Source organism: Halohasta salina (genome assembly GCF_024178165.1).
GTDB lineage: Archaea > Halobacteriota > Halobacteria > Halobacteriales > Haloferacaceae > Halohasta > Halohasta salina.
The window spans coordinates 53,270-98,888 of the sequence record NZ_JAMZIE010000008.1; the positions used below are offsets into that span (position 1 = coordinate 53,270).

The following is a 45,619-nucleotide window of genomic DNA, read 5'->3' on the forward strand; positions in this document are numbered from 1 at the left end:
ATCACCAGCAGCTCGAACTGCCCATCGAGAATCGGATCGTCGAACGTCTCGTTGGAGCTGGTTCCTGGAGCGAGGGGACTCTCAAGGCTGATATTCTCGTCGACACCCACCAGCCGGATCGTCGTCTCGTTCGGAGACAGCGTGTCGCCGCCCCGGTGGTCCAGCGTCACATTGATTGGCGTGGCATCGGATTCGATATCGGCGATCGGTCCCTGTTCGAGGTCGGCCTGCCACTCGGTCAACACGACGGCTCCCGCCCCGGTAACCGTGAGCGTGATCACGGCCGTCAGGAGGATGACACCGACGCTCTCGCTTTGGGCACGCTCGAACATCAGCAAGCCCCCGTCGCGTTGATCCGCTCGTAGGCTTCCGTCGTACCGATGTTGTCGTCGAGTGCGATCCCACAAGGGGAGTCGACTCCAGTGAGCCGTACCGATCTATTGCTCGCTGGGTTTTCCAGTTCCGCAGTCGATTTCTCATCGACGTCTCCAGAGGCGTTGAACACCCAGACGTCGACCCCTTCATCGACAGGATCGTGGAACCTGTCCCGAATTTTAAACTTCAAATCCGTGCCACTGTACGAAACGTTCTGGAGATACGTCGGTTCCGGCTCGGTGGGTCCCGATCCGACGTCGACTTTGTGGATTGTCAGGGTGTAATTCGTCGAACTATTGAGCCGGATCGTGGCGTTCCCGTCGTTCACCGAGACGTTTTCGACCTCCTGCTCACTGTGGAGGATATCGTCGGGATCAGTCGTGTTCCACTGCTCCTCGCCCAGTCCGGTCGGGAGTTCGAGCGTGATCAGGCCGGTGTTCGAATCGTTCGTGACCTCGATTTCGGTCGACTCGGTCACTCGCTCAGGGATGACCGACTCGGCGTCGGTGTCGACCGACTGGAGATCGCCGTCGATGACGACGAGTTCGATCTCGTCGCCGTCGATGATCGGCTGGTGGTTCTCGGCCAGTCGAAGTTCGGTAGTGTTCGATTCGTCGTACTCGGCCGCGAGCATCCCGTACTCGATCCGGTAGTCGGCCGTCCCGCGAAGGACCCGGTAGTTCGGACTGTAGGTGATCGCCTGCGCCTCGTAGCTCCGCGTGGTGTTGTCCCAGTAGTTGTCGAACGACTGGTTGGTGTCGGTGACTGCCGTCACGTTGTGAAGTCGCACCGGCTTATCGGCGGTCGTCTGTAGCGTTCCGCTGGCCGGCGGCGGATAGATGAAAAACAGTCGGTTGTTGTACTCCGTGCCGAGGGTAATCGTCGCCGGCTGTGGCTCGCCGTCGACGACCGTCTCGAAGACGGCCGTATACAGGTCGACCATCTCATCGCCGACCTGCTGGCTGTGCTCGAACTCGACCTGCCTGTTTTCCTCCGGCACGCCCTGTGCCTGATAGAGCGTGAGAGCGATGATCAGAAACCCGAACAACAGTACGGCTCCGACCTGAATCGACTGGGCTCGGTTGTCGGAGCAGAAATTCATTTCTGCGGAGGTATTTTCTACATGATTAAAAATGTATTGAAACCGGTGTCGGTCCCGCACCGGTGAGTCGAGTTGAAACGGGGGTCGATTTCAGGCGTCGAGTTGTTGTCGACCGGGTGCGATTAGGGCGTCGAGCTCCGACGCGAGGGCACCTTTGGCGTCCATCGGGTGGAGTTCGCCGGATTCCATATCTGCCTCTAGGGCCTCGTAGCTCTCGTATTCGAGATCGCCGCCGTACTCTTCGGGGCGCTCGACCACGACGGTGTCGACCCGCGGGAACACATGGTACTTGAACAGTTGCAGGACGGGGTTCTCGCGTTCGTTGCCCTCGTCGTCGGGGTCGGGATCGGCCGTCGGCGGACAGAAGGCGTCGTTGACTTTCTCGGCGATCTCCTTGCTGGAGTCGTCCATCGAGATCGTCACCCCGTCGCTGGAGGACATCTTGCCGACACCAGTAGAGAGGTCGGCAATGATCGGCGTGTGGAGCGCGGGCCGGACGTCGTAGCCGAGCTCGGGCAGCGTCTCGCGTGCCAGCATGTGGACCTTCCGCTGGTCGAGCCCGCCGACCGCGAGGTCGACGTCGAGATATTCGATATCCAGCGCCTGCATGAGGGGGTAGACCATCTGGGAGACCTTGGCGTGGTCGCCGCGCTGGATCTCGGCCATCGACCGCTTGGCGCGGGAGAGCGTCGTCTCCAACTCGGCGGCGTGCAGATCGAGGGTGTACTCCTCGTCGAGCTGGAACTCCGAGCCGAGGACGAACTCGGTTTGTTCCTCGTCGAGGCCGTAGGCGATGAACTGCTCCTGCATTCGCTCGGCAGTTTCGCGGATTTCCTCGAAGGTGCCCTTGTCGTTCAGGTAGGCGTGAACGTCGGCCAGCAGGACCGTGACTTCGAAGCCCGCCTCTTGGAGGTCGATCAGTTTCGTCGCGGTCAGCATGTGGCCGATGTGGAGGACGCCGGAGGGTTCGTAGCCGACATAGGCTCGCTTGCCCTCGGGGCTGTTGGCTAGCGTGCGAACCTCGTCGTCGGTGACCACCTCATCGGCATTCCGGGTGATCAACTCGTAGGCGTCCATACACCTCCGTCGGGTCAGCGCTGTAAAATGACTTCTGAATGCGGGTCGGCCCTAGCTCCCGCCGGATTTCGTATCGGCGCGGTGTTCGCTGATCAGTTCGTCGACCATGCTCGCTTTCTGTTCGCGTTCGCGCTCTTCGGCTCGCTGTTCCCAGTCGGCGATCACGGCCTCGATTTCCTCGTCGTCCACAACTGCCAACTCGTCGATCTCCTGAATCGACACGTCCTCGGCTGACCCGACCGGAATCCCGGCCTCGAAGAGGATCTCGTCGGCCGCATCCGACAGCCCACCCTCCCGCAGGACGACCCGTGGCTCGATGTCGACTACCATTTCTGCCGTACTGCGTCCGGCCCCCGAGGCGTCCCGGAAGTAGATGATGTCGCCGCTTGTGAGGCCGATCTCCTCGTCGGTCTCCTCGATAGCACGTTTGGTGAACTGCTCGACCATCTTCACCGAGACGAGATTTCGGTCGCCCGCCACGTCGTCGACGTTCGAGTGGTCGAGCTTCCAGAGTTCCTTCAGGCGATCTAACTTCGATTCGAGTTCGTCGGCCCGCTCGATAGCTTCGTCGCGCTCCCGCTCCAGGCGATTGATCTCGCGGTTACGCTGAGAGATCTCCCGGCGCTCCCGTGCCTCCCGTCGCTCCTCGCGGCGGGCCTCCGAGAGCTCCTGTTTGTACTCCTCGATCGTCTCGTCCCGTTCGTCGAGTTTCGCTTCGAGTTCGTCGGTGTGGGCCTGGAGTCGGTCGACCTGATCCTCCAACTCCTTGATTCGCCGTTCCTCTGCCGAGAGTTCCCGCACCTCGTGGGTCGACTCCTCGTCGTCGGCCTCGGGCTCGTCCGACAGCTCTCGCAGGGCGGCCTCGACGGACGCGCCGCCAGCGACGACGTGGGCGATCACCTCCTCGCGGTCGAACTGCCGGGGGGTCTTCTCGGCGATCCGGTCGAACTGATCCTCGTGGTCGTCGTAGGCATAGAGGGCTGCGGCCATCGCGTCCCGTTCGTGGTCGTTTTCGTACTCGTGATCGCGTGTCCGGTGGACCTTCTCGTCGACCGGAATATCGCTCGGCGGGACCCACCGGGTCGCATCGAAGCTCCGCCGGAATTTTTCCACTGTTTCGGGCATCGGCGTCACGTCGGCGGCGACGATCAGGGGTCGACCGCGGTCGATGAGCCACTCGATGAGTTCGGCGGTGTCGGCCGTCCGGCTCGAAAAGCGGTCCAACACCCGGCCGTCCAGCGAGACGACCGCCGCCGCGGTGGTCGTTCCGGGATCGATCCCGACGATCACGCGGTCCCGCCGCTTGACGAGCGGTTCGTAGCTGATCCCGTCGCGCTGCTCGCGTTCGATCTCGATCCGGGTATCACCCGACCGGTGGGTCGACACCGGTAGCTCCGAGGGGGTCGCCTCGACGGTAAAGACGGCGTTCGCAAGGCCGCCGTACTTCTCGGTCACGTCCTTTTCGAACTCCAGATTCGCCTCCGTGAGCTTGGACTCGACCTTCTTGGCCATCCGCTTGACGCTGCCGTGAATCCGGCGGGTGTAGCGGTCTTGGCTCCAGCCGCCCTTGCCGGTCGACCGCCCGCGGGCGACCTTGACGGTCGTCGTGTTCGTAAACGCCGAGACCTCACAGCCGACGTTGGCCGCCGCGAGTCGGGCGGCGGCCTCGGCCTCTTTCATCGGCTTCTTGCCGTAGGGAACGCCGTGACGGGCGGCGACCCGCGACAGCGGTTCGGGCCGCTCGTCGCCGGTCACCTGTACGAGCGTCGTTGCCGAGGGGAGTCGACGCAGAAACCCCACGAGGGCGTCTTTGTCCTCGGCGAGTTCGTAGGCGTTGTCGGTCGCCAACAGCCCCGGCTCCTCGGATTTGATCAGTCGACAGAGTTTGCGGAACGAGACCACGTCCCGTTCGATCTGGCCGTCGTCGAGGACGGCGAGCGCGTAGGAGGGTGCATCGCCGCGAATGTCACCGCTCTGGATGTCGACGCCGAACACCGGCCCGTCGAGTGCGTTCGTCCGGACGGTCACACTCCTGATAGAACCGCAGGCAGTAAATACTCCACGCCGCGGGGCTACTCGATGGTCGCCGAGGCGGTGTCGTCGACCACCCCTGCGGCGGTCAGCACCCGCGCTGCGTTCGCGACTCCGGCCCCCATCTCGGGGCCCTCCTTCTCGACGAAGGCGTGGTACGACAGCGCCGCCGGAAGTTCGGCGCTGGGTCGGCCGGCCGCGAGAATCACCGGCAGCGTCGGATGCTCACGCCGGAGCGACTGGTGGAAGATTTCGACACGGTCGGGCGAGAGTTCCGTATCGAGGACAACGCAGTCGATCCCGCCCTCCATGATCGACTCGCGGGCTGCCGCCAGCGTCGACACCGATCGGACGTCCATCGCGGACGACCGACGCACCGCTGCGGCGGTATACTCGTCGAACAGGCTGTCGTCGGTGACCACGAGCAGTCGAACCGCGGGAGCAACCGTCATATATAGCCGATGGCTACCACGGCCAAAAGACACTGCTAAGAGAGCTATTGTGGGCACTATAGACGTCCCAACACCGGGTAGTCGACGCCTACTCGTCGGGGAACGGCACCTCGACGGTCTGGCCGTCGGTCGCGACGAAGGCCTCGCCGTCGAAGGCGGCGGCGGCCTCCTGCTCGATAGCCGAGGAGTCAGCCCCGTACCGCGAGGAGATATGTGTCAGTGCGAGCCGTTCGACGCCGGCGCGGGCGGCGATGTCACCGGCTTCGCCCCCGGTCGAGTGGGCCGTCGACCGGGCGCGCTCTCCGTTGTCGGCCGCGAAGGTGGCGTCGTGGATCAACAGATCCGCGTCCTCGCCGATCTCGACGGTGGCGTCGACCGGCCGGGTATCGCCCGTGTACACCACTTTTCGACCGGGTCGGGGGTCACCGACGACTTCCTCGGGCTCGATGACCCGGCCGTCGTCGAGTTCGACCGCCTCGCCCGCGTGGAGTCGACCGTAGGCCGGTCCCGGCGGGATTCCGAGTTCTTCCTCGGCTTTCTGTCGGTCGAACCGACCGGGGCGGTCGTCCTCGATCAACGCGTAGCCGACCGCGTTGGTCTGGTGGTGGGTCTGGAAGGCCCGCACTTCGTACTCGTTGGTCTCGCGGGCGACGTCACCGGCACTGATCTCGACGATCTCGACCGGAAACGCCGGGCTGTAGTCGCCGACGGTGAGCAGCGTCTCGATGTCGTGGCCCGTCCCCTGCGGGGTGTAGATCGTCAGTGGGGCCTCCCGACCGTTGAAGCTCCAACTCTGGACGAGGCCGGGAATCCCGAGGATGTGGTCGCCGTGGAGGTGGGTGACGAAGATGGCCGCGACGTCGAAGCCGGTGCCGAACCGCATCATCTGGCGCTGTGTGCCCTCCCCGCAGTCGAACAGCAGGCCGTCGCCCTCGCGGTTAATAAAGATCGCACTGGGTGCCCGATCCGTGGTCGGGACGGCCCCGCTGGTGCCGAGAAAGGTCACACGTAACGACATGGACAGTGGTCGACTGCGGGCGATTAAACGCCCTTCGGAACGTCCGTCGGGCGGCGGCCAGATGGACGGCGTCTCGACCGGTCGACGCCTCAGACGTACCGAAGGGGTAGCATCAGGAGGATCCCGAAGACGATCCCACCGACGAGTTCCGGCTTCCCACCGCGGGGGACGTTGTTGCCGAGATCCAGCGCTTCGGGGATGAACTCCGAGACGACGAGATAGATCATCGCCCCCGCGGCGAAGCCGAAGCCAAAGGGGAGGAACTCCCGGGCAACCCGGACGAAGCCGAAGGCGATGACCGCGCCGATCGGTTGGGGGAGACTCGAAAAGACGGCCCACCAGACCAGCTTCCAGTTTTCGACGCCCATCGATTTGAGGGGGATCGAGATCGCCGTCCCCTCAGGGATGTTGTGGATCGAGATGGCGACGGTCATGAAGATCGCCAACACGGGGACGGTCGCCCCGAGGATCTGCGTGCCGCCCTCCAGCCCCAGGTCGGCGAAGGAGACTCCGACAGCGACGCCTTCGGGGAAGCTATGGACGGTCAGGATGCCGAGAATGAGGACGAGTTTCTTGAAGTCCGCCTCCTCGTACTCTTGGGGGTCGATCTCGGCGTCGACCAACACCTCGTGGGCGACGATGACGAGCACCACGCCCGCGGCCATCCCGGCGGCGATCTCCCAGCCGCTGCCCTCGGCGAGTCCCTCTTCGATGAGCCCGAACAGCGACGCCGAGACCATGATCCCCGAGGCTAGCCCCCACAGGACGATGTTCCGCCGGTCGCTGATCGTCTCGAAAAAGAAGAACGGGAGCGCGCCGATCCCGGTCGCCAAGGCGGTGATGAACCCGGCGACAAAGACGAACGTGAGGTTCCCGAGTAATTCCATTACCGGACACTACTCTACGCTGAAAAATAAAGCATCCGACAGCCGGGCGTACTGCTGTCGGTCGACCAGGTGAACGGACCGGCGAACACCGGACAGCGGACGCCCACTCAGTCCGCACTTGTACCGACGACAGTCGACTGGTCGCCGCTGTGCAGTTGGTACTGCTTGCGGAGTCCCAGTGCGAGCGCGCCGAGGCCGACTAGCAACACGAGGAGGTCAACGAGGCCGCCGAAGATCGGGATTGCACCGAGAAGCGCGACCGCGACGAGACCGACCACCAATGCCAGCCAGCGGTTGTCGACGCCGACGAGGTCAAGCGCCCACGCGCCGACGGCGTACTGGCCGAGAACGACCGCGATCCAGATCGCCGCGCCGAAGCCGGCCGCGCCGAACAGCGACAGCGGGATGCCGACGAGGCTGATCGCAACCACCACCAGCAGAATCGGCACGGCGATCAGCAGTAGCAGCCCGATCCCGCCCGATCGAGCCGGGGAGTCGACCACGCGGGCGGCGACGCCGGTGGCGAACGACGGGAACACCGCGAGGAGGATCGCGCCGAGCAGCAGGTTCGCCAGCAACCCGTAGACGATGCCGAGCCACGACGGCACGGTGAAATCGCTGGTGTCGCCACCGAGATCGGAGTCTTCGACGACACCGCCGTCGACGATTGCGGCCGGATCCTGACTGAAGCTCGGCGCGTCGTAGCGGAACTCCCCGCCAACCACTGCGTTCGGGCCGAGAGCGATCCGCTCGGCACCCGCCCGAACGTCGCCGTCGACCTGCCCGTCGACGAGGAGATACCCCGTCCCAAGGTCGAGATTGCCGCCGATCCGGGCGGTGTCGGTGATCTCGGTGTGGCCGCTCCCGGTAGAAACGTCGCCCGCCACCGTTCCATCGATACGGATCGCGCCAGCCGCGGCCTCAACCGAGCCGTCGACCTGTCCACTCTCGGTAACGTGGACGTGGCCGGCGACGCCGCTGATATCGCCGGTTACCGTGCCGCGAACGACGATCGAGCCGGCAACGGTGTCGATCCGGTCGACCGTCTCGTCGGCCTCGACGACGACGACACCCGAGGGCGTGTCGGTCGACTGTCCAGCCACGACACCGATCGACCCCGAGAGGACCAGTACCGAGACGACGGCGAGGACGACGACCCGTCGACTCGCGGAGAACCGTGCGTTCATACATCAGTTAGTCGCCGTTTACCACTAAATACTAATTCAGCAACACCGGGAGATCTGCCGTACTGGATCTCTACCGGTCGGTGTCGACGACTCAGAACTCCTCGACGTGGGGGCGGAGGTCGACTTCGAGCGACCACGCCGAGCGGTCCTGCTCGACGAGATCCCAGTAGGTCTCGGCGATGGCATCGGGGTTGAGAAACTCCTCGGCGTCGCGGTCAGGTTGCTGTCGCTTGGCGGCGGGAGTCAGAATCTGGCCGTCGATCACGACGTGGGCGACGTGGATCCCCTCAGGCCCGAGTTCGCGGGCCATCGACTCGGCCATGCCGCGGTTGGCGAACTTGGCCGCACTGAACCCGAGTGCGCCGTCGCGGCCGCGGACCGCCGAGGTCGCGCCGGTGAAGAGGATCGTCCCGCCGTCGCCATCGAGCATGTCGTCGACGGCTTCCTGCGAGCAGCATAGCGCCCCGTACGACGACACCCGCCATGCCGCTTCGAACTCCTCGTGGGAGATCTCACGCAGCCCCTTCCACGAGCCGCCGCTGGCGTGGTTGACCAGCACGTCGACGGGGCCGAAGGCCTCTCGAACCGTCTCGAATCCAGCCTCGACCTGCTGTGGGTCGGTGATATCAGTGGGGACCGCCAGCGCGTCGTCGCCGAGATCGGCCGCCAGTTCGTCGAGATAGTCGCCCGATCTGGCAAAGAGACCGACCTGACACCCTTCGTCGACGAACTTGCGTGCGATCGATTCACCGAGCCCCGGACCGACGCCAGCGATGACTGCCGTTCGTGCCATAGTAGAGCGACGACCGCCGACCCAAAAACCGTGTGCGTCGACCGCCCGAAACACCGTAACCGACCGATTCTTAGCCACGGAGTCGGTAGGACCGCCAATGGACGCGCCGCTGTGGATCGACACCTACGCGCCGGCCCTCTCGGACCTCCCGCAGCCGGAAGTCCGCGAGCGCCTTGACCGGACCGTCGGCGAACCGATGAACCTCGTAGTACAGGGGCCGCCGGGAGCCGGGAAAACCGCCGCCGCGCGGGCGCTGGCCCGCGAGGTCCACGACGACACTGAGGCCGATCTGATCGAACTCAACGTGGCGGACTTCTTCGACCGCACAAAAAAGGAGATCAAATCCGACCCCCGATTCGAGCAGTTCCTCACCGGGCGGAGCCGGATGTCGAAACGCGATATGATCAGCCACGTCCTCAAGGAGTCGGCGAGCTACGCGCCGGTCTCCGGCGAGTTCAAAACGATCCTGCTGGACAACGCCGAGGCGATCCGCGAGGACTTCCAACAGGCCTTGCGGCGGGTGATGGAACAACACCACCGGACGACCCAGTTTGTCTTTACGACGCGGCAGCCGGCCAAGCTCATCGCCCCCATCCAGTCGCGGTGTTTCCCAGTGCCGATGCGCGCGCCGACGACCGACGAAACGATCGGCGTACTAGAGGATATCTGCGAGGCCGAAGGCGTCGACCACGACGAGGCGGGGCTCGAATTCGTCGCCAGCGCCGCGGGCGGGAACCTCCGCCGGGCGATCCTCACCGCCCAGACCACCGCCACACAGAACGACGAACTCACGATGCAGACGGCCTACGAAACGCTGGGCGACATCGGCGACGACGACCGGATCCTGAGTGCGCTCGAAGACGCGCGCAGCGGCGAGCTCAAATCGGCCCGGAAGACGGTCGACGACCTCCTTTCTGACGAGGGGTACGACGGCACCGAACTACTGAGTGAACTCCTGCGGGTCGCCCGCTCGCGGTCGGAGTTCGGGACCGACGACATCACCCGCCTGCACGCGCTGGCGGGGGAGGTCGACCTCGAACTCACCGAGGGACTCGATGACCGCCTCCACCTCACCCACCTGCTGGCCGCGTGGGGCGAGGGCCGAACCGAACTCCGGTCGACCGCGTAGCCATGCCCGACATCCCCTACGCCGTCGCTCCCGGTGGCTGGCGGTACGCACTCGCCTGCTTCGCCCTCGCGCTGCCCGCCGCCGTCGTTGCCCCACCGCTCGCAGCCGCCGCGCTGGCCCTCGGCGTCGGCTCGCTGTGGTTCCACCGCGATCCCGACCGCCAGCCACCCGACTCAGGCATCATCGCGCCCGCGGACGGCCACATCTCGGTTATTCGTGAGGAGGACGACCGACTCCGCGTTGGCACCTTTATGAACGTCACCGACGTCCACGTCAACCGCGCGCCGACCGCCGGAACCGTCACGTCGGTCGACCACCGTCCTGGAGCCTACAAACCCGCCTTCTCGAAGGATTCGGACCGCAACGAGCAGGTGGTCGTCGACTGTGGCGAGTATCAAGTCATCCAGATTGCGGGCTGGTTCGCCCGCCGGATCCATCCCTCCGTCGAACCGGGCGACGAACTCGTTGCTGGCCAGCGAATCGGCCACATCTCGTTTGGCAGCCGGGTCGACGTGGTGTTACCCGCCGCCTACTCGCGGGACGACCTACTGGTCGAGGAAGGCGAGGCGGTTCGGGCTGGCGAGACGCGACTCGTCGAAACAGCCACGGAAAAGTAGTCGCCGACTACCACGGCTCGTCTTTCGCGCCGATCTTGAACGCAACGACGTTGGTGCTCACGTGCAGCAGCGGCGTTATGACGAGGATAACGGCGAGAACGGCGGGCGTGAACGTCGACTGTGCCCAGTCGGCGGCGAACACGAACGCAAACAGCAGCGCGCCGACGACGAAGTCGAGTTGGTCGAGACCGGGGAACGCCGCGCCGCGCTTGCGGCCGCTCCGACGTTTGAGAAACGAGGCCCCGATGTCGCCGACCATCGCGCCGAAAGCGAGACCGACCGAAGCAGGGAGTGGAAACGTCGGCAGCGAGACGCCGAGCGCGGCGGAGGCGGGACCGGAAAGCGTGTTGAGCGCCAGCGCCAGCAGGACGCCGGCGAGGGTGCCGACCGCCGTCCCGCGCCACGTTTTCCCGTCGCCCAACACGCGCCGCTCGCCCAACGTCCGGCCGCCGTCGATGGGGCGACCCCCACCGGCGAGCACCGCCGCGTTGTTCGGGACGTAGGCGGGCAACATCGCCCAAAACGCCGTCGCCACGAGTGAACCGACCATACCGACGACAGGCGCAGGTGGTTCTTAAGTTCCCGCGGTTCGGCGCGACCGCCTCGGCCACCGGTCCAATATTCACACCGGTCGAAACGGTGAAACCACCGACCCACCAACTGACCAATATCCAATGCTGACAAAGCGCATCATCCCCTGTATCGACGTCGACCTCGACGAGGAGGGCAACGCCGCCGTCTACACCGGGGTCAACTTCGAGGACCTCAAATACACCGGCGACCCCGTCGAGATGGCCAAAGCCTACAACGAGGCCGGCGCCGACGAGTTCGTCTTTCTGGATATCACCGCCTCCGCCGACGACCGGGAGACGATGCTCGAAACCGTCTCGGCGGTCGCCGACGAGTGTTTCATCCCGCTGACCGTCGGTGGGGGGATCCGAACGAAGGAGGATATCAAGGAGACCCTCCGTGCGGGCGCGGACAAGGTCTCGATCAACACTGCGGCGCTCCAGCGGCCCGAACTGATTACGGAGGGCGCGGAGGCCTTCGGCAGCCAGTGTATCGTCATCTCCGTCGACGCCCGCCGCCGATTCGACGACGAGGGCGAATACTACACGACCGTCGACGGCGAGGAGTGCTGGTTCGAGTGTACGATCAAGGGTGGCCGCGAGGGGACCGGCCGGGACGTCGTCGCGTGGGCCATCGAGGCCGAAGAGCGTGGCGCGGGCGAACTGTTCGTCAACTCCATCGACACCGACGGCACCAAGGACGGCTACGATATCCCGCTGACGAAAGCGGTCTGCGACAACGTGTCGACGCCGGTAATCGCCTCCTCGGGCTGTGGCGGCCCGGAGCATATGGCCGAAGTGTTCACCGAGGCCGGTGCGGACGCGGGGCTGGCGGCGTCGATCTTCCACTTCGACGAGTACTCGATCCAGGAGGTCAAAGCCGACCTCGACGAGCAGGGGATCCCGGTCCGGCGCTGAGTGCCGTGGGCTGAGCTGGACTTTCCTCTATCGAATGACAAATGCTTTTATTCACGCCCCCGACTGCGGGGACGTGCCCTCCACCAATCACCCCGACCGTCGACCCCCGGACGAACCGTCGGCTCCCGGTGACGGCGCTGCCGCCGGCGAACTCGTCTTCGCCGGCCGCACGACGACGACGCCGGACGGCCGAACCGAGTACACCGTCTTCGAGGACGGCCTCGCGCCCACCGAACGGATGACACGCTGGCTGACAGTCGACGCAGAACAGGTCGTTTCGCTGGCCGATCGCCGGTAGCCGGTCGACGCCGGCGTCAGACCGCCGCCTCGAAGGCGTCGGCGAAGCTGTCGGTCGTCTCCCGGACGGCGGTGGCGGCGTCGGCGAGCGCATCAAGCGGATCGGTGCCGTCCTCGGTCGTAATCGAGAGCACGGGATCGGTCTGGCCGCCGGACTGCTCGGGATTGACGTCGTACGTCGCCGCCGAGACCGCCTCGGCCTCCAGCAGTTCGCCTTTGAGTACGTTCATGAAGGTGTGATCCTCGCCGGCGATCTCGATCCGGAGTTCCGTCTCGGTCTTCTCGATAACCCGCAGTTCCATACCCGGCGTTCGGCAGTTCGGCGTTTCAGTGTTTCGTTGTCCCGTGACTGCCGGCGTCGATGGCCGCCCCCACAGCGGGGGCTCCGAGCAAAAAGCCTATAGTTGCGACAGGGTTATCGACTGGTAGACATGGTCAACGTGCTTCCGCTGTTCGGCCCAGTCGGCCCGGAGATGCTCATCATCCTGCTCGTGTTGGTGCTCTTGTTCGGCGCGAACAAGATCCCCAAACTCGCCCGGTCGACGGGGCAGGCGATGGGCGAGTTCAAGAAGGGCCGCGAGGAGATCGAAGACGAACTCAGCGAGATGACCGACCCGGATGCGACCCCCTCGGAGACGGCCAGTGAGCCGTCCGAAGAGGTCGACGACACCGAGACGGAAACCGAGAAAGCCAGCTAATCCAGTCCGGGCCGGACGTTTTTCGATTTTTCAACCGTCGGAGCGACTGCTCGTGGACACGTGGCCTAGTGGACAGGGCGAGTGGTTCCTAACCGCTCGATCGTGGGTTCGAATCCCACCGTGTCCGTTGTCTACGAACGCACGTGAGTAGCAACGGCACAGGGATTCGAAGCAGCGAGCAGGGCGTGGCGCCACGCGCCACGCTGGCGAACGGGTGCTTTGCACCCGTGAGCAGCTCCGCTGAGAGTGAGGTTCGAATCCCACCGTGTCCGCTTCTGGGACGAACGTGAGCAACGGCGGCACGACTTATATTCACAGGCGACGTACGGAGAGCGAATGGTCGACGGGTTAGATGTCGAAACCGCAACCACCGACGAACTCCGGGCCCAGCGAGCGGCGATTCTCGACGAGGTCCGGTCCCATGCCGGCGAAATCGCCCGGGAACTCGCTTTGCTGGAGGGCGGCGACTACGGCCGCCGGACGTTCGGCACCGACCGCGGCGAGTGGACGGTCAAATACGAGGCCGGACGCCTCGAATTCCTGCTGTTCGAGAGCCAAGGCGGAGCCGAAACCTACGTCATCTCGACCAAGCGCCCGCCCGAACCGAAGGCGCTCCGTGATGCCCTGCAGGATTACGAGGCCTTCGTCGCGGCCTACAACGCGTTCGTCGACGCCCGCGAGGACGTCCTCGACGATGTGGTCCCGGAGTTTCCCGAAGTCCGGTCGACCGAAGCCGTCGTCGCCGACCGCGACCGGATCGTTGAGGCGATCGGCGAGGTCGCCACCGAGATCGCCCAGCAGTGTTACCGCTACGAGGGCACCGACTACGGCACGTTTGCGACGACCGTCGACGGCACGCGATGGGAACTCAAGTGGGACGAGGGGCAGGTCTCGTATCTCCGGGTCGGCGGCGAGGGCGGCATCTATCTGCTTTCACAGTACGGCCCGCCGTCCGCGCCGGATGTTCGGGCGCTGGCCGACGACGTGGCGGGGTTCGTCGACGCGTTCAACGCGTTCGTCGACGATCTGGAAGTCGACCTCGATGGAGTGTCGTTCGCCGACGGCTGAGTTAGGCAACGAGCAGCCACGCCACGCCGACGGCGGCGGCGCTGAGCGCGAGGTTCCCGAGAGCATTGAGCACTGCGTAGCCGCGCATGCCGTCCTCCCAGAGTCTGACCGTCCGGACGCTAAACGAGGAGTAGGTCTTGACATCCTCCCCGCCCTGAAGGGCGAGGATTCCCACGTTGGGATATTGTGGTTTACGACGTGACCCGTTCTTGAGGTGCGAACGCACCAGTTTCCTTGTCAAACAGAAACGTCGATGGCTGTGCCAACCAGCCGGTACTCCTATCTCCCCCATCGCAGGCGAGACTCGGAGTTACTTTTTGTCGAATGTTCTCCGCACCATTCACGTCAGCGTTGGCTACCATACCACAGCTGTCGCAGACGTACAACCCACGCTCTACACGGTTCGCGTCTCTCGTCTGCCCACAACACGAACACGTTTTCGAGGTATCACGCTCCGAGACTTCTTTTACCTCGATGCCTTCCATCTCTGCTTTGTATTCAAGTAGATCAGTGAAGCGGTCGAACGCCCACGAATGGAGATCAAGGTTGCCATGTTTGCCCCAATCTTTTGCTTCCTCGGTGTCGTCGTCCTCCCGAATACCCGAAAGGTCGCCCACTACTATCGTTCCAACACTTTCCTCAACACACCGTTCGACAATGTGTTTCGACAGTGTATGGAAGTAGTGAGTCCGACGAGTCGACTTCTTGTGGTTCAGCCGGGTGGCTCGCTCCGACAAAGAATCATCGCAGCGGGCAAGCTCCTTGCTGAAATAGTAGTCGTCCTGCTTCAAGCAGTTGAGTGGGTACAACTCGGCGTGACCGTTTTCGTAGGCGAGTGCGGCGAAATTATTGATGCCGAGGTCGATCCCCACCGTCTTGTCACCGGGTGAAGCGGATGTTTTTACTTCAACTCTACAGACAAAGTGTAGCTCCCACTCATACCCTGTCCAGACAGCCCGAACCTGTTGAACACTCTCTACAGTAGAGAGGTCTACGTCCGGTCGTGTCTGGAACTCACAGAGAATGAAGTCCGAAAAGTGGTTTTTGAGATTCGACCCTTTGGAGAGTCGAACACGGCTGTACTGAGTATCGAGTTTGAAGCCAGCGGCTTTGAATGTGACTGTGCTTCGTGGGTGTTTGTCACCGTGTTTGCGGTAGCCGGGTGGGTTCGCTCTCATGTCTCCGTTGCGTCGTTTGCCGTACCAACCATCGAACGCCTCAGCGAGTTCCTGTAGAACACGCTGACTTGACTGCGAATGAAGATCACTATAGCGTTCATGGTTCTTGAGGTAGGCAGTGAGTTCGCTGTGACCAGGAATATGGCCGATTTCGGACCATATGCGGTCACACGTCCACCGCCCAACGTTCCAGAGTTTTGAGGCAGCGAACCCGAGCGAATCAAGATCGTCAGACACCTGTTGGTGGTTCCGTATGGAGGCCGTATAGGTGCGATTGACGACCTGTTTCGCCATACGTAACCAATGTAGCTAAACTTACTTAATGATTCGGAATAACGCGGAATATCCGGCATAACCATCGAACAGTGGATGTATAGGGAGATGTCGGATTCATCCCCGCGCTAAAGCGCGAGGCTTTCTCCTTGATTCTCCGTAAACGAGGAGAGAAAACCGGTCCCGAAGACCAGCCGGGCGTTGTCGGCGATCGCCGGCTGGCCCAGCGAGTCGTAGACTAACACGCCGAGGGCGAAGCTCCCGAGGACGTTCACCGCGAGCGTCCCCGCCAGCGAGCCCGGCACGAGGAGGTCGACGAACCCCCGGAGGTTGGCCCCGGCGAAGCCGCCGACAGCGATCAACAGGATCGGTTCGAGTCGTGTGAGGAGCTGTCTGGGTGTCATGGATGGTCGACAGGAGCCATCAGCCGATCGGCGGTTGGGTCGGGCGAGCCCCATCGCCCGGCGGCCATCCCCGAGTGGGTGACCGCGAGGTACTGTCTCAGCGAGTTCGTCCCGTCGATCTAACGGTTCCGATGTTCCGGCCACACCCCGTCGGCGGCCGGCGCTCCGAGACGCTTATTCACTCCCATCCCGTATGTGAGCGTATGCAACAGGTCGGCGTGTGGGCGGCGGCGATCGACCGCGCAGGCGTCGTAAGTCGACGGAGCGATCCCGTCGGGCCAGCGACGGTGATCGGCCGGTGATCCCGCTGTACCACGACTTCAGCGGCGCACGGGTGCTCGTCTTCGGCGGCGGACCCGTCGGCGCGCGGAAGGCCCGCCGATTCGCCCGCGAGGCCGACGTCGTAGCCGTCAGCCCGACGTTCGTCGACCGCTTCGAGAGGCCCGCGCTCGCGGCCGTCGAGCGGATCCGCGCGGCCCCCGATCCAGAGGACGCCGCCGACTGGGTCGGTCGGATCGAGCCGGCGTTAGTCGTGGCGGCGACCGACGACGACGCTCTCAACCGGGCGGCCGACGAGGCAGCCCGCAACCACGGGGCGCTCGTCAATCGAGCCGACCAGTCCGGCGGGCGGGACGTCGACAGCGTCGTCGTGCCGGCGACGGTGCGGGACGACCCGGTGTCGGTGGCCATCTCGACCGGCGGCGAGAGCCCCGCGCTGGCGCGATATCTCCGCCAACAGATCGAGGCCGAGATCGACGAGGCGGGGGCGATGGCCGAGTTGAGCGGCCAGCTGCGAGCGGATCTCAAGGCGGCGGGCTACCCCCCGGCGGATCGCCGGGCGGCAGTCCGGTCGGTTGTCCAGTCGTCATCGGTTTGGAAGGCTTTACATACGGGTACTCCCAACCCAGAAAAAGAGGCAGAGCGCGTAATGGCAGCTGAACACGACGATATGGAGGGCACGAGCCGATGATCCGGACGGGCGTCATCACGGGAGTGAGCGTCTCGCATACGAACGCGAGCGTCGACGAGATCGAGGCCGCCAGCTCCGAGACGGTCGCCGAGCGGGTCGAGCGGCTACTGGCCGAGCCGGGCGTCTCGGAAGCGTTCGCCATCGGGACCTGCAACCGCGCAGAGGCCTACGTCGTCACCGACCGGGCCGAACAGGGACGTCAAGCACTGGCCGACATCACCACCGAGGTCCGGACGGGCGCGGTCGACCACATGGACCACGAGGCGAGCCTCCGGCACCTCATGCGGGTGGCCGCCGGACTCGAGTCGCTCGTCCTCGGCGAGGACCAGATCATCGGCCAGCTCAAAACCGCCTTCGAGGCCTCGCGGGCGGCCGACGGGATCGGCCCGCTGCTGGAGGACGCGATCACGAAGGCGATCCACGTCGGCGAGCGCGCCCGCACCGAGACCGCGATCAACGAAGGGGTCGTCTCGTTGGGGTCGGCGGCCGTCGAGTTGGCCCGCCGCGAGACCGACCTCGAGGGGTCGACCGCGCTGGTCGTCGGCGCGGGCGAGATGGGGTCGCTGGCCGCCAGCGCCCTCGAATCCGCGGGCGTCGGCCGGATTCTGGTCGCCAACCGAACGATCCCCCACGCCACCCACATCGCCGAGGCCGTCGACGCCGACGCCTCGGCGATCGGCCTCGATGCGGCGGCGTCGGCCGCCGAGCGAGCGACAGTCGTCATTACTGCAACCGGGAGCCCCGAGTACGTACTGAAATCCGAGGGGCTCGCTGAGGCCGGTGAGACGATCTGTATCGATCTCGCCCAGCCGCGGGATATCGACCCCGACGCCGAGGAACTCGCCGAGGTCGAACTGTTCGATATCGACGCCCTCGAATCAGTGACGGAGTCGACCCACCGCCAGCGGCAGGCCGCCGCCACGGAGGTCGAGGCGATGATCGACGAGGAGTTCGACCGCCTGCTGGCCCTGTTCAAACGGAAGCGGGCCGACGAGGCGATCAGTACGATGTACGAAAGCGCCGAGCGCGTCAAAAACCGCGAGGTCGGCACCGCCTTCGCCAAGCTCGACGCCCACGGCGAGTTGACAGACCACCAGCGGGAGGTCATCGAGTCGCTGGCGGATTCGTTGGTCGGGCAGCTGCTGTCGGCACCGACCAAGAGCCTCCGGGAGGCCGCCGCCGAGGACGACTGGACGACGATCCAGACGGCGATGCAGCTGTTTAATCCGGAGTTCGACGGCGAACTCTCCCCTTCCGAGGACACGGCCGATAACGCGTCGACCGAACTGCCGGCCGAACGCCCGGAAGAGATCCCCGACGGCGTTCCGAAAGACGAGATTCCGCCCCACGTGCTCGAACAGTTGTCCAACGACTGAATCGATCATATCCCGGATACAACCGGAAGACTCGCCCAACTCTATTCTGTCAGGCTTCGACCCAGCCGTCGAGCGCCGGATCATCGAGGTGGTAGTACTCGTCGTACATGTCGACCAGTCGATAGCGCATCGTCGACAAGTATCGCCCCGGTCCACGAACCCGGAAGGCTTCGGGTGGTTCGACGCCCATCCCGATGAACAGATCGCGGATCTGACAGCGCAGATGGAACGCGAGAAACGCCTGAAACCGGTCGAGCGAGCCGGGGTCGACCGAAGGGAGTTCGAGACGGGCGTCAGGCTCGCGTGTCAGTGGCGTCTCGGCAGGAACGCGCTGTTCGGTTTTCGAGGAATCCGGATACACCAGATGAATCCCCGACACCGCTGTGAGATCCATCCCCGACAGCAGCGAGTCGTCGCTGTCGGCAGCCACCTCGGCGGTCTCTTGGCCGAACTGCCGCCACGCCTCGGCGCTCGATTCGGTGGCCGGTGCGGTCAGGTCGACGCCGTGCTCCTCGGCCAACCGCCGCACTTCGTCGCCGAAGTCGATGCTGTCGGGCTCGAATCCCAAATAGAGGTCCCGCTGGTAGACGACGAGATCCGGGTCGGCGACGTCCCCCGGCAGGTCGACGACTCCCTCGACATCGGGGTCGAAATCACTTTTGAACTGCTGATACAGGTCACCGAACATCGATTCGAACGCCGACGTCGACAGTCCTTCGAGTGCCCGCCGTGCGGCCGCTATGCGGACGGGGCATCCGTCTTTAGCTAAGCGAAGAACCGCATGACAGCGGCGGCTTATCGGGACACCTTTTCGGAAGGAATGAGGAGGCTTCAGCTGTGCACACAGAACCCTCCTCACGTCACATTGAACGTCATCTCACTAACCTCCTTCCTTCTGAAGCACTCGAAGACCACGCCGAGGCTGTCGGCGTGGTCGAGCGAGAGGGAAAGCTTCAGCTCCCGCCACTTGTCTGGTCGTTCGCGTTTGGCTTCGCCACAGGCGAAAGCCGAACGCTTGCGGCCTTCAGACGCACCTACAACTCTACTGCTGACGAGTCGCTTTCTCCGGGCGGCTTCTATCAGCGGTTGACTCCGACGCTCGCAGAGTACCTCCGCGACCTCGTCGAATATGGTTTCGACGAGGTCGCTGTCCCTCATACCGTCTCTGAGGAGTTCGACCGGTTTCGAGACGTGATGATTGCTGATGGAACCGTCTTGCGGTTACACGAGTTGCTCTCTGAAGAGTACAAAGCACGTCACGAGGAGCAGGCTGGAGCGAAGCTCCATCTGCTCCACAACGTCACCGATCAGACAGTCGAACACTTCAGCGTCACAGACGAGAAAACGCACGACAGCACGTTGTTTAAGACAGGTTCATGGCTAGAAGGACGGCTAGCGATCTTCGACCTCGCCTACTTCAAGTACCGGCGGTTCGCGTTGATCGACGAGAACGACGGCTACTTCGTGAGCCGACTGAAAAAGAGTTCGAACCGGGTTGTAACGGAGGAATTACGCGAATGGCGCGGCCGCGCCATTCCCTTGGAAGGCAAGAAAATTTTCGACATCGTAGATGATCTCTCCCGGAAGTACATCGACGTGGAAGTTGAGGTTGAGTTTGACCGACGAGAGTACGCGGGAACGCAGTCACATGATACGAAACGGTTCCGCGTCGTCGGCGTCCGGAATGAGGACGCCGACGACTACCATCTGTACATCACGAACTTGTCTCGGGATGAGTTTCTTCCGGCCGATCTAGCGACGATCTACCGATGTAGATGGGAAGTAGAGCTGTTGTTCCGTGAGTTGAAGACACAATACGGACTGGACGAGTTCGACACGACAAAGAAGCACATCGTAGAAATTCTGCTGTACGCAGCGTTGTTATCCTTGGTCGTGAGTCGTGATTTGCTCAATCTGGTCATTGAACACGCTGATGATGGGATCGTATTCCCACCGGAACGCTGGGCGGCGACCTTTCGGTCGCACGCCCAGCTCATCCTCCGTGAACTGAGGGAATATCTCGCCTACTCACCGCCGCCACTGCTACAACGACTGATCGAAGACGCTCAAAAGATCCACAAGCAACGACCAATCCTCCAAGAACGGCTTGCTACCACCATCCAACCGACTGCTGAGGCTTAGCTAAAGACCAATGGCGGACGGGGTTTTTTCAGCGGCCGAAGGGTGTCGTAACCACGTTCCTGAAAGACGTAGTAGCGAGCGAACCGGCGGGCTTGCTCGACACGCTCGTTGTCGTCGTGGGTGCGTTTGGCTGCCTCGTCATGGTAGCCATCCTGGGAGTGTCCCTGTATTGTCCCATCGAAACCAACTGCAACGGTATGATTGACTTGGTTATTATCAGTAACACGAACCCCAATGCCGCGGTCATCTTCGTCAATAATTTTTCCATTCATGATTGATCGAACCGAGTTGAACTAGTTTCAGACTCTGCAAGATTCCCGAGTCCAACCGCGTTGGCGAGCGCGTTGAACTTCGATTCGAGTGCGTCGAGTTCCCGCTGGAACAGGCTGCCTTCTTTGAGGCTTCGTTCGATGCTCTGTCCGTAGAGTTCCTTGGTCCCGCCTGTGAGGAACGCCCCGCCCGCACCGAGCAGGGCCGCCGGAAGCGAAGCGCTAGCCACCACGCCCGCGCCACCGGCGACGAGTGCGGGGGCGATCCCCTTGGCAGCGACTTTTTTCGTATCGATGCCGTCGTCGCCATAGACTGTCTGTTTGAGGTCGGCGACATCGTCGACGACCGTCTGGAGCGTCTCCGAGAGCGACTCCGAATCGAGGCTCTCGACACCCTCCTCGCTGGGGTCGTACGCCTCGCCACGCATCCATTCGGCGACCCGTTCGGCTACTCCCGGACTGCCACCACCGGTTCGGTTACCCAAGAGATATGTCGACCCCCGGTCGACGCTCGGAATCCGCTGGACATGAACTTCCGTGTCGGCCAGTCGCTGAATCCCAAGGTCACCGCCCTGCATGACGCGCTCGGCAGTTTCCTCGGTCTCGCGTTCGAGCGTCGGATCGGGGTCGACCTCTAATTGCACATCAGTTCGGGGTAGTAGACGATTGGTTTCGCACCCTGAAAGTTGGCAGAGAACATCAAAATGCACGATAATAATCAGGGATATCGGCATCGTATTTGTGATATGGCTCATAGAAATCCAGTGAATTGTACTTGTGTGTGAATTCCCAGAGTCCACGCCCGACTAGACGGTAGGGTTCCGGTGGTTGCTCTCCCATGCCGACATAACAATCCCGTATCTGACATACCAAGTGGTGGATCAACAGATACCGGAACGTCTCATTATCGGTGATCGGTCCAGCCTCCATTGAGAGACGAGCGTCCGGGTCATCGAGGGAATCGCCTCGGAGGCGTTCTCCCTGACTATCTGGGTGTGGATAGTACAGAATGTCGACCGCCGCTGTCGACAAAATATCGATATCGAACTCTGCCCCAACAGAGTCGGGAAATGTGAGTTCAGAGGAGACATCTGCAGTCGTTACAGCATCGAAGATGGCTGACAGTGATTTATCACTGAGGCCGTCCTGATCGAAGACATCGGACAGTTGTTCGGCAACAGCAGGTAGTGTTTCCAGTATTTGCCCGCGGAGTTCGTCAACTGACTGTTCAAGCTCAACGTCGAGTTGGTAGACAAACGTAGAGGCGTCGCACACATGTTGTGGAACAGCCACTGGTGGCGTCACCGATGAGTCGTTATCAGCAACGATTTGCCGATAGAAGTCCCCAAACAGTGCCTCGAACTCGTCGCTATCGAGAGCCTGTAGTGCTAACAGTACCCCAGCGATCCGTTCGGGGTTTTCTGCCGGAGGAAGCGTATCATACTCTGTCTGCTGGTAGACATACCACCGGGCGTACCGTCGGGCTTGGTCGACGTGTTGGTTGCCAGCATGACTACGTTTCAATGGGTCGTCGGGGTAGCCATCTTGGTCATGCCACTCGATATCACCATTGTTTTTATTCAAAGTCAAATCATGCTCATTATCGCCGTTGTCAGTCACAAATATCTTAACATATTCGTCATCTTCCCCGATGATTTCTGCTTTCATTAGCTTTCAGCTCCATTGAATGGATCTGCCCCATTTCCTGTTTCCTGTCCTTCAAGTATGGATGTTATAGTATCGACATCCAGGTCAAGTTTCTCGACATACTCTCTGGCCTCCTCTCCGAACGCCCCACTGGCAGACTGAGCGAGGAACTGAGCAACCGCTGATCCACCGGCAATACCCAAAACCATCTCCGGCGAGAGTCCAGCAGCAGATCCACCACCCGCGGCGACAGTCGACGTGAGCATCATCTCACTGCCCTTTTTGATCATCTCAAAGAACCCGCTCTCGGCAGATCCTTCCAGAAGGCCATCATTTTGTTCAAGGGCGACTGCCTTTCCGAGGGCTTTCCCGGCCATCTGCGTATTGTCATCGATCTGTTCCTGCATCTCTTCAACCCTTTCAGCGACAGCGGTGAGTGTTGTTGGAGGCTCCGACTGTTGGTCAGTGTCAGTCGCTCGCTGAATATAGACCTCCGTTTCAGCCAGTCGTTGAATTCCAAGTTCACCGCCAGTCATTACCCGCTGAGCAGTCTCTTCGGCTTCGCGTTCCAGCTGTGGATCTGGGTCGACTTCCAACTCAACATCCTCCTGCGACAACATGCTCACCGCGCCCTGGGTCTGCTGGCGGACGTGGGCCAGTTCATGCGCCAGCACGTGCTGACCTTCCGGCGACTCTGGATCGTACTCGCCGGCGTTGAACGCGACGTGATTACCAACGGTGAATGCGCGAGCGTTGATCGATTCACAGGCTGCGGCGGCCTGCGGACCGGTGTGAATCCGCACATCCCCCAGCGAGTCGCCCATCCGGTCTTCCATCGCTCGCTGAATCGAGGCGTCAAGCGAACGTCCGGTCGACGAAATCACCTCCCGCACCGCATCAGGAACACCCGTCTCACCAGCCGACCCCGTTTCGGCGGCGGCCTGCTCGCTCCGCAACACCGACCGCCGGTTCTGCCGTTCGACGTTCGTCGGCACCTCGGGAGGCCGGTCGGCCTGCCGCTGCCGAAAGGCCTCCATATCCCGCGGTTTGCCCATAATCTCCGCAGGCATCCCCTCGGCGATCCAGTCGTGGGTCTCTCGACCATAGGTTCGCTCGGTTTGTTCCAGCCGTTGGAGCGTCGACTCGTCGGGGATCCGCATCCCGAAATGGTCCTCGGCGCGCTCGATGGTCGGCCACGTTCGACCCATCTGTGAGGGCGCAGGCGTCGACTCTCCGGTCGACGACTCGGTCGCCGGCGAATGGGTCGCCGACCGAGCGGTCCGGTCGGTCGACTGAGCTGATCGAAATCCCATAGAGACGGTCTTACCGGGAGTGCCCGCGTGCTCGTATAAATACTCTCGGCCGAGGGTTTTTGTTTGATCCCGCAGGCAAGTGCCCGTATCCCGCCGTCGGCTCCGACGGACCCCCATATGAGCTACGCGACGACACACGACCATCTCCGTGCGGAACTCGTCCGGATCGAGACCGTCATCGAGGCCCACGATGGAACCGAACGGTCGGTGGAGACTGCCGATTCAACAGCCGTCGACAGCGGCGCGCCGCCGGAGCCAGCGTCGCTGTCGCTCGCAGTGGCCGCCGAGACGCGCGCGGCGATCCGTGAGCAAACCGAGACGATCCGACAGGAGTGCCGCGACAGCGAGTGTCGGCTTCGACTCCGCGTGCTCGCCGATGTGTGTGGGCTGTCGCGTCGGCATCTCGACGTGCTCATGCTGGCGATGGCCCCCGTGTTGGACGCCGAGCACGCCGACCGGTTCCGGCGTGCCACCAACGACCGGTCGCTGAGTCGGCCGACGGTCGAATACATCAGAACGCTCTTCGGCCGAACCCCGAGTGAACGACTCGCTGCCGGTCGACTCGTCGATCGCAACTCGCCGCTCTGTACCCACGGCCTGATCGAACTCCACGCGCCACCACACGGGACGGACCGACGGGCGAACCGGCTGGTCGTCCCCAGCGGGCGCGTCGTCGAGTATCTCAGCGGCGACAACAGCCCCGACCCCGCGCTCGTCGAGGAGATCGCCGCCCACAACGGGGTGGGTGTCGTCGACTGCGAGGCCGACACGACCGTCGACGAACTCGCAGTCAGCGACCGGATCGGCCAACGCGTAGCGACACTCGCCGCACGTGACGGCCCCACCCGGTGTTACTGGTATGGCCCCGCCAGCGAGAAACACCGCGCGGTCGCGGCGGTCTGTGCCGACCGATATCTGCAAGCCGACCTCGGGGCCGTCCTCGCGGCCGACGTACTCGACTGGCTCTGCCGGGAGGCTGCACTGCTTGGTCGACCGCTCTGCCTCACCAACGCGACTGCGGCAACCGATCACGCCGAGCGAACCACCCGTCTCGAAGCCGTCTTCGATACCCTCGCCGACCTCGATACCTCGGTGTTCGTCACCGGTAGCGAGGAGTGGACCCCGACCGGAACGATGTCGACCGACGTCGACGCCATCGTCGAGTTTCCCTACCCCTCGGTCGACCTCCGGCGAGCGTTCTGGCGACGCCACGCGGCCGCCCTCCCCGACGAAGTCGATCCCGGCGTGCTTGCGGGGACGTTTCGGCTCACCCACGAAGGGCTCCGGGCGGCCCTGTCGACGGCCCGGTCAGTCGCCGAGGGCGGGGAGTTGACCGCCGCAGACGTCTACCGGGGCTGTCGCGCCCAGTCGACCGGCGAGCTCGACGATCTCGCGGATCGAATCGAGCCCGACAGCGAGTGGGACGACATCGAGTTGCGGGCCGAGACCGAGTCGAAACTCCGGCTGGTCGGGACCCACATCGCCCAGCAGGGCCGGATCTACGACGAGTGGGGGTTCGCCGAGCGGTTCAGCCGCGGGCAGGGGGTCGTCGCGCTGTTCGAGGGGCCCTCGGGGACCGGCAAGACGATGGCCGCCGAACTACTGGCCGGCGAGGTCGGAATGGCCCTCTACCGGGTCGATCTCTCGGCGGTCGTCTCGAAGTATATCGGCGAGACCGAGGCGAACCTCGAAGCGATCTTCGAGGCCGCCACCAACGCCAACGCCGTGTTGCTGTTCGACGAGGCCGACGCGGTGTTCGGCGAGCGAGGGGAGGTCTCGGATTCTACGGACAGATACGCCAACGCCGAGGTGAACTACCTGCTCCAGCGGATCGAGAGCTACGACGGCGTCGTCCTGTTGACGACCAACTACGCCTCGGGGATCGACTCGGCGTTCCAGCGCCGGCTCGATCACACCGTCTCGTTTACAAAGCCACAGGCGTCGACCCGCAGGTCGATCTGGAAGGGGATGTTCCCCGACGACGCCCCGGTGGGCGACCTCGACTACGCGTTCCTCTCGGAGTTCGAGTTCACCGGCGGTCGGATCCAAACGATCTGTCGGACCGCGGCGATTCGGGCGGCCGACGAGGCCCACGGCGGCGAGCCGACCATCGAGATGCGGCATCTCGTCGGGGCCATCCGGCAGGCTGTCGAGGCCAGCGGCCGGATGGTCGACCCCTCGGCTTTCGAGCCCTACCGGGGGCTGTTGGACGACGAACCAACCGTCGACTCGGACGACTCCCCGGCGGAGCCGCCGACAGACGCGGTCGACCGCCGGAACCAAGCGCCCGACCGGAGCCCCGAGGCAGTCGTCGAAGCCTTCGTCGACCGGCTCAACGACGGCGACCCCGCGGTCGACGACCTCTATCACGCTCGGGCGGTCACCGAGCCGGTCTCTCGGAAAGACCTACGGCGGGCAACGACAGTCGACCACGGCATCGTCGGCGACATCGAACGCTTGGAGTCGGCGACCGATCGGGTCGTCCTCGCGTTCACGCATCGTCGGGACGGCTGCCAACACCGGACGACCGTCGAACTCCGCCGCGAGGACGGTCGCTGGCGGCTGTTCGATCTCGAGCGCTCGGAGTCCGCGGCCGCGCCATGAGGCTATATACGGCTCCGAGGGGATAGCTCAGCCAATGAGCACGCTCCTGTGTCGTGGTAGCCAATGACGCTCCAGTTGCCCAGCGAGATCGTCGTCGACCGGTTTCTGCCGACCGCCCGGCGAATGTTGGCGGTCGAACTCGCCGACCGGGGGATGGCTCAACAGGCGATCGCAGCCAAACTCGGGGTCTCGCAGGCGGCCGTCAGCAAATACCTCAGCGGGGATCGGACCGGCGAACCGCGGTTCGCCGAGGACCCCCGAATGGTCGAGACTGTCGAGTACATTGCCGAGGGGTTCGCCGCGGGCACACTGGACGACTACGCGGCACTGGCGGAACTCCTGGAGTTGATCCGGACCTTCGAGGATCGCGGGCCGATCTGTGCGATCCACGAAGAAGAGGTGCCCGCCCTCGAGGGGGTGGGCTGTGACCTCTGCGTCCGCGGCCGCGACCAGCGCCACGAGGCCGAACGCGACGTGCTCCGGACCGTCCGGCGGGCCGTACGGCAGTTCTCGAACACGCCGGCGGTCGTCGACCACGTCCCGAACGTCGGCTCGAACATCGGGATGGCCCTGCCCGACGCCGACGCCGCATCCGAGGTCGCGGCGGTACCGGGCCGACTCCATGCGATGGGCAGCCAGGTCAACGTCCCGGCCGACCCCGAATTCGGGGCTTCCCAGCACGTCGCCCGGACGATTCTGGCGGCGATGACCGTCGACCCCGAGATCCGAGGCGCAGTTAACCTCCGGACGACCGACGCCCTGCTCGATGGGGCTGCCGAACGGGGGCTCGACACCCTCAGCTTCGATGCGAGCTACGAGAACCGCACCGAGCGGATCCGATCGCTGCTCGCCGAGCGGGGTGACGTGCCGGCGGTGTGCTACCACGAAGGGGCGTTCGGCATCGAGCCGATTGCCTACGTCCTCGGCACGAGCGCAGTCGAGGCCGTCGACACTGCGGTGGCCTGTCTCGAAGCAGCGTAGCCGATGTCTTTATTTTCGTGGTGTGGCTAGATGTAGCATGGACGAGCCAACGCCGAACGGGGCTGGCGAACCCGACGAGGAGACCGAGTCGCTCGACGAACTGGTGAATTACCTGACGCCGCGGCGGGACAACGAGACGATGGCGACCTATCAGAACACCACCTCAATCGCCTGTCCGGCCTGCGGGGAGCCGTTCGACTATCTGGTCGTCTGCAAGCAGGATCAGACCAGCCTCTCGCTGGACGACGTCATGGATCTCTGCGTGACCGCCGACCACGACGGGCGGCCCTTCCTGTTTACCCACGAGTAGGTTGCGGGGCTCGCTATGGGTATGGATCCCAATAGAGCCCTGACGACGACACAAAGGCTTTGATGGCCGCCACGAAGAACTCGGATATGATCGCCGCACCGATCGTGGCCACCATCGGGCTGGTGCTGTTGTATGGGGTGCTCGACCAACCCCACCGCGGTCCGGCGGCAACGTTCTGGAACCGGGGCCGGGCGGCACTGCTACCGGGACTCGACCGACTGGCCCGCCGGCTCCGGATGGGGTATGCAGCCTACGAACTCCAGCCACGGGAGTACGCCGGCCGGATCGACGCACCCGTCGACGACGTCGACGAGCTACTGGCAGCCAACGGCTTCGAGCGGATGCCGCTGTCGGCGTGGAAGACCCTCCCCGACGGCCGAAGCGAGGCCGGGTCGTGGGCCCGCCGGGAGGGGCCGCTGGCCGACCGCCAGCTCCACGTCATGCTGTTTCGGACCGACGATGGGTCGACCGACGTCTACGCCCACGAGGAGTTCAACGCCTTCCATCCCCGCTACGCCGCCAAACACTACCACGGCGTCGGCTACGACCCACAAGCCGGCTGTCGGCAAATCGAGTCGACCCTCGGCGAGTACCTTTCGGAATCTCCACGGCCGGCAGCCGACGGCGGAACCACCGATACCGACTACGAATTCTCCCCGTAGTCGGTCGCTACTCGCAGTAGCCAGCGCCTACTGGGACACTCACACCTCGACCAGCGTCGCCGGCAGTTGAGCGGCGATCCGGTCGACCGTCTCGCGGGCGTCGGCGTCGGAGCTGATCGCGGGGATCGAAACCAGCCGACAGTCGGGCAGTTCGGTTTCGAGCCGCGCCAACTGCTCTCGATGGGCGGTCTCGGTCGCCCGACAGCGCCGACAGTCGGGATCGGGGTCGGTGAGGACCCGGTTGACGACCACGGTTTCGACCGGGATATCGGCGTCGGCAAGCTGATCGACCAGCCGCAGCGTCTCGGCGACCGCCATCGGCTCGGGGAGGCAGACGACGCGGAAGTCGACGCGCTCCGGATCGGTGAGAAGCTCCCGGACCGACTCCATGCGTCCGGCCATCGACGCGAACGCGTCGTCCTCGTCGCGTCGGCGGCCCCAGAGGTAGGCCGGGCCGAACACCGCGCTCCGAGCGGTGTCGACCGTCCGCCGAAGTTGGCCACGCAGGGAGTCGGCGGCCGCCACCGTCTCCCGGAGCACCGCGGGCAGATCGAGCAGCCGGAGCGTATGGCCCGTCGGGGCGGTGTCGACGACGATCCGATCGGACTCGCTGCCCTCGCTGTGGGCCGCCAGCGCCTCGATCGCCGCCAGCTCGTCGCTGCCGGGAACGACGCCCGCGGTGAACAGCCGCTCGATCTCCGCGTCGTCGAGTCGGATCCCGGCCGACCGGAGTTCAGCCGCCAGCCCTTCGACGATGGCACGGTAGGCTGCCTCGCCGGCGTCGGGAGCGAGTTCCTCGATCCAGAGGTTCTCGTCGACTGCCCGTCGCTCGGTCCCCGGTTCGACCTCGAAGGCATCCGCCAGCGAGTGGGCAGGGTCGGTCGAGATGACCAACGTTTTCGCCCCGCGACGGGCGGCCGCAACTCCCGTCGACGCCGCGAGCGTGGTTTTGCCGACGCCACCTTTGCCGCCGTAACAGACGAACCCATCCATCGCTCACACGACGGCTGCCGCTCGCAAAAGCAGTCGTATCTGCAGGGAACCGGGACTATCGGTCCGTTATGAATCCGCCACTGGCGTCTCACAGTTCGGACAGCGATCGGGATACCGCCGCCCGTCGACTGCGGGGATCCCGTATTCGCCGTTGTCTGGTGTCTCGCGTCGGAGTCGTCGACCACAACCGCTGCAGTGTTTCATCCTGATAGGTCGGTGTGTGGGTGTATATGAATCTGCTGCCCAGTCACGTGTAGCCGGAGTGAACTCAGTCCGCCGACGCCGATCTAAAAGCAGTTCGTCGCCAGCGTTCAGATCGGCAGTCGCTTGCGAGCTCCCTCGATCATCGCGTCGACACGGTCCTGAAACTCCTCGACCGAGCGCTCGACGTAGTGGACGCGCTGGCGGGGAATCCGTCGGATGACGTCGTTGTCCTCGCTGTCGGTGCCGGTTTTGAGCTGCCAGTGGTCCTGAAAGTAGACGATGTGTTCGTTGTCGACCTCGTGGGTCGTCGTCTCGCCGTCGGGCTCGTCGTAGACGATGGTGGCCCGACCCAACTCGGGATCGGGGAGGTCGACCGGGGCGTCGTCGGAACCGTCGATATGCTCGGCACCGGGGTCGGCTTCGAGTTCTGACTCGGGGTCTGATTCGGATATGCGCACGGATACGACGACCACGTCCAAAACGCTGCGGGCCGACATCACACGACAGCGCGACGTTCCGGCGACGTTAATGTCGACATGTGGCAGGCGATCAGTCCGCGCCGACCGGCTGGGACCCATCGAGGAAGGCTTTGACCGCGGTATCGTGGCGTCGCTTCCGTTCGTCGAACGCGCCGTGTTTTGCGCCATCGATCGGGAACACGTCAGCGGTCGGTATCCGGTCGGCGGTCTCCCGGAGGATCGACTCGGGGAAAAACGGGTCGTGGCTCCCGCCGACAACGTACGTCTCGGCGTCGACCTCGCCGAGGATGTCGGTGGCGTCGTAGTCGAGAATCGCCGACAGCGACCGCGAAACGTCGGTCGACACCGCCGGTCGTGGGAGCAACGACTGGCTGGCAAGACCGAACACGGATCCGAGGAGATACCGCCGCCAGTCACGGACGCTGTACAGTTCGGCGGCGGCCTCCGACTGGAGCTGGTACCAACGTTGTTGATCGGCGTACCGCTGCCAGCGTTCGATAATCGGTCGACCACTCTCGGCGACCTGCCAGCCGGAGACGGTGAGGACCAACTGTTCGACGAGTTCGGGATACCGCGCGGCGAGTTCCTGACCGATAAAGCCGCCCATCGAGATGCCGAGGACGTCGACGGGCGTCGGGAACCCGTCGAGAATCCGACCGTACTGATCGGCCGCGTCGTCGATCTGGTAGTTCGCGGGCAGCCCCCGCGGTCGACTGATCACGTAAACCGTGCACGCGTCGGTAAACCGGTGGAAGTAGGCCTGCAGCGCCCACGCGGCTGCCGGCGGATACCGCCCGCCGAACATCGAATCGCCGAAGCCGGGGATCATCACCAGTCGCTTGTCGCCGTCGCCGACCCGAACGTAGGGAAACGAATCGAGCAGGTGACCGGTCGCTGGTGTACTCATCACAGCCCTGTTCGGCTGTCGGCGGCAAAAGGCCGCGTTTATTTGTGTTTTTTGATATGAACAAACCCACATAATCCGACGGGTGCGAATAGTTACCCTCGGTCAGCCGACAGTATTTCGTATGAGTGCCGCCGATCCCAGTCGACCGGCAGTGAGCTTTCCGGACGCGCTGTCGAGCCGCGAGCGATGGCTCGAACCGTTCGGCTGGTACCGTGAAATGCGGGCCGACTCGCCCGTTCGGTACGACACCGACCGCGAACTGTGGGACGTGTTCCGGTACGACGACGTGAAACACGTCCTCGATACCGACGCGGTGTTTTCGGCTGATCCGTCGACCGCGGAGTTCGGCGACGAGGTCGCCGACGGGGAGGGCGAGCCGCCGCCGGTGTTCGACACGATGCTGTTCGCCGATCCGCCGGAACACGACCGGCTCCGGGGTGTCGTGTCGGACTTCTTCACCCCACGGGCGATCAGCAATCAGGCCGACCGCATTCGGGAACTGACCGAGGGATACGTCGACGATCTCGACGCCGAGTTCGATCTCGTCTCCGAGCTGGCGTATCCGATGCCGGTCGACGTGATCGCCGAACTGTTGGGCGTGCCGACCGACGACCGCGCGCAGTTCAAGCGGTGGTCGGATACCGTCATTGAGCGGCCCGATGCGACCACCGAGGCTGCGATGGAGGCGTTCCAACAGCGACAGCAGGAGACCCAACGCGAGATGAGCGAGTACTTTTCGCAGTTGATCGACGCGCGGCGAGCCGAGCCTCGGGACGATCTGATTACGGCGATCATCGAGGCGGAGGTCGACGGCCAGCGGCTCACCGAACGCGAACTGATCGGCTTCTGTACCCTCCTGTTGGTGGCGGGTAACATCACCACGACGAACCTCATCACCAACGCGATGCGGTGTTTCACCAGCCAGCCGGAGCTACTCGACGAGTTCCGGGCCGATGAGACGAAACTGTCGACCGCCATCGAAGAGGCGCTCCGGTATCGGTCACCAGTGCAGGCGGTGTTCCGGGTGACCGCGGAGTCGACGACGCTCGGCGGCCGGGAGATTCCGGCAGGCGAGGGGGTCGTCGCGTGGCTCGGCTCGGCCAATCGCGACGAGCGTGCCTTCGATCGGGCCGACGAGTTCGTCGTCGACCGCCAGCCGAACCAGCACCTCTCGTTCGGCTACGGCACCCACTACTGTCTGGGCGCACCGCTGGCGCGGCTCGAAGCGAAACTCGCCCTCCGATCACTGCTCGATCGGTTCGAGACGGTCGAACCGGTCGACACGGATCTGCAGCCGATCCGAAGTTCGTTTATATACGGTGTCGAGGAGTACCCGCTTCGGGGCCACCAACCAGGCGAGTAGTGACTACCTACTCGTCGTCGACGAGTCCGGGATTGGTCACTGCGCCCTTGGCCGCCGAGCCGAAGTCACGGGCGTACTTTGCGAGGACGCCGCCAGTGTACTGCGGCTCACGCGGCTCCCAGTCCTCGCGGCGCTCGTCGAGTTCGTCGTCCGAGAGGTCGACCGAGAGTTCGCGTTCGGGGATGTCGACGGTGACGGTGTCGCCGTCTTCGAGCAGACCGATGGGGCCGCCGTCCTTGGCCTCGGGGGCGACGTGGCCGATCATCGGCCCGCGCGTCGCGCCCGAAAACCGACCGTCGGTGAGCAGCGCCACGTCGTCCTCGTGGCCCGCGCCGACGACGGCGGCGGTGACCCCGAGCATCTCCCGCATGCCGGGGCCGCCGCGTGGCCCCTCGTTGCGGATCACGAGCACGTCGCCGGACTCGATGTGGCCCTCTTGGACGTAGGCCATCGCGTCCTCCTCGTTTTCGAAGACGCGGGCGGGGCCTTCGTGGTGGAACTTATCGTCGCCGGTGACCTTCAGGACGCCGCCGTCCGGTGCGAGATTGCCGGTGAGGATCTTGATCGCCCCCTCTTCCTGATAGGGCTCGTCGACCGTATAGAGGTAGTCGGCCTCAATAGAGTCGTCGTCGGGCAGCAGCCCTTCGCTGTCGAGGTGTTCGAGTTCCTCGGCGATGGTGCGGCCGGTGACGGTCATCGCGTCGCCGTGGATCAGGTCCGCCTCAAGGAGGCGGCGCAGGACGACCGGGACGCCGCCGATCTCGAAGAGATCGTTCATCACGCGGGTGCCGCCGGGCTGGAGGTTGGCGATCTTCGGCGTGCGGCGGGAGATCTCGTCGAACTCCTCGATGTCGAGATCGATACCCGCCTCGGCGGCGAGCGCCAGCAGGTGGAGCACGGCGTTGGTCGACCCACCGGTGGCGACCTGCAGGGCGATGGCGTTCTCGAAGCTCTTCTTCGAGAGGATGTCGGAGGGTCGACGGTCGTTTTTGATGACGTCGAGGGCGATCTCGCCGGAGCGTTCGGCGATCGCGTAGCGATCCTCGTGTTCGGCGGGTGCGGCTGCCGAGCCGAGGGGGGCGAGTCCGAGGGTCTCGCTGATCGAGGCCATCGTGTTGGCGGTGAACATCCCACCACAGGAGCCCGCACCTGGACAGGCATGCCGCTCCATCTCGTCGAGTTCCGCTTCGTCCATTTCGCCTTGGGCGACCGCACCGACACCCTCGAAGACGTTCTGGATCGTGATCTCCCGGCCGTCGTGTTCGCCCGGCATGATCGAGCCGCCGTAGACGAAGACGCTCGGGAGGTCGGTCCGGATCATCGCCATCATCATCCCCGGCATGTTCTTGTCACAGCCGCCGATGGTGACGAGGCCGTCCATCCGCTCGCCGAAGGAAACGAGTTCGACGCTGTCGGCGATGATTTCCCGGCTGATCAGCGAGGCCTTCATCCCCTCGGTACCCATCGAGATGGCGTCCGAGATCGTGATGGTGTTGAACTCGATGGGCATTCCGCCGGCGTCGTCGACGCCCGCGTAGGCGGCCTCGGCGACGTCGTCGAGGTGGACGTTACAGGGTGTGATATCGGCTGCACAGTTGGCGATGCCGACCATCGGCGACGAGAGGTCGTCGTCGTCGTACCCCATCGCCCGGAACATCGCCCGGGAGGGGGCCTGATCGGTGCCCTCGGTGACTTCGCTGCTCCGCAGGTTCGGGTCTTTGCCCGACTGCTCGGGTTCCTGCTGACTCATGGCAGTCAGTTACACCCGGTAGCTTAAAACACCTCGAATGCCGACGAGCGCCGCGAACCGTGAGGGCTTTGCCACGGGCGCGCCGAACGTCGACTGTGAGTCCCGATTCCAGCGACGCGGCTGATTCCGAGGACGGCGGCTACGTCCACCGGCCGGAAGGGGATGGTTCGTCGGTCGACGACGGACCGTACACCGGCGAGGCCGAAGGCGAGGGGTTCGGCACACAGGGCTGGCTGCTGGTCGCCGGCGTCGTCGTCTGTTTTCTGGTGATTCCCGGCGTCATCTATCTGTTCCCGACAGCGCCCGCCCGACTCGGCTGGACGTTCTTTGCGACGTTTCTGGCCCTGCCGTTGGTGCCGGCGGTCCTGCTCGGCCTGCTGGCTGTCTGGTCGATGCAAGCTGCGTCGTAAAAAAGCGGCCTGAGTGACGTTACTCGGTGATCTGGTGGATGTTACCGTTCCGGCTGATATGCATGTCCCGGCCGACCTCGTAGCCGAAGGAGTTGGCAGTGTCGACGTAGCCCGACAGCCCCTTGAGGTTCTGGTGGGCCGGAATCAGCTCTTTGGGCTGGAGCGCATCGAGCATCTGGTAGTGGCCCTCCTGCCGGAGGTGGCCCGAGACGTGGATGTCGTCGTAGATGCGTGCACCCTGCATTTTGAGGAGGCGCTCGGACTGGTAGCGGTTGCCCTCGTTGGTCGGTTCGGGAATGATCCCCGCCGAGAAGATGACCTTGTCACCCTGATCGAAGTCGTAGTTGGTCTCGCCGCGACCCATTCGCGTCAGCAGCGCCCGTGGCTCGCCTTGGTGGCCGGTGACGATCGGCAGGAAGTTCTCCTTGCCGTCCTTCATAATCCGATTGAGGCTCTGATCGATGGCGCGTCGATGGCCGTACATCTCGATGTCGTCGGGGAGGTCGACGTCCAGATGGGAGGCCGTGCCGGTGTACTTTTCCATCGACCGACCGAGCAGGATCGGTTTGCGGCCGATCTCCTGGGCGAACTCAAGCAGGCTGGAGACACGGGCGATGTGGCTTGCGAACGTGGTCGCCACCATCCCGCCGTCGTAGTCTTCGAGGCTCAGCATGGTGTCGTGGAGCTCCTTCCGGGCGACCGACTCGGAGGGGGTTCGGCCCTTCTTGTTGGCGTTGGTACAGTCCTCGATGTAACACAGCACCCCGTCGCCCTCGCGGCCGATCTCGCGGAACCGTTTCATGTCGAAGGGATCGCCAAGCACGGGGTTGTGGTCGATGCGTTTGTCGAGCCCGTAGACAATGGCCCCTTCAGGGGTGTGGAGCACCGGGTTGATCGCGTCGATCGTCGAGTGGGTGACGTTGACGAACTCCATGTCGACCTGATCGCCGATCCGCATGGTTTCGCCCGCGTTCATGACCTGGAGGTCGTTGCCGACGTCGAACTTGTCCTCGTCGCGGATCTGCTCGCGGACGAGTTCGATGGTGAACGGGGTTGCCACGACGGGGGCGTCATAGCGGTGGGCGAGTTTCGGGATCGCACCGATGTGGTCGAGGTGGCCGTGGGTGGGGACGATGGCCTTGATCTCGCCGTCGAGTTCGCTCATCACGCGATCGTCGGGGATCGCGCCCATGTCGATCAGGTCCAGACTGTGCATACGCTCGGTCTGGACGTTGTCGTGAATCAGTACCTGCGAGAGGTTGAGGCCCATATCGAAGACGACGATGTCGTCGTCCATTCGGACCGCCGTCATCTGCCGCCCAACCTCTTCGTAGCCGCCTACTGTCGCAATTTCGATTTCCATAGGTATGCCGAACGGGAGCGGTTCCACGCATAGAACGACGACATCGAGACACGGAGGACCCGACCGCGTACGCCTACTGCACGGGAACCGCGCGTTGGTTACCCCTATAGCTAACCCCGAGACGTAAATAGCCGGTGACTCGTCGGCCGCCACCCTACTCGTCGCTATCGTAGGGGACGAACTGGCCGTTGATATCCCACTCGTGAATACAGTAGACGCTGCCCGCTGCGTCGTCGGTAATCTCCCAAGAGTCCACCTGGTCGTTCCACTGCTCGACCCGTCCGCACCGCTCGCAGGTCCGCCCTTTCGGTCGACGAAGCGTTACGCTCATACCATACACGCCGTCGGCCAGCGATTTAAACATAGCTTCTCGACGGCTTCCGCCGACACGTCGGTCGACTGATGATCGGTGCCGCCGTCTTCCGCCAGTCGCTCTCTCGACCTATAGAAATGTGGATTTTAAGCACCAAAAACTTCTACTTTTAACCTTATATTGGTATAAGAATGCAGTATACATTAGTTAACGGCAGCAAAAAGGATTAGTTGTCAGGCCGCTCCCCGTACGGCATGGTACCTCATAACGCGACCATCGACCCGTTCACGCCGTCGACCAACTACTTCGAGTGTGTCGGCTGTGGATCCCGCTGTCACAGCGACGAGCGGCTGACGACCTGTCCCGACTGCGGGGATCGGGTACGGAACATCGCCGTTCCACGGGAGTAACCCCGCTGCGGACGGTGCTTAAGCCGGCTGGGAACGACCGGTGTCGATCCCGCCGGCCAGCCGATCGACGACCAGAACCGCCCCCGCGCCGACGACCGCAAACAGCAAGAACAGTCCGACGACCGTCGTTGACCACCCGGTACCCGTTGCGGTCAGTTCAAGCGAAGTCTGTTCGACCGGTGCCCGCAACGCGCCGACGATTAGGCTCACCAGAAACGCCAGCGTCGCCTCACGGTAGCGATCCAGTGCCCAGCGCACGCTGTGAGCGATCGTCAGCAGGCCGACGACGCCGCCGGCCATGAACGTCACCACGGGAACCCCGGCGTCGACGACGGCGTCGCCCCCGCCGCCGTCGAGCAGGCCGACCAGTGTGTCGGTAAACCGACTCAGTGCGGTCGACATGTACTCGTATTGACCCAGCAGAATCAACAGCAGCGACCCCGAGACACCGGGGAGGATCATCGCGCTCACCGCGACCGCCCCCGCGAGGAACACCACCGGCAGCGACGACCCTAGCGCGCCCGCAGCGTACCCCGACAGCAGGAACGCCACCAGAAACCCCGCGGCTGCGGCCGCCCGTCGACCGCGGGTCGCAAGCGAGACCTCGCCGAGCAGCACGACCGCCGAGGCCCCGATCAGGCCGAAAAAGAAGCCGTAGGTCTCGACCGGGTTCGTCTCCAACAGCACGCTGATCGCCCGGAGAACGGTCACGACCGCAGTTGCGATCCCAGCCCCGAGGGCGAGCAGAAACACGATATCGAGTTCCCGGAGAGCAACAATGGCGTCGGGTCGCCCCTCGGCCCGCAGCCCGCCGAGAATCCGTCGCAGCCGGGTCGGCTGGACCGCGGTAACCGCACCGATCAGCCGCTCGTAGATGCCCGTGATCAGCGCGATCGTCCCGCCGGAGACGCCGGGGACCGCGTCCGCCGCCCCCATGCCCAGACCGCGGAGATAGATACCGGCCAGTTCGCGGAGTGTCGTCATTACCGGTCGGTGGGTCGCCACCCACATTGGTAGTTCGGGTTTACCGTCGACGCGGGACCGTCGATCGTTTGCTGGCCGCCGAGTAGCCGCCGGCTACTGCGTCGACCGTTCCACAACTGAGAATATCGTGTCCCACCGGCCAGTAAACGGTGGCTACTGGTCAGTAGTGACTGTCTACTGGCCGAGTTCGACCGCGGACTCGGTGAGTTCCACCGTCACCGGACTGTCGTCGACGCCGACGACTTGGGCCTCCTCGACCGGGGCAGTTGCGACCTCGCCAGCGTCGCTGCTGAAGGCGTACTCGCCGGTCGCCTGAACGTCCGTGTTGGTGTAGCCGTTTTCGGGGCCGAACTCGTCGTAGCCCGTCGTCGAGTACGGCAGCGTCATCTCGAAGTTGCCCTCGTCGTCAGCGGTCGCATACTGTGTGTATGCGAACGAGGAGTTGGTTTCGGGAACCCGCATCTCGACGGTCGCACGGACCTCCGATCCGGGCGTTGCGCCCGTGCCGTCGACGGTCGCCCCCGGAACCCGCTCGAAGGTTTTCACCCACTGCGGGCTGGTTTCGAGCAGCAGGTTGGCGTTGACGCCGGTCCCGCGGGCTGTGCTGAACAGGTCGTTCTGATAGGTGGGCTGGTTGATTGCGCTGGATTCGCTGGCCTTCACCAGCCGGTAGTGTTCGAGGGCCTCGACGCGTTCGGTCGGGGCGGTGCCGATACCACCGAGTTGTGCTTCGGGGTTCTCCTCGACGTACGCTTCGGCCTCCTCGAGCGTCTCGAACGACTGGACGCCCTCCTGTTTGTCGAAGGTGTTGACCGTAACCTGTTCGCCGGCCCCCGTCTCGACAGTCCGCGGCTGGGTTTCGATGGCGATCGGTTTGGGGTCGACCGCGCTCCCGTGGTAGTTGTAGAGCCGAACCATCTGGCTGTCGTAGTACCGCTGGGTCCGCATCGTCACCGGCGCGGCGAACTGCTGGCCGTCCTCGCCCTGAACCAGCGGGTAGGCCTGTTCGACGAAGTCGCTCCGGCTGACGTCGTCGTTGAACACCGTCGGCGCGGCGAATTTCGAGCCGGGGGTGACCATCTGCCAGTCGACCATGACGTAGCGAGTCTCGTCGTTCTCGCCCATCTTCTCGTCGAGTGCGTCGGCAGCCGCCTGTTCGGACGGAGCCAACAGGTAGTTGGCGGCAGGGGTTGCACCTTGCTGGAACGGGTTGGCATTCGGGATCCGTTCGCCCTGCGTCGTGATCCAGTGGCCGTAGTCCCACCACGACTGGACGCCGTAGGCACCCTCCGGATAGTCGAAGTCGCCGTCGGCGGGTCGCTCGTAGGTTCCGTACAGTTCCATCGGGTTGTTTGCGCCTTCAAGCTCACCCGGCCGCGGCGTCTCGCTGCTCATCCACTCGAAGGTATCATCCCACTGGGTGACCGCACCGGGACCGTTGCTCCCGCCGGCAGCCCACGCCGAGCCGGCGGCGGGATAGATCAGCGGTACGATCAACACGAGCACGACCGCGGCAACGGTCATTAGTTGCCAACCTTCGAGATTCCGGACCGTTTGCTTGGCCGAGTCGGTGTCGATATCGAGGTCGACGTAGCCGACGATCTTTGCGACGAAGATCGCGGTAAACACCGCGACGACGACCGCGAGATAGTAGTTGAACCGGGCCTGGGTGAACGCCGCCGAAGTAATGAACGCCGCCCACACCAGCAGATAGAGTTCGACCGCATCGTATCGGTGGAGGAACGTCGCTCCGACCAGTAGTCCAGAGACGATGAGGAGACCAAGCACCTGCCAACTCGTCCCAAGCGCGCCGGCGATCGCGTCGACGGCCGGCGTAGCGAGATATATCACGACGACGACCGCCAGCGAGCCGACAACGTACCCCGTCTCACGGGTGTCGTCGCTTCGGATCAGTGGGCGAGCGAGTACGACGATGGCTGCTGCCACCGCGGCAAAGAATGCAAGCCCGTACTCGCTATAGATGAAGTCGAACGCCGCCTGTCTGGCGAGCGGTGGGGTCGCCTCACCGACGGTCTGAGCTGTCAGGCTGGCACTGAATCCGACCCTATTGAGCAGGCTTCCAGTGAGATCTCGAACGAACGCCGAGAAGGCGACCACGGAAACGAGGACCATCGCTCCGACAGCGACCGGGTACCAGTCTCGATTGATCTCTCGGGCCTCCCACTGGCGCGCGAGATAACTGAGGAAGACACAACCAAGCCCAACACCGATCGGGAGAATAACTTGGAGCAGCGAGTAGTTCGTCGCGCCACCGATCGTGAAGCTATTCAGCGGAACGAACATCAACAGTCCAGTCACGGTCATCGAGACGGCTCCGACGAACGCAACCGGCTCCGGACTCCGATCGTGATAGACGTCGCTCGTGATTTTGATCGCAAAGAAGATACCGCTAAATCCGACGAGAAGCACACCCGGCGGCCACGCCCACATATAGAGGGCCGCGGCGACACCCGCTGCGACCGAATAGCCGAACGGTCGACGGAGCGCGTCGATATCTCGGTCGGCGACCAGTTCCCAAACCGGCTGTTCGCGCTGGGCGACTCCTAGTGCGAGGACGAATCCGAAGACACCGAGCGTCTGGAAGAACACTTCCGCTGCCTGATGGTCATAAAATCCGACCAGCGAGTAGTTGAGAATCGTTCCCGGAAGCAGTGCCAAGACAGACATTCCGACGAGTGCGGGGCCGCGCCCGGCAACCCGCGATGCGATGACGTATGCTGGCACGACAGCAGCAGTAGCGAACACAGGGGCCGCGATCAGCATAATTACCCCCGCGTACTCCGGGGAAGGATCACCGAAGCTCGTCAGTAGAATGAACCCGGAGACGATCTGGTCGTAGAGAGTCCCGAACTGTTCGGCGTTCGTCCCGGTCGGGTAGTTCGTCATCGGGTCGAACGGCATCGTCGACGGGAAGTGATCGAGGAGATAGGTTGTCTCCCGGAAGTGATACCACGGATCGTTACCACGGAACGTAACGCCGCTTTCCGTCTGGAAATTACTCAACTCCCGAAGTCGCGCAGCCAACATGAAGGCGATCAGCGCGACAAGCACTGGAACATGATACCACTGCTTGAGTGACGAAACTACGGAGCCAACCGTGTCCGTTCGTTCGTCGCTGTGATCCTCCGTTGCGTTGCTCATTGTAGCAACCCAGTTTCATTGCCTGAATAAGCCTTGTGAAATGTCGACGGAGCGAACTAGTTAGTGAGTGAAAAGAAATCCTTATTCGATAGAACCAGCAACCGACGACCAATGGACGTCTCCGTAGTCATCTGCACGTATTCTTTCGACATGTTCGATGCCTTTAGCGAATCTGTCGAGAGTATCCTCGATCAAACATACGACGACATCGAACTGATCATCGTCATCGACGGGAACGACGAACTGTACGAACAGGTTGTAGAGGAGTACGGCGATCTCGAATCGGTCCGGATCCATCTCAACGAAGAAAACGTCGGCCTGTCGGCCAGCCGTAACAACGCGCTCGAGTATGTCACGGGCGATGTCGTTGCACTCATCGACGACGATGCGGTTGCCGACCCACACTGGATCGAGGAGTTGATCTCCGTCTATGAACGACGAGACGCGATCGCGGCCGGCGGCCGCATGGTTGCTGACTGGGTCGCTGGAAAGCCGGATTTCCTTCCCGAGGAGTTCTACTGGTTGATCGGGGTCACGTATAAGGGGTTCGCGGAGCCGGGCGAGGAAGTCCGGAACACGTTCGGGTCGAACATCTCGTTCAAGCGGTCCGTACTCGAAGAACTCGGCGGATTCGAACCGGCCGTGGGACGGCAAGGCGACAACAAACTCCAGGCCCACGAAACCGAGTTCTGTGCACGGATGCAACGGGAGTACGGACAGGGCGTCATCTACAACCCCGATGCTATCGTCGAACACAAAGTGTTCGATTTCCGAACAGACAAATGGTGGCTCGGGAAACGAGCCTTTTGGCAGGGATACTCGAAGCGCGCGCTCGAAGTTTTGGTCCCCGAAACAACGACCGACGAGGAATCGGCGTTCCTCCGACAACTCCTCTTCAAGTTCATACCCGATCGGATCAAGGGATTACTGTTGTCGCCCTCGACGCCGAAACTCAAACAGTTCGTGACGTTGCTCCTCCTCACCGGGCTCGTCGGTGCGGGATATATATACGGCCTAACAAAGTGGTAGATACGATTCGCCGAACCGACAGACTCACAACGGGTGGCTTCCTGTCTCCCACATCTAATGACCGGGACGACAACCAATCAGGTTGGTGTAATTGGCCTGGGATACGTCGGGCTGCCACTCTCGCTTGCGATGGTCGAAGCGGGCTACGATGTCGTCGGTGTCGACGTCGACGACGACCGGATCGACGCGCTCAGCAACGGCACCTCGTACGTCAACGATGTACCCGACGACGCGGTATCGAGAGGGCTCGCAAACGGGTTCGAGCCGACCACGGAGTACGCGGCGTTGTCCGACGTCGACGCCGTCTCGATCTGTGTTCCGACACCAATGCGGAAATCGGGGACCCCGAACCTGTCGTACGTCGCAAGCGCCGTCGAAGAGCTCGCATCGGTCGTTCCTGAAGGCTGTACGGTGATCCTCGAAAGCACGGTCTATCCCGGCGCAACCGAGGAGTTCGTCGCCGAAACGCTGACCGAAAACGGACTCTCAGTCGGCGAAAACATCTTCGTCGCCTTCTCGCCGGAGCGCATCGATCCCGGCAACGAGCAGTACGGACCCACTGACATCCCGAAAGTCCTCGGTGGCGTGACCGATGCCTGTGGTGATCGGGCCGAAGCACTGTACGGGCCGGTGTTCGACGAGGTCGTCCGCGTCGACTCGGCGACAGAGGCGGAACTCGTCAAACTCCTCGAAAACACCTTCCGGGCAGTCAATATCGGACTCATCAACGAGTTGGCACAGATCGCTCACAGCCTCGATGTCAACATCTGGAACGCCATCGACGCCGCGGCGACCAAACCGTTCGGTTATATGCCGTTCTATCCCGGGCCGGGACTGGGTGGCCACTGCATCCCGGTCGACCCGATGTTCCTCTCGTGGCAGGCCAACCAGCAGGGGATCGAAACCCGATTCATCGATCTGGCCGATCAGATCAACCGCGAAATGCCTGGCCACGTCGTCCGCCGCCTCGTCAAACAATTGAACGATCGCGGGATCGCACTCTCGAACGCGGAGGTGTTGTTGCTCGGTGTCGCTTACAAGCCGAACGTCTCCGACACGCGCGAATCGCCCGCGATCGATATCATTGACCAGCTCTCGGAGTGGCAGGCGACCGTGGCGTATCACGATCCCTACGTCCCGGAACTCTCCGTTCCGGCCGGAACCTACAGTTCGACCGAACTATCGCCCCAACGGTTGGCCGACGCCGACTGTGTGGTCGTCGTGACCGATCACGCCTGTTTCGATATCGAAACGATCGTCGATAACGCCTCGCTCGTGTTCGACACTCGAAACGCGACCAGCGGGTATGATGACGACCACGTCGTCCGTCTGTAACGATACGGTCGGACGGAATTCGGTACACTCAACTCATGGGGGTGGTAGGCTGATGCTATGCCCACTGCACTCGTGACCGGCGTCGCCGGATTCATCGGCTCGAGTCTTGCTACCGACCTGCTGGACCGTGGCTACACAGTTCGTGGAATCGATAACTTTGCGACGGGGCGTCGGGGCAATCTCGACGCGCTCCGTGACGACTCGTCGTTCTCGTTTACCGAACTCGATATCCGGGATGCCGACGGTGTCGCCGACGCCACTGAAGGGGTCGACTACGTGTTCCATCAGGCTGCAGTCCCGTCGGTACCGCGGAGCGTCGACGACCCGGTGACGTCGACGGACGCGAACTGCACTGGAACGGCGACCGTGCTGGACGAAGCCCGGAAGGCCGGTGTTGATACCGTCGTCGTCGCCTCCTCATCGTCGATATACGGAGCGACCGAGGAACTGCCAAAAGTCGAGACGATGGTTGAACGTCCGGAATCTCCCTACGCGCTCTCGAAGTACTACACCGAAAAGCTCGCCCTCCAATTCAGTGAGCTCTACGATATCGACACGGTCGCATTGCGATATTTCAACATTTTCGGGCCGAAACAGGATCCTGACGGCGAGTATGCGGCCGTGATCCCGAAGTTCATCGACCTCATGCTCGACGACGAGCGGCCGGTTATCTACGGCGACGGCGAACAGTCGCGTGATTTCACCTACATCGAGAACGCGATCGAGGCCAACGTACTGGCCGCCGAGGGAGACGTCACCGGCGAGGCGTTCAACGTCGGTACCGGGGGCCGGGTCACGGTCAACCAACTGGTCGAGCGAATCAACGATCAGCTTGGGACGACCATCGAGCCGATCTATGACGATCCACGTCCCGGTGATGTCCGTCACTCGCATGCAGATATTTCGAAAGCCGGTGAGTTACTCGACTACGAGCCTATTGTGACGTTTGACGACGGACTCGAGCTAACGATCGAGGCGCTCCGATCCGCATAAGATGGCAATCGAAGACACTTCCCCGCCAACCAAGGATTTGACTGCCGACGATCTCGATATCGCAATCGCTCACTGGCATATCGACTCGTGGGGGGGTGCCGAGTATCTGATCACGAAACTGGCTGAGGCCATTGGCGAATCGACAGTGTATACGGTCGGTGAGCCGGAGCCCGGTAACGACAATCCATACGGCGACATCGTGTTCTACGACGTGACCACCGACCTCCCGGAGTGGACCACAGGGATGCGAAAACGGTTGGGTCGACCGGGGGAGTACAGTCTCTGGGAAGACGTCGACTGGCGAACCTACGGCAGCCCCGACGTGCTCATCACCTCCGGGTCGACTCCGCGGGCCGTGATCACGCCGGATACAACGCTCCATCTCAACTACTGCCACTCGCCGCCTCGATGGTTTTACGACCTCTATCACGACCGGAAGAGCTCGCTTTTCGGTCGGCTGGCTCGACCGGCTGTCCGTTACCTCCGAACAAGAGACAGCGCGATCGACGACCGCGTCGACCACTATCTCGCCAACAGCCCCGTCATCGCACGCCGCCTCTGGAAGTTCTACAAACGGGACGCCGAAGTCGTCTATCCACCGGTTGAACTCGATCGGTACGAGGATCAGGGTGACGAGGGATTCTACTTCCATCTCGGGCGGCTCGATGTCGAGAAGGGGATCGAAGCCATCGTTGCGGCCTTTGAGGAGCTTGACAAACGGATCGTTTTTGCCGGTGGTGAAGGCGATGCAGGTGTTGTCGACCGCATTCGCGCCGCCGACAACATGGAGTACGCCGGCTTCGTCTCCGAGGACGAGAAGTACGACCTGCTGGGGCGCTGCCGGGCCGTCGTTTTCAACGGCCGTAACGAGGATTTCGGCATCGTCCCGATCGAGGCCAACGCGAGCGGCAAATCCTGTCTCGCCAGAAACGACGGATTTCCGGGACTGTTTGTCGAGACGGGACAGAACGGCTTTCTGCATGACGGCTCGGCAGCGTCGATTCGTTCTGCGGTCGGTCAACAGGAGCAGGAGGGGATGTCGGCCGATCCGACGACGTTTGTCGACCGGTTTTCGATGTCGACGTTCGAAACACAGCTTTCGGAGTCGATCACGACGGCCTACAGATCGTTCCAAGCCGCCTTTACCGTCGAGTGATCGGTAGTAACGTACCGACGACATTATATTGGTCGGGTAGCCAGTTTTGTCTATGCTTTCACCACGTCATGTCATCTCTGAAATACGGGACAACTTTTCTTCCCTACAGTGGTGGCGGGACCGTGTGTTCGTCCCGTTCGTCGTTGGCCCGCTGACACGGCTTCATCCGAGCTATCCGGGCTACGACGAGGCGGTCCACGTGATGGACGAAGACTGGGACACGCTGATCGTTCTTGATGCCTGTCGGGCTGATTTTTTCGAGGAGACTGTCGACACAGAGCGGTTCGATACATACTCAGTCGATCACATTGAGTTAGAGGAAGTGTCTGTTTGGACGTAGTGTGACACGGACCCAAACAGACAACCAGATCGAAGAAGAGCATCTGCTTAATTTTGTCGTCAACACTCTCGACGAGGAACT

The 45,619-nt window shown here is 63.2% G+C and carries 46 protein-coding genes, 1 tRNA gene, 2 pseudogenes and 1 riboswitch (1 of these 50 only partly in view); of the genes and pseudogenes, 22 read left to right on the top strand and 27 right to left on the bottom strand.

Translation table 11 applies throughout. The features are described 5' to 3' along the window. From NKJ34_RS13855 to NKJ34_RS13895, 9 genes are all read right to left on the bottom strand, one after another. On the bottom strand, positions 1–332 hold the start of the coding sequence (locus NKJ34_RS13855; protein WP_253738906.1) for a hypothetical protein. 3,418 nt of this gene lie to the left of the window's left edge; 332 of the gene's 3,750 nt are visible here — the first part of the coding sequence; it begins with the start codon at positions 330–332; its stop codon lies off the left edge, out of view. Continuing rightward, positions 332–1,477 (bottom strand): hypothetical protein, encoded by a 1,146-nt coding sequence (locus NKJ34_RS13860; protein ID WP_253738907.1) that lies wholly within the window; start codon positions 1,475–1,477, stop codon positions 332–334. The genes NKJ34_RS13855 and NKJ34_RS13860 overlap by 1 nt, the downstream gene beginning before the upstream one ends. 90 nt (positions 1,478–1,567) lie before the next feature. After that, positions 1,568–2,554 (bottom strand): tyrosine--tRNA ligase, encoded by a 987-nt coding sequence (locus NKJ34_RS13865; RefSeq protein ID WP_253738908.1) that lies wholly within the window; start codon positions 2,552–2,554, stop codon positions 1,568–1,570. 51 nt (positions 2,555–2,605) lie between these two features. Continuing rightward, positions 2,606–4,582, bottom strand: a complete 1,977-nt coding sequence (locus NKJ34_RS13870) for a DUF460 domain-containing protein (protein ID WP_253738909.1) — start codon at positions 4,580–4,582, stop codon at positions 2,606–2,608. A 44-nt stretch (positions 4,583–4,626) separates the two neighbouring features. After that, a complete protein-coding gene (locus tag NKJ34_RS13875; RefSeq protein WP_253738910.1) occupies positions 4,627–5,037 on the bottom strand; it encodes a DNA-binding transcriptional response regulator in 411 nt (136 codons plus the stop codon). A gap of 88 nt (positions 5,038–5,125) precedes the next feature. After that, positions 5,126–6,055 (bottom strand): ribonuclease Z, encoded by a 930-nt coding sequence (gene rnz, locus NKJ34_RS13880; protein WP_253738911.1) that lies wholly within the window; start codon positions 6,053–6,055, stop codon positions 5,126–5,128. A gap of 89 nt (positions 6,056–6,144) precedes the next feature. Beyond that, positions 6,145–6,942 carry a ZIP family metal transporter gene (locus NKJ34_RS13885; RefSeq protein ID WP_253738912.1) on the bottom strand — a complete coding sequence of 266 codons (798 nt, stop codon included), beginning with the start codon at positions 6,940–6,942 and terminating at the stop codon, positions 6,145–6,147. 107 nt (positions 6,943–7,049) lie between these two features. Beyond that, complete coding sequence (locus NKJ34_RS13890) at positions 7,050–8,129, bottom strand: bactofilin family protein (RefSeq protein ID WP_253738913.1); 1,080 nt, start codon at positions 8,127–8,129, stop codon at positions 7,050–7,052. Between the two features lie 91 nt (positions 8,130–8,220). Further along, positions 8,221–8,922, bottom strand: a complete 702-nt coding sequence (locus NKJ34_RS13895) for an SDR family NAD(P)-dependent oxidoreductase (protein ID WP_253738914.1) — start codon at positions 8,920–8,922, stop codon at positions 8,221–8,223. A gap of 97 nt (positions 8,923–9,019) precedes the next feature. On the opposite strand from NKJ34_RS13895, the gene NKJ34_RS13900 reads away from it, so the two are divergent. Together NKJ34_RS13900 and NKJ34_RS13905 are read left to right on the top strand one after the other, a co-directional pair. Beyond that, positions 9,020–10,051 carry an AAA family ATPase gene (locus tag NKJ34_RS13900; protein WP_253738915.1) on the top strand — a complete coding sequence of 344 codons (1,032 nt, stop codon included), beginning with the start codon at positions 9,020–9,022 and terminating at the stop codon, positions 10,049–10,051. A 2-nt stretch (positions 10,052–10,053) separates the two neighbouring features. After that, entirely contained in the window at positions 10,054–10,668 is a 615-nt protein-coding gene (locus NKJ34_RS13905; RefSeq protein WP_253738916.1) for a protein sorting system archaetidylserine decarboxylase, read from the top strand. Between the two features lie 7 nt (positions 10,669–10,675). Here the strand turns inward: NKJ34_RS13905 and NKJ34_RS13910 are convergent, their stop codons facing one another. Further along, positions 10,676–11,218 carry a CDP-2,3-bis-(O-geranylgeranyl)-sn-glycerol synthase gene (locus tag NKJ34_RS13910; RefSeq protein ID WP_253738917.1) on the bottom strand — a complete coding sequence of 181 codons (543 nt, stop codon included), beginning with the start codon at positions 11,216–11,218 and terminating at the stop codon, positions 10,676–10,678. A 124-nt stretch (positions 11,219–11,342) separates the two neighbouring features. On the opposite strand from NKJ34_RS13910, the gene hisF reads away from it, so the two are divergent. Then, entirely contained in the window at positions 11,343–12,155 is an 813-nt protein-coding gene (gene hisF, locus NKJ34_RS13915; protein WP_253738918.1) for an imidazole glycerol phosphate synthase subunit HisF, read from the top strand. A 73-nt stretch (positions 12,156–12,228) separates the two neighbouring features. Continuing rightward, the gene (locus NKJ34_RS13920; RefSeq protein ID WP_253738919.1) at positions 12,229–12,453 is read left to right on the top strand and encodes a DUF7511 domain-containing protein; all 225 of its coding nucleotides are present in this window, start codon (positions 12,229–12,231) and stop codon (positions 12,451–12,453) included. 16 nt (positions 12,454–12,469) lie between these two features. Here the strand turns inward: NKJ34_RS13920 and NKJ34_RS13925 are convergent, their stop codons facing one another. Beyond that, the gene (locus NKJ34_RS13925; RefSeq protein WP_253738920.1) at positions 12,470–12,754 is read right to left on the bottom strand and encodes a DNA-directed RNA polymerase subunit L; all 285 of its coding nucleotides are present in this window, start codon (positions 12,752–12,754) and stop codon (positions 12,470–12,472) included. 129 nt (positions 12,755–12,883) lie between these two features. On the opposite strand from NKJ34_RS13925, the gene NKJ34_RS13930 reads away from it, so the two are divergent. From NKJ34_RS13930 to NKJ34_RS13940, 3 genes are all read left to right on the top strand, one after another. Next, positions 12,884–13,150: a Sec-independent protein translocase subunit TatA/TatB gene (locus NKJ34_RS13930; protein ID WP_253738921.1), complete on the top strand. Its 267-nt coding sequence runs from the start codon at positions 12,884–12,886 to the stop codon at positions 13,148–13,150. Between the two features lie 54 nt (positions 13,151–13,204). Continuing rightward, a tRNA-Arg gene (locus tag NKJ34_RS13935) sits at positions 13,205–13,277 on the top strand. 209 nt (positions 13,278–13,486) lie between these two features. Then, the gene (locus NKJ34_RS13940; protein ID WP_253738922.1) at positions 13,487–14,218 is read left to right on the top strand and encodes a profilin-fold protein; all 732 of its coding nucleotides are present in this window, start codon (positions 13,487–13,489) and stop codon (positions 14,216–14,218) included. A gap of 1 nt (position 14,219) precedes the next feature. Here NKJ34_RS13940 and NKJ34_RS13945 read toward each other — a convergent pair. The 3 genes and pseudogenes from NKJ34_RS13945 to NKJ34_RS13955 form a co-directional block, all read right to left on the bottom strand. Then, positions 14,220–14,354, bottom strand: a pseudogene (locus NKJ34_RS13945) (chromosome condensation protein CrcB); the annotation flags it as partial. A 55-nt stretch (positions 14,355–14,409) separates the two neighbouring features. Next, positions 14,410–15,690, bottom strand: coding sequence for an RNA-guided endonuclease InsQ/TnpB family protein (locus tag NKJ34_RS13950; protein ID WP_253738924.1), 1,281 nt, complete (start codon positions 15,688–15,690; stop codon positions 14,410–14,412). Between the two features lie 107 nt (positions 15,691–15,797). Then, on the bottom strand, positions 15,798–16,073 hold the full coding sequence (locus NKJ34_RS13955) for a fluoride efflux transporter FluC (RefSeq protein WP_253738925.1): 276 nt from the start codon (positions 16,071–16,073) through the stop codon (positions 15,798–15,800). 3 nt (positions 16,074–16,076) lie between these two features. After that, a riboswitch (Fluoride riboswitch) is annotated at positions 16,077–16,140 on the bottom strand. A gap of 231 nt (positions 16,141–16,371) precedes the next feature. On the opposite strand from NKJ34_RS13955, the gene NKJ34_RS13960 reads away from it, so the two are divergent. Continuing rightward, on the top strand, positions 16,372–17,043 hold the full coding sequence (locus NKJ34_RS13960; protein WP_253738926.1) for a precorrin-2 dehydrogenase/sirohydrochlorin ferrochelatase family protein: 672 nt from the start codon (positions 16,372–16,374) through the stop codon (positions 17,041–17,043). After that, complete coding sequence (gene hemA / locus NKJ34_RS13965; RefSeq protein WP_253738927.1) at positions 17,040–18,419, top strand: glutamyl-tRNA reductase; 1,380 nt, start codon at positions 17,040–17,042, stop codon at positions 18,417–18,419. The genes NKJ34_RS13960 and hemA overlap by 4 nt, the downstream gene beginning before the upstream one ends. A 49-nt stretch (positions 18,420–18,468) precedes the next feature. On the opposite strand, the gene NKJ34_RS13970 is transcribed toward hemA, so the two are convergent. Continuing rightward, complete coding sequence (locus tag NKJ34_RS13970; RefSeq protein ID WP_484494515.1) at positions 18,469–19,278, bottom strand: DUF7958 family protein; 810 nt, start codon at positions 19,276–19,278, stop codon at positions 18,469–18,471. Between NKJ34_RS13970 and NKJ34_RS13975 the strand changes: the two genes are divergently transcribed. Next, positions 19,257–20,561, top strand: coding sequence for an IS4 family transposase (locus NKJ34_RS13975; RefSeq protein WP_425491836.1), 1,305 nt, complete (start codon positions 19,257–19,259; stop codon positions 20,559–20,561). The genes NKJ34_RS13970 and NKJ34_RS13975 overlap by 22 nt on opposite strands. A 32-nt stretch (positions 20,562–20,593) precedes the next feature. Here the strand turns inward: NKJ34_RS13975 and NKJ34_RS13980 are convergent. The 4 genes and pseudogenes from NKJ34_RS13980 to NKJ34_RS13995 form a co-directional block, all read right to left on the bottom strand. Beyond that, positions 20,594–20,833 (bottom strand): annotated as a pseudogene (locus NKJ34_RS13980) (DUF7958 family protein); the annotation flags it as partial. Next, positions 20,830–21,474 (bottom strand): DUF2167 domain-containing protein, encoded by a 645-nt coding sequence (locus tag NKJ34_RS13985; RefSeq protein WP_253738930.1) that lies wholly within the window; start codon positions 21,472–21,474, stop codon positions 20,830–20,832. The gene NKJ34_RS13985 and the pseudogene NKJ34_RS13980, both read right to left, overlap by 4 nt. Positions 21,475–21,529: 55 nt before the next feature. Continuing rightward, positions 21,530–22,498: a DUF7958 family protein gene (locus NKJ34_RS13990; protein WP_253738931.1), complete on the bottom strand. Its 969-nt coding sequence runs from the start codon at positions 22,496–22,498 to the stop codon at positions 21,530–21,532. Continuing rightward, positions 22,498–23,514, bottom strand: a complete 1,017-nt coding sequence (locus NKJ34_RS13995) for a DUF4157 domain-containing protein (RefSeq protein WP_425491838.1) — start codon at positions 23,512–23,514, stop codon at positions 22,498–22,500. Before NKJ34_RS13995 ends, NKJ34_RS13990 begins: the two co-directional genes overlap by 1 nt. A 393-nt stretch (positions 23,515–23,907) precedes the next feature. On the opposite strand from NKJ34_RS13995, the gene NKJ34_RS14000 reads away from it, so the two are divergent. The 4 genes from NKJ34_RS14000 (at position 23,908) to NKJ34_RS14015 (ending at position 28,347) form a co-directional block, all read left to right on the top strand. Beyond that, positions 23,908–26,394 (top strand): ATP-binding protein, encoded by a 2,487-nt coding sequence (locus NKJ34_RS14000; protein WP_253738933.1) that lies wholly within the window; start codon positions 23,908–23,910, stop codon positions 26,392–26,394. A gap of 63 nt (positions 26,395–26,457) precedes the next feature. Further along, positions 26,458–27,375 (top strand): thiamine-phosphate synthase family protein, encoded by a 918-nt coding sequence (locus tag NKJ34_RS14005; RefSeq protein WP_253738934.1) that lies wholly within the window; start codon positions 26,458–26,460, stop codon positions 27,373–27,375. A 37-nt stretch (positions 27,376–27,412) separates the two neighbouring features. Continuing rightward, positions 27,413–27,685 (top strand): DUF7385 family protein, encoded by a 273-nt coding sequence (locus NKJ34_RS14010; RefSeq protein ID WP_253738935.1) that lies wholly within the window; start codon positions 27,413–27,415, stop codon positions 27,683–27,685. Between the two features lie 86 nt (positions 27,686–27,771). Then, positions 27,772–28,347, top strand: coding sequence for a hypothetical protein (locus NKJ34_RS14015; protein ID WP_253738936.1), 576 nt, complete (start codon positions 27,772–27,774; stop codon positions 28,345–28,347). 39 nt (positions 28,348–28,386) lie between these two features. On the opposite strand, the gene NKJ34_RS14020 is transcribed toward NKJ34_RS14015, so the two are convergent. The 3 genes from NKJ34_RS14020 to NKJ34_RS14030 form a co-directional block, all read right to left on the bottom strand. After that, on the bottom strand, positions 28,387–29,340 hold the full coding sequence (locus NKJ34_RS14020) for an ArsA family ATPase (protein WP_253738937.1): 954 nt from the start codon (positions 29,338–29,340) through the stop codon (positions 28,387–28,389). A gap of 311 nt (positions 29,341–29,651) precedes the next feature. Then, the gene (locus NKJ34_RS14025; protein ID WP_253738938.1) at positions 29,652–30,002 is read right to left on the bottom strand and encodes a hypothetical protein; all 351 of its coding nucleotides are present in this window, start codon (positions 30,000–30,002) and stop codon (positions 29,652–29,654) included. A gap of 91 nt (positions 30,003–30,093) precedes the next feature. Next, positions 30,094–30,930 carry an alpha/beta fold hydrolase gene (locus tag NKJ34_RS14030; protein ID WP_253738939.1) on the bottom strand — a complete coding sequence of 279 codons (837 nt, stop codon included), beginning with the start codon at positions 30,928–30,930 and terminating at the stop codon, positions 30,094–30,096. Positions 30,931–31,051: 121 nt separating this feature from the next. On the opposite strand from NKJ34_RS14030, the gene NKJ34_RS14035 reads away from it, so the two are divergent. After that, a complete protein-coding gene (locus NKJ34_RS14035) occupies positions 31,052–32,293 on the top strand; it encodes a cytochrome P450 (RefSeq protein WP_253738940.1) in 1,242 nt (413 codons plus the stop codon). Between the two features lie 7 nt (positions 32,294–32,300). Here NKJ34_RS14035 and ilvD read toward each other — a convergent pair whose 3' ends face one another. Further along, positions 32,301–34,043 (bottom strand): dihydroxy-acid dehydratase, encoded by a 1,743-nt coding sequence (ilvD, locus tag NKJ34_RS14040; protein ID WP_253738941.1) that lies wholly within the window; start codon positions 34,041–34,043, stop codon positions 32,301–32,303. Positions 34,044–34,138: 95 nt separating this feature from the next. On the opposite strand from ilvD, the gene NKJ34_RS14045 reads away from it, so the two are divergent. Then, positions 34,139–34,453: a DUF7977 family protein gene (locus tag NKJ34_RS14045; protein WP_253738942.1), complete on the top strand. Its 315-nt coding sequence runs from the start codon at positions 34,139–34,141 to the stop codon at positions 34,451–34,453. Positions 34,454–34,472: 19 nt separating this feature from the next. On the opposite strand, the gene NKJ34_RS14050 is transcribed toward NKJ34_RS14045, so the two are convergent. Together NKJ34_RS14050 and NKJ34_RS14055 are read right to left on the bottom strand one after the other, a co-directional pair. Further along, positions 34,473–35,816 carry an RNase J family beta-CASP ribonuclease gene (locus NKJ34_RS14050; protein WP_253738943.1) on the bottom strand — a complete coding sequence of 448 codons (1,344 nt, stop codon included), beginning with the start codon at positions 35,814–35,816 and terminating at the stop codon, positions 34,473–34,475. 154 nt (positions 35,817–35,970) lie between these two features. Beyond that, positions 35,971–36,147, bottom strand: coding sequence for an HEWD family protein (locus tag NKJ34_RS14055; RefSeq protein ID WP_253738944.1), 177 nt, complete (start codon positions 36,145–36,147; stop codon positions 35,971–35,973). 236 nt (positions 36,148–36,383) lie between these two features. On the opposite strand from NKJ34_RS14055, the gene NKJ34_RS14060 reads away from it, so the two are divergent. Then, positions 36,384–36,539 (top strand): rubrerythrin-like domain-containing protein, encoded by a 156-nt coding sequence (locus NKJ34_RS14060; RefSeq protein ID WP_253738945.1) that lies wholly within the window; start codon positions 36,384–36,386, stop codon positions 36,537–36,539. An 18-nt stretch (positions 36,540–36,557) separates the two neighbouring features. Here the strand turns inward: NKJ34_RS14060 and NKJ34_RS14065 are convergent, their stop codons facing one another. Continuing rightward, positions 36,558–37,523 (bottom strand): DUF368 domain-containing protein, encoded by a 966-nt coding sequence (locus tag NKJ34_RS14065; protein ID WP_253738946.1) that lies wholly within the window; start codon positions 37,521–37,523, stop codon positions 36,558–36,560. Between the two features lie 174 nt (positions 37,524–37,697). Then, a complete protein-coding gene (locus NKJ34_RS14070) occupies positions 37,698–40,685 on the bottom strand; it encodes an oligosaccharyl transferase, archaeosortase A system-associated (protein WP_253738947.1) in 2,988 nt (995 codons plus the stop codon). A gap of 111 nt (positions 40,686–40,796) precedes the next feature. On the opposite strand from NKJ34_RS14070, the gene aglG reads away from it, so the two are divergent. From aglG to NKJ34_RS14095, 5 genes are read left to right on the top strand one after another with little or no spacing between them, the layout of a single operon-like run. Beyond that, positions 40,797–41,714, top strand: coding sequence for a glucosyl-dolichyl phosphate glucuronosyltransferase (aglG, locus tag NKJ34_RS14075; RefSeq protein WP_253738948.1), 918 nt, complete (start codon positions 40,797–40,799; stop codon positions 41,712–41,714). A 57-nt stretch (positions 41,715–41,771) separates the two neighbouring features. After that, positions 41,772–43,049 (top strand): nucleotide sugar dehydrogenase, encoded by a 1,278-nt coding sequence (locus NKJ34_RS14080; protein WP_253738949.1) that lies wholly within the window; start codon positions 41,772–41,774, stop codon positions 43,047–43,049. A gap of 57 nt (positions 43,050–43,106) precedes the next feature. Then, on the top strand, positions 43,107–44,042 hold the full coding sequence (locus NKJ34_RS14085) for an SDR family oxidoreductase (protein ID WP_253738950.1): 936 nt from the start codon (positions 43,107–43,109) through the stop codon (positions 44,040–44,042). Between the two features lies 1 nt (position 44,043). Then, on the top strand, positions 44,044–45,198 hold the full coding sequence (locus NKJ34_RS14090) for a glycosyltransferase (protein ID WP_253738951.1): 1,155 nt from the start codon (positions 44,044–44,046) through the stop codon (positions 45,196–45,198). Positions 45,199–45,250: 52 nt separating this feature from the next. Beyond that, the gene (locus tag NKJ34_RS14095) at positions 45,251–45,538 is read left to right on the top strand and encodes a hypothetical protein (RefSeq protein ID WP_253738952.1); all 288 of its coding nucleotides are present in this window, start codon (positions 45,251–45,253) and stop codon (positions 45,536–45,538) included. Positions 45,539–45,619 lie beyond the last annotated feature (81 nt).

Bases quoted from the DNA above. Each gene is read 5' to 3' on its own strand.
- NKJ34_RS13955 (WP_253738925.1), bottom strand. From the start codon at position 16,073: ATGACACCCAGACAGCTCCTCACACGACTCGAACCGATCCTGTTGATC.
- NKJ34_RS14030 (WP_253738939.1), bottom strand. From the start codon at position 30,930: ATGAGTACACCAGCGACCGGTCACCTGCTCGATTCGTTTCCCTACGTT.
- NKJ34_RS14090 (WP_253738951.1), top strand. From the start codon at position 44,044: ATGGCAATCGAAGACACTTCCCCGCCAACCAAGGATTTGACTGCCGAC.
- NKJ34_RS14020 (WP_253738937.1), bottom strand. From the start codon at position 29,340: ATGGATGGGTTCGTCTGTTACGGCGGCAAAGGTGGCGTCGGCAAAACC.
- NKJ34_RS13885 (WP_253738912.1), bottom strand. From the start codon at position 6,942: ATGGAATTACTCGGGAACCTCACGTTCGTCTTTGTCGCCGGGTTCATC.
- NKJ34_RS13930 (WP_253738921.1), top strand. From the start codon at position 12,884: ATGGTCAACGTGCTTCCGCTGTTCGGCCCAGTCGGCCCGGAGATGCTC.
- NKJ34_RS14085 (WP_253738950.1), top strand. From the start codon at position 43,107: ATGCCCACTGCACTCGTGACCGGCGTCGCCGGATTCATCGGCTCGAGT.
- NKJ34_RS14000 (WP_253738933.1), top strand. From the start codon at position 23,908: ATGAGCTACGCGACGACACACGACCATCTCCGTGCGGAACTCGTCCGG.
- NKJ34_RS13895 (WP_253738914.1), bottom strand. From the start codon at position 8,922: ATGGCACGAACGGCAGTCATCGCTGGCGTCGGTCCGGGGCTCGGTGAA.
- hemA (WP_253738927.1), top strand. From the start codon at position 17,040: ATGATCCGGACGGGCGTCATCACGGGAGTGAGCGTCTCGCATACGAAC.
- NKJ34_RS13875 (WP_253738910.1), bottom strand. From the start codon at position 5,037: ATGACGGTTGCTCCCGCGGTTCGACTGCTCGTGGTCACCGACGACAGC.
- hisF (WP_253738918.1), top strand. From the start codon at position 11,343: ATGCTGACAAAGCGCATCATCCCCTGTATCGACGTCGACCTCGACGAG.
- NKJ34_RS13950 (WP_253738924.1), bottom strand. From the start codon at position 15,690: ATGGCGAAACAGGTCGTCAATCGCACCTATACGGCCTCCATACGGAAC.
- NKJ34_RS14060 (WP_253738945.1), top strand. From the start codon at position 36,384: ATGGTACCTCATAACGCGACCATCGACCCGTTCACGCCGTCGACCAAC.
- NKJ34_RS13925 (WP_253738920.1), bottom strand. From the start codon at position 12,754: ATGGAACTGCGGGTTATCGAGAAGACCGAGACGGAACTCCGGATCGAG.
- NKJ34_RS14095 (WP_253738952.1), top strand. From the start codon at position 45,251: ATGCTTTCACCACGTCATGTCATCTCTGAAATACGGGACAACTTTTCT.
- ilvD (WP_253738941.1), bottom strand. From the start codon at position 34,043: ATGAGTCAGCAGGAACCCGAGCAGTCGGGCAAAGACCCGAACCTGCGG.
- NKJ34_RS13995 (WP_425491838.1), bottom strand. From the start codon at position 23,514: ATGGAGGCCTTTCGGCAGCGGCAGGCCGACCGGCCTCCCGAGGTGCCG.
- NKJ34_RS14015 (WP_253738936.1), top strand. From the start codon at position 27,772: ATGATCGCCGCACCGATCGTGGCCACCATCGGGCTGGTGCTGTTGTAT.
- NKJ34_RS13900 (WP_253738915.1), top strand. From the start codon at position 9,020: ATGGACGCGCCGCTGTGGATCGACACCTACGCGCCGGCCCTCTCGGAC.
- NKJ34_RS13890 (WP_253738913.1), bottom strand. From the start codon at position 8,129: ATGAACGCACGGTTCTCCGCGAGTCGACGGGTCGTCGTCCTCGCCGTC.
- NKJ34_RS14035 (WP_253738940.1), top strand. From the start codon at position 31,052: ATGAGTGCCGCCGATCCCAGTCGACCGGCAGTGAGCTTTCCGGACGCG.
- NKJ34_RS14065 (WP_253738946.1), bottom strand. From the start codon at position 37,523: ATGACGACACTCCGCGAACTGGCCGGTATCTATCTCCGCGGTCTGGGC.
- NKJ34_RS14050 (WP_253738943.1), bottom strand. From the start codon at position 35,816: ATGGAAATCGAAATTGCGACAGTAGGCGGCTACGAAGAGGTTGGGCGG.
- NKJ34_RS13865 (WP_253738908.1), bottom strand. From the start codon at position 2,554: ATGGACGCCTACGAGTTGATCACCCGGAATGCCGATGAGGTGGTCACC.
- aglG (WP_253738948.1), top strand. From the start codon at position 40,797: ATGGACGTCTCCGTAGTCATCTGCACGTATTCTTTCGACATGTTCGAT.
- NKJ34_RS14005 (WP_253738934.1), top strand. From the start codon at position 26,458: ATGACGCTCCAGTTGCCCAGCGAGATCGTCGTCGACCGGTTTCTGCCG.
- NKJ34_RS14010 (WP_253738935.1), top strand. From the start codon at position 27,413: ATGGACGAGCCAACGCCGAACGGGGCTGGCGAACCCGACGAGGAGACC.
- NKJ34_RS14070 (WP_253738947.1), bottom strand. From the start codon at position 40,685: ATGAGCAACGCAACGGAGGATCACAGCGACGAACGAACGGACACGGTT.
- NKJ34_RS13940 (WP_253738922.1), top strand. From the start codon at position 13,487: ATGGTCGACGGGTTAGATGTCGAAACCGCAACCACCGACGAACTCCGG.
- NKJ34_RS13860 (WP_253738907.1), bottom strand. From the start codon at position 1,477: ATGAATTTCTGCTCCGACAACCGAGCCCAGTCGATTCAGGTCGGAGCC.
- rnz (WP_253738911.1), bottom strand. From the start codon at position 6,055: ATGTCGTTACGTGTGACCTTTCTCGGCACCAGCGGGGCCGTCCCGACC.
- NKJ34_RS13910 (WP_253738917.1), bottom strand. From the start codon at position 11,218: ATGGTCGGTTCACTCGTGGCGACGGCGTTTTGGGCGATGTTGCCCGCC.
- NKJ34_RS14080 (WP_253738949.1), top strand. From the start codon at position 41,772: ATGACCGGGACGACAACCAATCAGGTTGGTGTAATTGGCCTGGGATAC.
- NKJ34_RS13990 (WP_253738931.1), bottom strand. From the start codon at position 22,498: ATGAAAGCAGAAATCATCGGGGAAGATGACGAATATGTTAAGATATTT.
- NKJ34_RS13905 (WP_253738916.1), top strand. From the start codon at position 10,054: ATGCCCGACATCCCCTACGCCGTCGCTCCCGGTGGCTGGCGGTACGCA.
- NKJ34_RS14055 (WP_253738944.1), bottom strand. From the start codon at position 36,147: ATGAGCGTAACGCTTCGTCGACCGAAAGGGCGGACCTGCGAGCGGTGC.